Origin of the sequence: Dactylosporangium sp. CS-047395 (assembly GCF_050942185.1) — a bacterium.
Lineage (GTDB): Bacteria > Actinomycetota > Actinomycetes > Mycobacteriales > Micromonosporaceae > Dactylosporangium.
The window spans coordinates 3,785,933-3,842,324 of sequence record NZ_CP192015.1 but is presented as its reverse complement, the minus strand read 5'-3'; the positions used below and the strand labels follow the sequence as shown (position 1 = coordinate 3,842,324).

Here is a 56,392-nt window from a genome sequence, read left to right as displayed (position 1 = left end):
CCGCGTCGATGAGCGCCTCGGGGGTACCGTTCTTGAGCAGGAACCCGCTGGCCCCGGCCTCGAGCGCGGCGAACAGGTAGTCGTCGCGGTCGAACGTGGTGAGCATCAGCACGGCCGGCGCGGACCCGGCCGCCGTGATCTCGCGGGTGGCCGCCAGCCCGTCGAGGCCCGGCATCTCGACGTCCATGAGCAGCACATCGGCCGGCGTACTCCCGGCCAGCTCGACCGCCTGCCGCCCGTCGGCCGCCTCCCCGACCACGCTCAGGTCGTCCTCCGACTCGAGGATGACCCGAAACCCCGTGCGGACGAGCTGATGGTCGTCGGCGAGCAGCACCCGAATCATGCCCCGCACCCTACAGCGACCGGCAATCGGCCAAGATCACCGCCGCGGTCAGTAGGCTCCTTACCCATGGGTGCGATGGTGTTCACGGGTGGGCCGATCTGGACCGGGACGGACGCCAGTCCCGACGCGCTGGCCGTTTCCGGTGGCCGGATCGTCGCCGTCGGTGACCGATCCGAGGTGCGAACGGCTCTTTCGGGCCCGTACGAGCTCGTCGACCTGGCCGGCCGGCTGCTCGTCCCCGGCCTGCACGACGCCCACATCCACCCCGTGCAGGGCGCCCTGGAACGCCTGCGCTGTGACCTTTCGCACCTGAACGACCGCGCCGCCTACCTGAAGGCGGTGGCCACCTTCGACCCGGCCCAGCCCTGGATCACCGGCGGCGGCTGGTCGATGTCGGCGTTCCCCGGCGGCCTGCCGACCCGCGAGGACCTCGACGCGGTCGCCCCCGACCGCCCTGTCTTCCTGCCCAACCGCGACCACCATTCGGCCTGGGTCAACTCCGCCGCCCTGCGCCTGGCCGGCATCGACGCGTCCACCCCCGACCCGCGCAACGGCCGCATCGAGCGCACCCCCGACGGCCTTCCTTCCGGTGTACTCCACGAAGCCGCCATGGACCTCGTCACCCCCTTGCTCCCGGAGGACACCGAGGCCGACTACCACCGCGCGCTGCTCGAGGCCCAGCGCTACCTGTTCTCCCTGGGCATCACGAGCTGGCAGGACGCGATCGTCGGCGCGTACGCCGGTTCCCGCGACCAGTACGGCACCTACGTCCACGCCGCCGCGACGGGCGAGCTGCGCGCGAGGGTGACCGGCGCCCTGTGGTGGGAACGCGACCGCGACCTGTCCCAACTCGACGGCCTGCGGGCCCGCATGGTCCTCGACGGCCGTTTCACCGCCCGAACGGTCAAAATCATGCAGGACGGCGTGGCCGAGAACTTCACGGCCGCGATGCTCGCACCGTACGTCGGCAAGGACTTCTGCGGTACGTCCAATGTGGACCCCAACCGGCTCCGCTCGTACGTGACCGCTCTGGACGCCGCCGGTTTCGCCGTGCACTTCCACGCGATCGGCGACCGCGCGGTGCGCGAGTGCCTGGACGCCGTGGAGTCGAGCGGCAACACCCAGCGCCACCACATCGCGCACCTGCACGTGGTCAATCCGGCCGACGTCCCGCGTTTCGCGTCGCTCGGCGTGACCGCGAACATCCAATCCCTGTGGGCAACGCACCACGAGCAGAACGACACCCTGTGCGTCCCGTTCTTCGGCCCCGCCCGCGTCCCCCACCAGTACCCGTTCGGCGCCATCGCCCGCGCGGGCGGCCGCCTGGCGGCGGGCAGCGACTGGCCGGTGTCGACGCCCGACCCCTGGCAGGCGATCCACGTCGCGGTACACCGGACGGAACCTCCCGGCTCGGCCGAGTCCTCCTGGCCCGCGTCCCAGACCCCGATGCTGCCCGAACAGGCGCTGACCTTGACGCAGGCGCTGACGGCGTACACCGCGGGGTCCGCGTACGTGAGCCACCTGGACCACGAGATCGGCACCCTGACCCCGGGCAAGGCGGCGGACCTGGTCGTGCTGGACCGCGACCCGTTCGCCCCCGACACGTCCCTCCACGACACCCGCGCCGACCTCGTCTTCGTCGACGGCGACCCGGTCCACGGGCATTGAGGCCGTCGTCCCGCATTTACGTGATGTGCCCACCAACCAGCACCCTCCACAATGTCCTCCATGACATTGACGTCTGACGATCTGGACCGGATCGCGGCCGAACTGGCGGAGACGGGCGAGATCGACTCCCGCTGGGTGTACATGGCCGAGGGCGCCGAGTTCTGGGACCGGTACGTGACCTGGCAGGAGGGCGACGCCACGCCGAACCTGACGGGCACGGCGCTGGACCTGTTGCGCGCCGCGCACGACGACCTGATCGCCCCGCTCACCGGCCCGGTGCGCGTGCTCGACCTCGGCCCCGGCAACGGCATCCCGGCCCGCGGCGTGCTGGAACGACTGGCGACGGCGGGGCGACTGGAACGGTACATCGGCATCGACGCCAGCGCGGAGATGTTCGCGATCGCCGAGCGCAACCTGCGCACCTGGCTCGGACCTGACATTCCGCTGGAGTTCCACCGTCGCAACTTCACCGCCGACCCGCTCACCGACCTGCGCGGCCCGGCCACCCTGGCCCTGCTGATCGGCGGCACCCTGCTCAACTGCACCGACCCGGTCGCAGTCCTGCGCCACGCCCGCACGGCCGCCGACGTCATCGTGCACGGCGCCCGCGTCGACACGGTCACGAACCGCACGTTCTTCCGCTTCAGCCCGACCGAAACGGGCGAGGACATCCCCGACCGGCACCGCGCGCTGCTCGACCGCCTGGGCGTGCCCCGCTCGCACTACGAGCCGGAGATCGGCTACGACGACACGACCCGGCAGCGGTACCTGCGCATCCACGTGACATGTCCCGTAACTGTCGCCGACCGCCTCACGCTGCCGGCGGGCCGCCGCGTCCTGCTGTGGCGCTACCACCACCTCGCGGCGGACGAGCACATCGCGATGCTGGAAGCGGCCGGCTGGACGAAGCTGACCGCCCGCCTCACCCCCGACGGCGAGTTCCTGCTGCTGGCGGGCCGCGCCGGGTGAGCGTCGACCCGCGGCTGTTCACGCTGTACACCGAGGCCGAGGTCGCCCGCATCGCCGCGGACCTGGGCGAGCGCCGGCAGATCGAGACCCGCTTCAACTACGTCGGCGCGGGCGCCGGGCACTGGGCCGACATGGCCGCGTGGATGCTCACCGTGGACGGCGCGAACCGCAGCCTGCGCGAGACCCTGGCCCTGCTCGACGTGCTACGGCCGTGGCTGCTGGCGACCCTGGACCCACGGCGGCAAACACGAGTGGTGGACCTCGGTCCGGGCGACGGCACACCGGCCGCCGCGCTGCTGGGCATGCTCCCGGCCGGCACCGAGTACGTCGGCGTCGACATCAGCGCGCAGCTCCTGGCCGTGGCCGCGCGCAACCTCGCCGGCCGCCGGTTCGTGCCGGTCCGGCGTGACTTCGAGTCCGAGTCGCTCGACGACCTGGTCGCGCCGCCCGGGACGCAGACCGTCGTCCTGCTCACCGGCGGCACGCTGTGCAACACCGCCGACCCCGCCGGCACGTTGCGGCGTGTTGCCGGCCTCATGCGCCCCGGCGACGTCCTGCTCTGCGGCGTGCGGCTCGACCACCCGGAGAGCCGGACGTCGTTCGCGCTGGCGCCGGGCGATGACGACCTCGCGCCGCACGAGCAGGTGGTGCTCGATCTGCTCGGCATCACGCCCGGCGGCTACGTGCCGGAGCGCGGCTACGACCCGGAGCGCCGGGAGCGGTACATCCGGGTCCGCCTCACGGCGAGCGTGGAAGTCGACTTCGGCGCGGGTCGCGTGGTGCGGATCGGGCGGGGTGAGCGGGTGCGGCTCTGGCGGTACCACCATCGCAGTCACGGCGAAATGCGCGCCCTGATCGCGGCGGCCGGGCTCGCCGCGACCGCCGAGGCGAGCTCCGCCGACGGGCAGTTCCTGCTGGTCGGAGCCGTGCGCGGGTCAGGTCCAGGAGCGGGTGAGGCGGCGGACCTCGCGGTTGATGCGCGCCTCGCCGGCGAGGGCGCGCGCGGCGACGCCGGCGAGTGAGCCGAGCAACCAGATGCACGGGACGAGCACCAGCCCGGCCACGACCGACAACACCATTTCGACTCCTTGCCGCCTCGGGTACGCACCGACCATGATCGGCCGGCCGGGCGACTGTACCGGTGCGGCGGCGGTTGCTGCCAAGGTGCGGTTTACCCGTCCCTGGTACCGCGAAATCGCCCCGCCGCCGGTCAGCATGGGTGGCGACGGACGACGCCGAGCGTTGGGGAGATCGATCGCCGTGGTCAGCCTACGAGAGCTCGACGCGCAGCTGCGCCGGCCGCACGCGCAGCAGTTCCGGACCGTGGAGCAGTGGCGGGCCGCGTTTCGCGAGATGATGGCGAGCACCCTGGTCCCGGACGGCACCCGCACCACGTGGACCACGCTGGGTCCGCGGCCGGCGTTGCTCGTCGAGCCGCTGTCCAAGAGCAGAGACGCCCTCATCCTGTACTTCCACGGCGGCGCCTTCATCGCCGGTTCGCCCGAGACGGCGCTCAGCCTGACCGCCAATCTCGTGGTGCGCACCGGCATCCCGGCGCTGTCGGTGGACTATCGGCTCGCGCCGGAGCATGCGTTTCCGGCGGCGATCGAGGACGGGCTCGGGGCGTACCAAACCTTGTTGGATCGCGGCGAGAACCCGGCGTCGATCGTCATCGCCGGTGACTCGGCCGGCGGGGGGCTGGCCGTGACGACGCTGCTCGCCGCGCGGGACGCCGGGCTGCCGATGCCGGCCGCGCTCGTCGCATTCTCGCCGGCGCTGGACCAGTCGCGTACGGGCGAGAGCATGTTCACGAAGGTGGGGCTCGACCCGATTTTCCAGCCGGAGGATTTCGCGCGGTCCGGCTCGTGGTACGCGCCCGGCCAGGACCCCAACCAGCCGCTGCTCAGCCCGGCCGTGCTCGGCGACCTGCGGGGGCTGCCGCCGATGCTGCTGCAGGTGGCCACGAACGAGCTGCTTCTCGACGACGCGACGCGGCTGGCCGCCCGGGCCCGCGACGCCGGCGTGGACGTCATCCTCGACATCACGGCCGGCGCGCCGCACGTCTTCCAGTCTTACGCGGGCACCCTGGACGAGGCCGACGCCGCCCTGGCGCGCGCGGCGCTGTTCGCGGAACAGCACGTACGCGATTGACGAACGGTCGGCCAACGTCGGCCGCGCGGGCCATGTGCGCAGCTCGGGAGCGGTGTTAAAACGGGGCATGCTCCCCGGTGGCATGACGCCCGTCGCCCAGGTCGTCGCGATGATCCGCAGCTCCTCGCCCAGGTCCGCGGCCGGCCTGCTGATGGCCATGCCCGCCGAGCGGCTGCCCGTCGTCACCGCGGCCATGCGCCCCGCCGACCTGGTGCGGCTCGTGCCGGCGCTGCGGCCGGACGCGCGCCGCGGGCTGCTCCGGGCGCTGCCGGAGGCGCACCTGGCCGAGGTCATCCGGGGCGTACCGGCGAAGGAAGCCGCCGCCCTCCTGCCCATGGTGCCGACGGAGCGGCTCGTGCCCGTGGTCGCCGGGCTCTCCGACGGCGCGCTCGCCGAGCTGCTCGGCGGCCTCCCGCCGGAGCAGCGGCAACGGGTCGAGTCGGTCGCCGACCCGCGGCGCGAACAGCGGGTCCTCGGCCTCGCGTACGGTGACGCCGTCGCCGCCGCCCTCCAGCGCGGCAACGTGACGGTCCAGCGCGGCCCCGACACGCTGCTGCTGGTGACGAAGGGCCGGTGGCGGATCGCGGTCTCGGCCCGCCTCGGCGACGACGGGCGCGCGGCCGTGCAGGACGCCGAGAACCTCGCGTACCAGGCCCAGACCAACGGCGCCCTGGCCGTCACGGACGCGGCGGCGGCCGGCGACGTGGTGCGGTACACCCGCGAAACCCGCGCCGCCGGCCGGCCGCTCGAGATCGTGACCTGGGTCGATGAGCGGCACGACGGGCACCTGTTGCGTGCCCTGGTCACGTTGTTCCAGTAACGTCAGCAGCCGGCCAGGGTCGCGGCGCAGCGCTTGGCCGCGGCCGGTGCCAGGTTCGCGGCGAGGCCGGGCGAGTCGGTGCCGATGCTCGTGGTGTTCAGCCAGATCACGTAGTTCCCGCGGCGCGCGGCCACGATGTCCGCCGTGACCGAGATGCCGATGTCCGTGCTGCCCGTCATGCGCAGGCCGACCGACTCGTCGCCCAGGTTCGCCGGCGGCTCGGTCGCGGCGAGCGTGAACTTGACCGTGATTCCGGCCAGCTGCTGTTCAAAGCTTTTACAGCCTTCGACGGTACTGCGCAGTGCCCGCACCGCCTCCGCCGCCTGTCCCGCCGGGAACCGCACCACCGCGTGGGTCAGGTAGGGACCCATCGCACCCTTGGCGTAGGTGACTGCGGCCGAAACGGTCTGATCGGTGGTCATCGGCTCCAATGCCGGACAGCCGGGGAAACTCCCGCCGCCGATGCTCACCTTGCCGGTGTGGCTGCTCGCGACGGCGACCGGCGCGAAGCCGCCGCCGGGGATGTCGGAGTCGCCGAGCAGCGCCGCGCGCAGATCGTCACCCGCCGCGGAAGGTCCGGACGCGGCCGATCCGGACGGCGCGACCATCACCGGCGCGGCCGACTCGGATGCCGCGGCCAAACGGGCCAGGCCGGTCATGCGCACCGCGGTCTCGGCGTTCGCGTGCTCGGAACAGCCGGTCAGGGCCAGGGCGCCGAGCACCAGCAGGGCCGCCCCCTTCGTACGATTCACGCTCGTCTCCCTCCGGGTTCGGTGCCTTTGTCTCGACGTTACGGGAGAAATCGGGCAAACGCTCGGAAATCGGAAATCGAGGCGGTGCACGCTAGGCTGCCGACCATGAGCGTGCGGACCTTCATCGATGCGGCCGAGCGATCCATCGACGCGCTGCACAGCCTGGTGTTCCTGCGCGGCGGCGAGGTGGTGGCCCAGGGCGCGTGGCAGCCGTACGCGCTCGACCGGCCGCACCGGCTCTTCTCGCTGAGCAAGAGCTTCACCAGCACCGCCGCCGGGTTCGCGATCGCCGAGGGCCTGCTCGACCTGGACGACCCGGTGGCCAAGCACTGCGACGGCCGCGGCGACCCGCGCCTGCGCGTCCGGCATCTGCTCACGATGACGACCGGCCACGTCGAGGACCCGTCCGACGCCATGACCCGCAGCGACGACTGGCTCGACGCGTTCCTGAGCGTGCCGATCGAGCGGGAGCCGGGGACGCACTTCCTGTACAACACGGCGGGCACCTACACCGTGGGCGCGATCGTGCAGCGCCTGACCGGCGAGCGGCTGGTCGACTATCTGCGCCCGCGGCTGTTCGACCCGCTCGGGTTCGGCCCCGTCACCTGGGAACAGTGCCCGCACGGCCGGGACGTCGCCGGCTGGGGCATGTCCGCGCGGACGCCCGAGATCGCGCGTTTCGGCCAGTTGTACCTCCACGACCCCGACGGCATCCTCCCCGCCGGCTGGGCGCAGGAGGCGACCCGCAAGCACGTCGAGAACGACAACGGCGACGGCGAGCCGCTGCCGGACTGGAAGCAGGGGTACGGCTTCCAGTTCTGGCGTTGCCGGCACAACGGCTTCCGCGGCGACGGCGCGTTCGGCCAGTTCTGCGTCGTCCTGCCCGAGCAGGACGCGGTGCTGGCGCTGACCGCGGGCACCCATGACCTGCAGGCCGTGCTCAACCTGGTGTGGGAGCACCTGCTGGACGACCTGGCCCCGACACCGGATCTGGCTCTGTCGCTGCCGACCGTCCAGGGTGGACCGTCCACGGTGGAGGGTCGCTTCACGGTGGCGGAGCCGCGCCGGCTGCGGCCGAGCGACTGGCGGCCGAGCCACGAGCAGGCCCCGACGATCCGCGCGGTGACGCTCGCCCCGGGCCGGGTCGTGTTCGAGGACGCCACCGGCGTGCACGAGCACCCGTACTCCCCCGACGCCTGGATCCCCAACGGCACCACCGCGGCCACGGGCGCCTGGGACGGCGACGACTTCACGCTGCGGGTGGCCTACACCGACGGCCCGTTCGTGCGGACGTACCGCTTCCACGTGGATGGCGACGAGCTGCTCATCAACCCGAGCGACAACGTGTCCTTCGGCCCGACCGGCTACCCGCAGGTGCGCGCTCAGCGGCTGTAGCGGTGCTTGACCCCCACCGGGAACCACTCGGGGTCGCCGGGCTCGCGCAGCTCGACGACCGGCGTCTGGTACTGCGGCGGCACATAGTTCGCGAACTCGCTGTTGAGCCGCAGCAGCGCGGCCCGGATCGCCGCCGACACGAGGACCTTCTCCGGCGCGGGGCGGTCCGGTGCGCGCTCGACGACGACCGCGAACCGGCGCTCCTCGTCGGCGTCGCTGCGCACCTGCATGACGAACTTGCCCGTCACGTCGTCGGCGATGTCCGGATGCTCCAGCGCGACGGTGACGTTCTCGGGGTAGATGTTGGCGCCGAAGTACGACACCGTGAACAGCGACCGCCCGAAGACGTAGACGAACGGACGCTCGTCACCGTCACCCGGGTCGAACCCGTGCTCCTGGCAGAAGGCGAGCACGTCCGCATGGGACAGCAGGCCGCCCTCGTCCGCGATGTGGTACCGAACGAGCGGCACCCCGCCGTCGCCGGTGAACAGCAGCGTGCCGTCGTGCGTCTCGAAGTACCGGATCAGCGGGTCGTATTGGACGAGCGTCGGCAGCCGCGAATCACCGAACAGCTCACGGGCCAGCTCGGGCCGGGAGGCGAGGAACCGGCGCACGCGCACGCTCAGCGGTGTCTCGTTGCCGAGCACGCCGGCGTCCGCGGTGCCGTAGAGCGACACCGTGTCGGCGTCCGCGTCGAGCATGCCCGCGCGGCGGCCCATCAGCTCGCGCCACTCCTCGCTGAACACCTCGCCGGCCAGCAGCATGCGCACCCCGGACGCGGGCCAGTCCACGCCGCGGCGGACGCCCTCGTCGACGACGTTCTTCACGAACGGCGGATAGCCGGCCAGCACCGTCCGCTCGTACTGCGAAGAAAGCTCGGTCACCATACGCAGGATCTCGTCGACGCTGTTGCCCGGCGTCGCCACGGTGATCGGGTACCCCTTGGCCGCGAGGTGCCGGCAGGCCGCCGCGGTGTACATCCCGCCGACCCAGCTGCCGAGCGCGAAGCACACCACGACCAGCGTCGGGTGCTCGTCCGCGCCGAACCCGTTGACCAGCGCGTCCTCGAACCGGCGGGCGACCGCGAGCTCGTCGACGACCGAGCGCGGCCACACCGTCGGCCGCCCCGAGGACCCGGAGGAGACGGCGACGGTGTCGTTCCCGTCGAGCCGGCCGCCCCGGCAGCGCTCGGCGAGCGGAAACTTCCGCAGGTACGACTCCTTCGCGACCATCGGCAGCGCCGCGAAGTCCTCGGGCGTCCGCACCGCCGCGGGGTCGACGCCGTGCTCGGCCAGGAACGCCGCGTAGGCCGGCACACTGCCCGCCACCTCGTGGAACAGCTCCAGCGCCCGGGCCGCCGGGTCCCCGCCCAGCGGTGCGGCGGGCGCCGAGTAGAACTCCGCGAGCCGCTCCAACGTTCGCGCCGCGCGCTCATGCATGTCCGGACCGTACCGTGATCCTGCTACGGTGGGCCAACTATGGCGCGCATCCTGGTCACCGGTTCGACGGACGGCATCGGGCTGGAGACGGCCCGCACCCTGCAGCAACGCGGCCACGACGTGGTCTTCCACGCCCGCGGCGAGGAGCGCGCGACGGCGCTCGACGACAAGCCCGAGGTGCTCATCGGCGACCTCGCCGACCTGGAGCAGACCCGCGAGCTGGGCCGCACCGCCGGCGCGTTCGACGTGGTCATCCACAACGCGGGCATCGGCGGCCAGGACGAGCGCCGGGTGACCGGCGACGGCATCGAGCGCACCTTCCAGGTGAACGTGCTCGCGCCGTACGTGCTCACCGCGCTCATGCCCCGCCCGCAGCGGATCATCTACCTCACCTCCGGCCTCGAATCGGTGGGCGTGGCCGACCTCGACGACCTGCAGTACGAGCGCAAACCGTGGAACGGCATGCAGGCGTACAGCGACTCCAAGCTGCACGACGTCGCCCTCGCGTTCGCCGTCGCCCGGCTGTGGCCGGAGGTCCTCAGCAACGCCGTCGACCCCGGCTGGATCCGCACCAAGCTCGGCGGCCCGAACGCCACCGACGACCTGCCCGAGGGCGCCGAGACCCAGGTCTGGCTGGCCACCGAGGACGGCGACGCGCTGGTCACCGGCCGCTACTTCAAGCGCCGCGAGGACCTGCGCCCCAACCCGGCGGCGCACGACGTGCACTTCCAGGACGGCCTGCTCGCCGCGTGCGCCGCCCTGTCCGGCGTGACCCTGCGATGAGGTACGCGATCGGCCTGCCAACTGTCGGGCAGTTCGGCGATGTGCGGGCGCTGCTCGACCTGGCCGTCGCCGCCGAGCGGCACGGCTGGGACGGCGTGAATCTGTGGGACCACGTGCTGTACCACCAGGAGGGTTGGCCGGTCGCCAGCCCGACCGTCGCCGCCGCCGCGATCGCCGCCGCCACCAGCCGCGTGCGGATCCTGCTGACGGTGGCCGTCCCCCGCCGCCAGGTCCAGGAGATCGCCCAGGACACCGCGGCGATCAACGCCCTGTCCGGCGGCCGCCTGACGCTCGTGGCCACACTGGGGTCGATGGACCGCGAGTACACCGAGTTCGGCCTCGACCCCGACCTGCGCACCCGCGGCCGCGCGATGGACGAGCGCCTCGCCCGCCTGCAGGACCTCTGGCACGAGTGGAACGTCCCGCCGATCCCGATCTGGTGCGGCGCCCGCTGGCCACGCACCGCCGGCCTGCGCCGAGCCGCCCGCTTCGACGGCGCGATGCCAACCTTCGAAGACCAAAGAACTTCGCCGGTACCGCTCGACGCTCTCGCCGGCGCCGCCGCGTTCGTCCCCGGCAAGGACCTCGCCCTCGAAGGCTTCACCACCGGCCCGGCAGACGCCCCCCGCGTGACCCCCTACGCCGACGCCGGCGCCACCTGGTGGATCGAGGCCCTCGGCTGGTGGCGCGGCGACCTCGACGCCGCCAGGACCCGGGTCGAGGCCGGCCCGCCGCGTCAGTAGCAGTTGTTGTGGAACGTGACGCGGTTCGACGAGCGTGAGGTCGGGCTGGTCACGGTGAACCAGAAGTCGGTGGTCGCGGGTTTCGCACCGATGCCGACGTTGAGCCCGAAGCTGGTCGAGTAACTGCCGTTCGACGCCGTTCCCGTGTACGCGCTGCCGTTGAAGCCGTCCGTCGAGTGCATCTCGAACCGGATGGCCGGCGACGGGGTGCTCGTCTTGATCGTCACGTACACGGTGACCTGAGCCGAGCCGGGCCCGCAGTAACCCGTGTACGTGGTCGAGCTCAGCGACAGCGACGCCCCGGTCGTAGCCGGCGCGGGCGGCGGCGCCGGCTGAGCGGCGGCGGTCGTGGGCTTGGCGGCGGGCTTGGTCGTCGTCCTCGTGTCGGCCGGCCGATCGATCACGACGGCCTCGGTGGTCGGCGCAGCCGCGGCCAGCGCCTCGCTGGCGGACGCGACGACATCACTCGGCGACGGCGACGCCGCTGCGGCGCTGGACGTCACGACGGTCGGAGCCGGCGGTTCCTGCGCGGTCTTCGGCTTCTCGTGATCGGGGCGCGCGAGAATGCCCACCACGATGAGCAGCGCGAGCACCCCCGACCCGGCCAGGACGGCCGGTCTGCGTAACCACGGCGTGCGCGACGGTGCCTGGTCGAGCACCGACCCGGGATCCTGTGGAACCGTGGCCGCCGGGTCCAGCGCCGCGGTGGGTGGTTGCTGCGGGGTCAGGTCGTGCGGCGGCGTCAGGTCGTGCTGCGCCGTCGGCACGCTGTCCGGAGCCTGGTCCGGCGTCAGGTCATGGCCGGCGGTGGGCGCCTGCTCCGGAGTCCGATCATGCGCCGGCGCAGCCGGTGCGGCCGGCGCTGCCAGGTCTGCCTCCTGCGCGTCCGCGGCCTGCGCGAGCGCCGCCCGGCCCGCGCTGAACACGACCGCCTCGGCGACGGTCTTCGGGTCCGGCGCCTTCGCAACGGCCAGCAGCGACGACCGCGCCGCCTCGCCGCCCAGCCGCGCCGCCGGGTCCTTCGCCAGCAGTCCGTCGAGCGCGGCCGTCAACGCACCGGCTCGCTCCGGCCGCGGATGCTCCTCGGTGGCCGCCGCGAACAATCCCGCCAGCGCGTCGTCGGCGACCGCGAACGGGTTACGCCCCTCGACCGCGAAGTACAGGGTCGCGCCCAGGGAGAAGTAGTCCGCCTCCGGTCCGGCCTTACCCGTGCGCAGGCGTTCCGGCGCGATGTACCCGGGCGATCCGAGCAGAATGCCGGTCTTCGTCAGCGTCCCCGTCCCGAACGCGGCCGCGATCGAGAAGTCGGTCAGCAACACCTTCCCGTCCGGCTGGACGAGCACGTTCGACGGTTTCACGTCCCGGTGCACGATCCCGGCCGCGTGGGCCGCCTCCAGGGCACCGACCAGCGCGATCCCGACCCGCGCGGCGGCGGCCGGGGTGAGCGGCCCGTCGTCGCGCACGACCTGGTCGAGCGAGCGACCCTCGACCAGGCGCATGACGATCCACGGACGGCCGTCGGCGACAACCACGTCATGCACGGCCACGATGTGCGGATGGTCGAGCTTCGCCGCGCTGCGCGCCTCACGCATGGCCCGGTCGGTCAGCTCGACACGCTCGTCGTCGGACAGCGAGGCGGGAAACCGCACCTCCTTGACCGCGACCGCGCGCTCGAGCGTGAGGTCGGTCGCGCGCCACACGGTGCCCATGCCGCCGGCCCCGATCGGCGATTCCAGCCGGTACCGCTCAACCAGCGTGACGCTCAACCCTGTGCTCCCACCCGGACCGCCGATCATCCGCGGACCAGTGGACCATGCCGCACCCTTGGAACGGCTTCAGCAAAACGGCCCGAACGCACGGCCTGAACGGCGTCCCCCGGGAGAACAACCAGCCGCTAGATCCGCTTCCGCACCAGGGCGAGCAGTTGCTTGGCGCGTTCGAGTTTGTCGTCGGCCTTGATGTAGGCGACGTCGATCCACACGACGTCCTTGCCGAGCTGGACCTCGAGGTTGTGTTCGTCGTACCAGAAGGCCTTGCCGCCGAGGCCGGAGACCGGGACCTCGTCCTCGTCCTGCTGGGCCGCCCGGTTGCGGAACACGGTGACCTTGACGCTCGTGTTCAGGACGGCGACGTCCGCCAGCAGGTACCAGCATCCGCCGACGGCCACCGTCGTGGTGCGGATCGGCTCGCCGATGATGTCGGAGACCTCGTCCTTGGTGGCGTAGCGGCACTCGGCCGGGGTGGTCTGCGGGGTGGCCGGGGTCTTCTTCTCCAGGGTGACCGTCTTGAGCGGGCTCGGCACGTACGCCGGCTCGGTGCTCTTGCTCACCGACGGTATCGGCTGGGCCAGCGGTACGTCGATGCCGCCGCCGTTCCCGCCGCCGCAGCCGAGCAGGCCGGCGATCAGGCCGACCGTGATAACCCCCGCCAGGCCGTAGCGAACGAGATCCCCCGATGTCTTCACCCGGGGCATGCTACTCGATCTTGCTACCTGGCGAAGAGCCAGCCCGGATGAGCCCTGTCTCGTACGCCACGATCACCGCATGCACGCGGTCGCGCAGTGCCAGCTTGGCCAGGATGCGCTTGACGTGTGTCTTGACCGTCGACTCCTCGATGGTCAGCGTCTCGGCGATGCCCGCGTTCGACAGGCCCTGGGCGATCAGCGTGAGCACATCGCGTTCGCGCGGCGTGAGTTGCTGCAATCGGCGCAGCGCCCGTGGGTCGGGTGCGGCCGGGCCGGCCAGGTGGGCCACGACGGTCCGGGTCACCTCGGGTGCGAGCAGGCTGTCGCCGCCGGCCACGGTGTGGATGGCGGCGATGAGCTGCTCGGGCTGGATGCGCTTGAGCACGAAGCCGGCCGCGCCCGCGCGGAGCGCGCCGAGCACGTAGTCGTCGTCCTCGAACGTGGTGAGGATGAGCAGGCGCACGTCCGGCGCGGCGGCGGCGATGCGCCGGGTCGCCTCGATGCCGTCCAGGACCGGCATCCGGATGTCCATGAGTACCACGTCCGGCGTGAGCTCGACGGCCCGTTCGACCGCCTCCGCGCCGTTGGCCGCCTCGGCCACGATGTGCAGGCGGTCGTCGACGGACAGGATCGCGCACAGCCCGGCGCGCATCAGGTGGTCGTCGTCGACGACCATGACGCGGAGCTGGGCGCTCATCGGTGCGGCAGCACGGCGGTGAGGCGGAACTGGCCGTTCATGCCGTCGGCGTGCAGGGTGCCGCCGAGCAGGGTGGCGCGTTCGCGCATGCCGACGATGCCGTGGCCGTTGCGGCGGTCCCCCGCTTGGAAGGGGTTCGTCACGTCGATCTCGAGCCGGTCAGGGCCGGAGCGGACGGCGACCGCGGCGCTGCCCTCGCCGTGGCGGGCCGCGTTGGTCAGCGCCTCCTGCAGAATCCGGTACGCCGCCCACGCCACGCTGCGCGGCAGCGGCACCACCGACGCGGGCAGGTCGGCCGCGATGCGCAGCCCGGAGCCGCGGTGCCGGTCGATGAGCTCGTGCAGGGCGCCCGGGTCGGCGGGCACGTCCTGCTCGTCGCGGTTGTCGCGCAGCGCCCGGACCAGGCGGTCGATGTCGGCGATGGTCTCGCGGGCGACCGCCTCGACGGTGCCGAGCGCCGCGCGGGCCCGGTCGGGGTCGCGGTCCTGCAGCAGCCGCGCCGCGCCGGCCTGCACGAGGATGACATTGATCGCGTGGCCGGCCGAGTCGTGCAGTTCGCGGGCGATCCGGGTGCGTTCGTCGGCGGCGGCGAGGCGGCGGTCGCGCTCGGCATCGGCCAGTACACGTGCGGCGTTTTCCTCTGCTTCGGCCAGTCGGAGCGCGCGCAGCCGGGTGCGGTCGCCGGCGATCCACAGGCCGGCGAACGCGGCGGCCCAGGCGAGCAGTTCGGTGGAGATGTCCCAGACCCGCACGCCGACCGACGCGTAGGCGAGCGCGACCGCCGGGACGAAGGCGGTGACGCCGGTCAGCGCCAGGAACCGCGGGCCGGGGCGGGCGCCGCTGTACGCGACCGCGACCGCATAGGCCGCCGCCGCCGTGGCCAGCGGCGCGTCCAGCGGGTAGCCGAGCCGCAGCAGCACCACACTGGCCAGGGCGCTCACCGCGAACCCGGCCGCCGGGGCCCGCCGCCGCACGGCCAACGGCGCACTGGCCAGCACCGCGAGCCCGGCGCCGAGCAGGTCCAGGTGGCGCGAGCGCGGGTCGGGCGTGCCGAAGCCGTCGCTGCCGAGCACGGCGAGGGTCGCGGCGAGCCCGGCGATCGCGAGCGCGAGGTCGGCCGCCGTCCGCCGTGCGCCGGTGTTCGCCATGCGCTCCAGCGTAAACGGCGGCTGGGCAGGGCGGATCGTGCCGCGGAGGGAGCCCGCGTACCCCCACGGAGGTATGCCGGATGGCTACCGCGGAGGGTTTCGGCGCGAGGGACGGCGTTCGTACGGTCGGCCCATGTTCGAGCGGATCGCAGGTTGGGCGTACCGCCGGCGCTGGTTGGCGCTGGCCGCGTGGGTGCTGGTGCTGGTGGCGGTGAGCCTCGGGTCGCAGGCGGCCGGCGCGCGGTACCACAACGACTTCTCGTTGCCGGGCACGGAATCGCAGCGGGCCCTGGAGGTGCTGCGCGAGTCGGCCCCGGCCCAGGCCGGAGCGAGCGTGCAGGTGGTGCTCCAGGCCGCGAACGGGCTGGACGCGCAGCGGGGCCGGATCGACCCGATGCTGGCCCGGCTAGCCACCCTGCCGCACGTGGCCGACATGCAAAAACTTGAAACGTCCCGCGACGGTACCGTCGGCTACGCCACCCTCACGCTCGACGCCCAGTCGCAGGACGTCCCGGCGGCGGACGTGCGGCGCATCATCGACACCGCGCAGGACGCGGCCGGCGACGGGCTGCGCGTCGAGCTGGGCGGGGACGCGGTGCGCGGCGCGCAGGAATCCGAGGGCGGCGCGGCCGAGGGCGCGGGGCTGCTCGCCGCGCTCGTCATCCTGGTGCTCATGTTCGGTTCGCTGCTCGCCGCGAGCCTGCCGGTCATCATCGCGGTGTTCGCGGTGGGCAGCGCGATCGGTCTGGTCGTGCTCGCCTCGCACGTCGCGACCGTCGCCGACTTCACCACGCCGCTGCTCATCCTGGTCGGCCTGGGCGTCGGCATCGACTACGCGCTGCTCGTGTTCTCGCGCTTCCGCGGTGAACTGCTCGCCGGGCTGTCGCGCGCGGACGCGGTCGCACGCGCGCTGGACACGGCCGGCCGCACGGTGTTCTTCGCCGGCTGCACCGTGATCGTGGCGCTGCTCGGCCTGGTCGTGCTCGGCCTGGGCTCGTTGCAGGGCGTGGCGGTCGCCGTGGCCGCGACGGTGCTCGTCACGATGCTCGCCGCGCTCACCCTGCTGCCCGCGCTGCTCGCGGTGTTCGGTGCGCGCATCGAGCGGTCCGTGCAGCGGCGCGCGGCGAAACGCGCCCACCGCGAGCAGCGCGGGCAGCAGGGCGAGCGCTGGCGGCGCTGGTCCGGTGCGGTGCAGCGGCGGCCGTGGCTGGCGGCCGTGCTGCCGACCCTGGCCCTGCTCGCGCTGACCGCTCCCCTGCTCGGGCTGCGGCTGGGCTTCGCCGACTCCGGCACCGACCCGGCCGCGACCACCACGCGCAAGGCGTACGACCTGCTCAGCGCCGGCTTCGGCCCGGGCTTCAACGGCCCGCTCGTGGTGGTCGTGCGCGGCGACCAGCAGGCCGCGACGGCCGCGCGGGAGGCCCTGGCCGAGGCGGACGGGGTGGCCGAGGCGTTCCCCGGCGGCGGCGCGACCGTGATCGTCGTGCCCACCACCGGCCCGCAGGCGCCGGAGACCACCGAGCTCGTCGAGCGGCTGCGCACCGGCGTCCTGCCGCCGGTGGCCGCGAGGACCGGGGCGACGTTCCTGGTCGGTGGCAGTACCGCGGCCGTGGTCGACTTCTCCGACGCGGTCGGCGGGCGGCTCCCGGCCTTCGTCGGGGTCGTCGTCGCCGTCTCGGCCCTGCTGCTGCTCGTGGTGTTCCGCTCGGTCCTCATCCCGATCAAGGCGGCGCTGCTCAACCTGCTCAGCGTCGGCGCCGCCCTCGGCGTGGTCACCCTGGTGTTCCAGCGCGGCTGGCTGGGCGAGCAGCCCGGCCCGGTCGAGGCCTACGTCCCGGTGATGATCTTCGCGATCGTGTTCGGCCTGTCCATGGACTACGAGGTCTTCCTGCTGGCCCGCATGCACGAGGCGTGGCGCCGCCGGCCCGACCCGGCCGCCGCGGTCACCGAGGGCCTGGCCACGACCGGCCAGGTGGTCACCGCCGCCGCGGCCATCATGGTGCTCGTGTTCGGCTCGTTCCTGCTCGCCCCGGACCGGATGCTGCGCCAGTTCGGCCTCGGCCTGGCCACGGCGGTCCTGCTGGACGCGGTCGTCATCCGCTGCCTGATCGTGCCGGCGGTCATGCAGCTGCTGGGCCGGCACGCCTGGTGGCTGCCCGCCCCGCTGGCCCGCCGCCTGCCGGTGGTGGCCCTGGAACACGAGTGAGGAGCCGACCCACCCGTCCCCTCATGCATGCCCGGTCTGCAGGGGGCGGTCGTGCAGGATGCGTTGGAACAGCAGGACGTCTCGCCACGCGCCCTCGCTGTAGACGTAGTCGCGGGCGCGGCCGAGCTGTTCGAAGCCGTTCCTGAGCAGGACTCGCTGCGAGGCGACATTGTCGGCCATGGTGCCCGCCTCGATCCGGTGCAGGTCCAACTCGGCATCGGCGGCGGCGCAGATGACGGCGACCGCGGTGCTGGCCAGGCCCTTGCCGTGTTCGGCCGGGTCCAGCCAGTAGCTGATGGTGGCGTTGCGGAAGGGGCCGCGCACGATGCCGCTCAGGCCCAGCATCCCCAGGACCGCCGGGCCGCGGGCGATCACGCAGGTCAGCGACTCCTCGGCCGCGTCGCGACGCAACTCCTGCTCGACCCAGTCGCGCTGGCCTTCGACCGTCCAGAAGGACGCGGGCCGGTCGGGCACCGCCCGGAGCATCAGATGCCTGGTCCGCAGCTTCGCCTCGAGCAACGCGGGTACGTCCGCCAGCTCGAGCGGTCGCAACACGGCACCGCCCGGCAGCTCGGTGGGTCTCATCGGTAACCTCCAGGCAGCCCGAGATTGCATCGATGATGGTAATGGCAGCGGCCGGCGTTGAGCACGGCATCGCCGGCGTGCGATCACCAGTAGCGGAACGTGTCTCCCTCGCCCTGCGTCTGCAGCCCGAACGCCTTGAGGGACTTGTCTCGGTCGTTGCGCGAGACGAACAGCCTGAACTCGGTCAAGGCAGCTTCGGAAAGCTCCCGGGCCATGGCTGCGATGATCGTCGTGAGGTCGGTTCCCAGCAGATCGGCGGCATGGTTGACCGCTGCCAGCGGATACAGATACGCACGCGGATCGCTGAGTCGGCCGACGACCATGCCCAGCCCGGCCAAGCCTTGGCGGAGCGGCTCAACGGACCGGGTCCGGACCGCGACGGCGGCCAGGCGCTCCGGAAAGGTACCCAACGCACCGAGCGCGACCCCGTTCAGCTCGCCGGCCATCGCCTGCCGTTCGGACGGCGACGCCGTCCGGTACGACGCGATCACCGCGATGATCACGTCGTCGAGGGGATGCGGGATACGCCGGACACGGTGGCCGCGGAACTGCCGATCATTGAGTCGCGCGGCAACGGTCACATCGGGACTGTACGGATGCGGCGGGCGCGGTACGAGGCCGCCTTCACCTTGTTGCCGCACTCGTCCATCCCGCACCAGGTCCGGTTCCCGGCGCGCGAGCGGTCGACGAACAGCCGGGTGCACTCCTCGCCCGCGCACTCCCGGATCGGCGGGCGGCTCTCCAGCAGGGCGAGGGCCGCCCCCGCGATCGCCGCGCCCACCGCGCCCGCGTCCCCGGTCCGGCGCACCCCGCCGGCGGTCAGCGCCAGTGTCGGCCCCGGCTGCGCGGCGGCCCGGTTCACCACGCGCACGTCGGCCGGCCGGGGCGCGGCCGCGGACGGATGCAGCAGCCGGTACACCGCTTCGCGCAACGCGAGCAGCTCGCGATGCTCGTCCGTGCCGATCCGCGGCGCGCGGGTGAGCAGCCCCGCCTCCACCGCCCACCGGCCCACCTCGGCCCCGGCCGGCAGGAGTTCGTCCGGCTCGGCGCGGCGCCGCCATTTCAGGGTCGCGGCGAAGTCCAGGGCAAGGTCGCCGCTCACGAACACGAACGTCACGTCACCACCTTGACAGGTGACGGGGTCGGCGCGCAAGGTGTCCCCGTCACCGGTCAAGCCGGTGACGCGACGGAGGGGGCGCGCGGTGATCACCGTGGAGGAGTACCTGGACGCGACCGGGCGGGCGCTGTCGGGCATGGCCGGGATCGTGGGCGGGCTCGGCGACGACCTCGCCAACACCCGGCCGCCGGTGCAGGGGGCCAGCTCGCCGTACGCGCTGCTGACGCACTGTCTCGGCGTGGTCGGCTACTGGGCCGGCGGGCTCGTGGCCGGGCGAACGGTCGAGCGCGACCGCGACGCCGAGTTCACCGCGACCGGGCCGGTGGCCGGGCTCCTCGAACGGGTCGAGCTGGCCCGGGAGCAGCTGGCCGCGGACGCGCGGGCGGCGGACTGGAGCAAGCCGCTCGCCCGGGAACCCGACCCCGGCTTCCTCGGCCCGGCCGGGATCGCCACGCAAGGGGCGGCCCTGCTGCACGTGTACGAGGAACTGGCCCAGCACCACGGCCAGCTCGAGATCCTGCGGGACCTGCTCCGGCCGAAGGAGGCGGTGCGGCGCGGGACCGGGGCCAAGTGGGGCGACGTCGCCCCCGGCACCATCGGGGCCTGGGTCGCCGACATGGACCTCGGCGTGGCCCCCGCGATCCGGCACGCCCTGCTCGACGCCGTCGACCGGGAGGACTTCGGCTATCCACATTGGCCGGACGGCGACCCGGTGCCGGCCGCGTTCGAGGCGTGGATGGCCGCCCGGCACGGGTGGACGCCCAGCGGCGGGCACACCCGCGTCTTCACCGACGTGCTGCAGATCCTGCAGGTGGTCATCGAGCAGACCACCCGGCCCGGCGACGGGGTGGCGATCCACGTGCCCGCCTATCCGCCGTTCCTGGCCGCGATCGTCCGCAGTGGACGCCGGATCGTCCCGATCGGACGGTCCTCGATGGACGGTGTGCGGCTCATGGTGCTCGTCAACCCGCAGAACCCCAGCGGCCGGGTGTTCCGCCGGGACGAGCTGGAGGCGCTGCTGGACCTGGCCGAGCGGCACGACCTGCCGGTGCTGGCCGACGAGATGCACGCCGACCTGGTCTACGCGCCGCACCGGCACATCCCGTTCGCCGCGCTGTCCGAGCGGGCGGCCCGCCGGACCATCACCGCCACCTCGGCCACGAAGGCGTTCAACCTCGCCGGGCTGCGCTGCGCGGTCGCGCACGTCGGGCCGGCCGCCCTCCGCGCGCAACTGGACAATATGCCCCCAGACTTCTTCGGTACCCCGAGCACGCTCGGCCGTCTCGCCACCGTCGCCGCGTGGCGGGACGGGGCCGGCTGGCTGGAGGACCTGCGGGGCACGCTCACCGCCAACCGGGCCACGGTCGGCGCGTGGGCGGCCGGGCTCCCGCTGCGGTACCGCGAGCCGGAGGGCACCTACCTCGCCTGGCTCGGCGGCCTGCGGGCACCCGCCCCGGCGGCCCGGCTGGAACGGACCGCCCGGGTGCGGCTCAGCGAGGGTGCGGAGTTCTCGGCCGGCACCGACGTCGACACCGGCGACTGCGTCCGGCTCAACTTCGCGACCGGTCCCGCCGTGCTCGCCGACATCCTCGAGCGCCTCACCCCGCAGCTGCGGTGAAGGGGGGAGCGTCCGTGGCGGTGCCTGCCCCGGACGCTCCCGCACGTGACACTGTACGGTTACCCGCCGGTCAGTCCAGCGCCCGGCTCATCCACACCGAGTCCTGGGCCGCGAACCCGTGCCGCGCGTAGAACTGCCGGACCCGCGCGTTGGGCGCCTCGGTCTCCAGGAACATGACCGCGGCACCCGCCCCGGCCGCGGCCGCGGTGACCGCCTCCAGCAGCCGCGCGCCCAGCCCACGGCCCCGCTCGCGGACGAAGATCTCGTCGAGCAGCGCCTCCCGGCCGCCGGACTCGAGGCTCCAGCCCCACGTGACGACCGCGTACCCGGCGTCCGGACCGGCCAGCCAGACCTGCCCGTGCGTGTCGTCACGGAGCAGCGGCCCGAGCGCCCGGGTGACCCGCCGCTCGTCGAAGTCGTGCCCGTCGACCGCGCAGAACTCCGCCACGAGCGCCAGGAGCGGGCCCAGATCGGCGGGTCCGGCGCGGTACACCCGGATGTCCGTCACGATCGCGAGCCTACGCGTGGGAGACTGGGGCGTGCCCGCACCGCTGCTCGTGGCCCTGCTGATCGCCCTCGCCTACGCCGGCCTGATCGCCGCGCACGCCTGGCTGATCCGCCGCGACCGCCGCCACGGCGCCTACGAGCCGCGGGCCGCGCTCTGGCTGGCGTCCCGGTTCGGCCCGCTCCCCGAGCCCCGCGACGGCCTCGCCAAGGCCGAGGCGGAGGCGATCGAACGGCTGCTGAGCGGACGACTGGAACCGGCCGAGTACCGGGCCGCCATGGCCGACGTCGCCGCCCGGTCGTCGGCTCGCTGACGCCGGGGCTACAACCGGGCCGGATCGACGCCGAGGGCGACTGAGCGGCGGGCGATCGCGCCGGTCAGGGCGGCGCCGATGCCCGGCGGCTGGCCGAGCGAGCGCAGCCGGGCCATCTCCCGCAGCGCCGGCACCGTGGAGAACCGTTCCAGGGCGTAGATCCCGGCGTGGGCGAGCATCTGGCTGCGCGGGCCGTGCCCGGGGACCTTCTCGCCGCTGTACTGCACCAGCCGCCCCACCGCCGCCACGTCGTCCTCGCGGGACGGGGTGACGGCCAGCAGATACAGCAGGCCCCGCAGGGCTTTGGCGTTGTGCGGGTCCGGGACCTCGTTCGGGTCGAAACGGTCCCCGCCGGCCAGCGGAATGGTGCGGGGGCGCGGGACGAGGGTGAGCCAGCGGCGGATGAGGGTGCGGGTGGTGTCGCCGCCGAGGTCGGGCAGCAGGTCCTGGCTGTGCTGGGCCCAGCGGGAGGCGGGCTTGGCGCCGGAGGCGGTCAGCGCGTGGGTGATCAGCTCCGGGGCCGGGGTCTCGGCGTCGGCCGCCTCGGCCCACGGCTCGCCGACGTTGAGCCGGCCGGCGTAGCGGTCCAGCCACGGCCGCAGCGGGTCGCTCGCGCCCGTCGGCCAGCGCTTGTCGACGTCGTGGGCGGTGCGGCGGATGACGGCCAGCAGCGCCGGCGGGCACGCGCCGGTCTCCCGCTCGGCCACCTCGGCCAGCACCGCGAGGGTCTCCGGCCGCTCGGTGCTCCAGGTGGAGACGGCGTCGATGAGGTACCGCGCGGCCCCCCACGACAGCGCGCCGGCCGGTATCCCCCGCCCGATCTGCACCAGCAGCCGCCCGACCGGCACCGGGGGTGTCGCGGCCGTCGCGCGTTCGATCACGCGCAGGGTCAGCGCGCAGCGGCGGGCGTCCGGCAGCGCCAGCACCTCGTCCCTGACGGTGGCTCCGTCGTACCGCCAGACGTCGCCGTTGGCCGCCGCCAGCTCGACGAGTTCGGCGGCGAGCCCGTCGTCCTCGCCCGCCTCGATCAGGCCGTGGATGTGAGCGACGCGGTGCGGGTACTTGTCCCGCGACACGAGGGGCCTGTCGAGCATGGCGGTCAGCATAAGTCTCGTGGACGTCGATGTACTGGGCCGAACAGCGCGGTCCCGTTCGCACGGATGGATCAAAATTCGGGCCGATTCGTACACCTGATCGAAGGATTCGGGTATCGTGCGGACATGACGAGCCCGCGGCAGCAGAGCATTCTTTCGGTCATCCGCGATTCGATCGAGAAACGCGGATACCCGCCGACGGTGCGCGAGATCGGCGCGGCGATCGGCCTCGGGTCGCCGTCCTCGGTCGCCCACCATCTCAAGGCGATGGAGAAGGCCGGGCTGATCCGCCGCGACGCGCACGGGCCGCGGGCGGTGGACATCCGCAGCCCGTGGGACTGCGCGGAGCGCTCCGACCCCGGGGTGGCGGTGCCGCTGGTCGGCACGATCGCCGCCGGTGGCCCGATCCTCGCCCAAGAGGTGCCCGACGACGAGCTGACCCTGCCGACCACGCTGGTCGGGCACGGCACGCTCTTCGCCCTGCACGTCAAGGGCGACTCGATGATCGAGGCGGCGATCTGCGACGGCGACATCGTGGTGGTGCGCCAGCAGGCGGTGGCCGAGAACGGTGACATCGTCGCGGCGATGCTCGAGGGCGAGGCGACCGTGAAGGCCTACCGCACCCGCGACGGCCACGTCGAACTGGTGCCCCGCAACCCGGCGTACACCGTGATCCCGGGCGACGACGCCACCATTCTCGGCAAGGTCGTGGCGGTCCTACGCCGCGTGTGACGGGCAGGCCGCGCCGAAGTTGGGTCGATCGGACAGGGTGTACCGGCAGCCGAACCGCGGGTCGGCGACGGTTCGGCGGTCGAGGATGGCGTCACCGCCAGGCTTGTGGCCGGTGCGCACCCACCGCACCAGGTCGTCGAAGCCGGCCCGCAGCTCCGGCTGCGTGAACTCGCAGTGCCCGAGGGCCCGGATCGCCCTGGACACGAACAGGCCGGAGCGGCCGTTGGCGCGGGCGCGCTGGGCGTACACCTGCTCCATGGAGATCGGCACGAAGAGATCCCCGACCGTGTGCATCGACAACGTCGGCACCGGCGGGCGGCCGTCGACCTTCGGAATCCCGTCCAGCCCCCGGCTCGGCCCGTCGGTCCGCTCGACGCGCAGCACGTCGCGGTTGAGCCGCAGCTCGTCGCGCGACAGCCACGGGTTCGCATCCTCCTGGTACAGCGTGAACCGGTTCGACGTCACGTTGCCCTTCGCGATGCCGGCGGTGCCGCCGGTCAGCCCCGGGTACAGGCCGAACAGGAACGGCACCGTGGTCAGCGGCGGGATCGACGGCAGCGCGCTCCAGTACGCGAAGGCCTGGTCGAACCCGGGCCGGGTGCCGCCGCTGCGCTGCTCGACCACGTCCGCCCAGCGCCCGTCGAGGCGCGGCAGCTCCTGGCGGACCAGGGCCTCGTAGGCGGCGGGGTCGGCCGGGAACGGCACGGGCACGCCGGTCAGCGCGGCCGCGGTGAGGTTCGCGTCGAGGAAGTAGTCGAACAGTTCCGCGTCGCCGAGCACCCCGCACACCGGCATCGCGCCGACGAACGCGCGCGGATAGTGCTCGATCGCCACCGCGGTGATGTGCCCGCCCATCGACTCGCCGGCCATGTAGACGTCCTTCGGCCGATGAACGGTACGGATTTGATCAGGTCGATGAGGGCGTACGAGTCGCGCACGCCCTGCCCGACGACGACGTAGCCGTTGGTCTGTTGACATCCTCTCTGCCCTGAAGGACGGAGATTCCCTCCAAGCTGCGTGTGGAATACGCGGCGTGCGGGTGGGTTACCGCTTCTGTGCGCGCTGCCGGGACGAGTCCTGGTCTTCCGTGCGCTCCACGGTCGTTTGCGTTGTCCGCCTGTCCGGCGGCCAACACGTTCTTCGCGGCGTTGACGTCCCGATCGTGGTGGCTGCCGCACGGGCAGTCCCACGCTCGAACGTGCAGCGCGATCTTCTCGTTGATGCGGCCACACGCCGAGCACCTGCGAGTGGACGGGAAGAACCGGTCCACCCTGCCGAAGGTGCGCCCGTACCGGGCGGCCTTGTACTCCAGCATTGCGGTGAAGCTGGCCCAGCCGGCGTCGTGCACAGACTTCGCGAGCCGGGTCCGGCCGAGACCGACGACGCACAGGTCCTCGACGTACACCGCTTGGTTCTCGCGGATGATCGCCGTGGACAGCTTGTGCTGCCAGTCCCGCCGGGTATCGGCCACCCGGGCGTGTGCCCGAGCGACCTTCACAACGGCCTTCCTATGGTTCGCCGAACCCTTCTGCTTGCGCGAAAGGGCCCGCTGCAACCGTTTGAGTTTGCGGGCCGCCCGCCTCAGGAACTTCGGCGCGGCAACCTTCGAGCCGTCGGACATGACCGCGAAGTGCGTCAGGCCCAGGTCGATGCCGACCTCGGACTCGCCCGGCGGTGATGCCTCGCCGGTCACCTGGACGACGAATGAGGCGAAGTACCGGCCGGTGGCGTCCTTGATGACCGTGACGGACGACGGGTCGCTTGGCAGGGTCCTCGACCAGCGGACCGCCAGGTCACCAATCTTCGGCAGGCGCAGGCGGCCGTTGTCGAGGACCTTGAACCGGGAGTTCTTGGTGAACCGAATCGCCTGCCGGTTGTCCTTGCGGGACCGGAACCGGGGCGGGGCCACCTTGCGGCCCTTGCGCTTGCCGGTGATCGAGGCGAAGAAGTTGCGGTACGCGGTGTTCAGGTCCGCGACGGCCTGCTGCAACACCACGGCCGACACCTCGCCCAGCCAGGCCCGCTCGGGAGTCAGCTTCGCCTCGGTGATCAGGCGGCGGGACAGCTCGGCGTCGGAGACGTACTGCTCGCCCGCCTCCCACGCAGCCTGGCGCAGCCGGAGCCCGTCGTTGAACACCACCCGCGCGCACCCGAACGCCCTGGCCAGCTCGATCTGCTGGCCGGGCGTCGGGTAGACACGGAAGTTGTAACGGAGCTGCACGAGCAGCACTTTATCATGTTGGTCTATGGCTGAACTTGCAGGCATCCGCACTGGCAGGCACTGTGTTTTCGCGATGCACGTCCACTTGGTCTTTATGACGAAGTTCCGGCACAAGGTGTTCACCGACCGGCACCTCATCCGCATGGAGGCGATCATGCGGGATGTGTGCACCGGCTTCGAGGCCGAGCTGGTCGAGTTCAACGGCGAGGACAGCCATGTGCACCTTCTGGTCAGCTTCCCGCCCAAGGTGGCCGTTGCCCGTCTGGTTAACTCGCTCAAGGGCGTCTCATCGCGGCGGCTGCGGCAGGAGTTCCCTGATCTCGTGCGCCACTACTACCGGGCCAACAACCTCTGGTCGGCCTCGTACTTCGCCGGCTCCGCAGGCGGCGCCCCGCTGGACGTCGTGCAGCAGTACATCGAGCAGCAGAACCGTCCCGATTAAGGCACTGCTCAGGCCCAGCGGCCCTCCCAGCACGGGCCTACACCCCCGGCCTGAAGGCCGCATCCTGGGAGCCGGAGGCGGCCCAGGCGAAGCCACGCTCGAGGTAGTAGGCCCGCAGCGACGGGCTGCTGACGAAGACGGTGGTGCCGGTGCCCCGGTAGCCGTGGGCGAAGACGACGAGCTCCCCGTTCCAGCGGGCCGGCCGCTCGAGGCGGTAGGCGGCGCCGTTGAGGATGCCGGTGTCCACCGTGGAGCCCGCGACCGGCGCGAACGGCGTGCCGTCCGGATCGCAGGCGGGGTCGGCGACGAGATAGCCGGGCTGGGTGGTGCTCGCGACAGGCGGAGCGCACGCGGGCGGAGCGGCGTGCGCATTCCCCGGATACATGAGGAGGCCGAGCAGAACGGCCATGACGGCAACGCTGCGCATCCCACCATGACACGACCCCGCATCGAATGGTGTCAACGACCTGACGTAAACCGGCGGGCGTGATCCGGCGTCAACGGTGCATGATTCGATCCCTTGTCACCGCCATCGCTTGTACGGCGATGATCCTCGCGATCCCGTCCGCGGCCCGCGCCACGGACGACCTGCCCGCCCCGACGAGCACCGCACCCGTCTCCGGCGACCCGGCGGGCTGCCACGGCCCCGTCCTGACCGGCATCCGCGCCGGCCGGCACGACCAGTACGACCGCGCCGTCTTCGACTTCACCGGCGGCACACCCGGCTGGCGGGTGGAGTACGCCCCGCTGGTCAGCCAGGGCCAGGGCACCACCATCCCCCTCGCGGGCGCGGCCACGCTCCTCGTGGTCTTCAGCGACGCCTGCACCCCCGCCCTCGACCTCACCACCGTCTACAACCCGAACCTGCCGGCGCTGCGGCAGATCAAGTCCGGCGGCTACTTCGAGAGCTACGCGAGCTTCGGCCTGGGCGTCACCGCCCGGTCCGGGTTCCGCGTGCTGGTCCTGCACGGCCCGGACCGCGTCGCCATCGACGTCGCCCATTGACCTGGACCTGGCGGCGGCCCGCGCCGCGCTGGCAGACTGGCCGCATGGCCGACTGGTTCGCCCAGACCGACGTGGGCAGCGACCTCATCCGGATCACCGAACCGCACGCCAACGAATGGCTCTCGGCCAACATCTGGTGGCTGCACGGCCACGACCGCGACATCGTGATCGACGCCGGCCTGGGGGTGGTCGCCCTGCGCGACGCGATCCCGGCCCTGTTCGCCCGCGATCCGCTGGCCGTGCTCACCCACTCGCACCTGGACCACGTGGGCGGCGCCCCGGAGTTCACCGACCGCGCCGCCCACCCGGCCGAGGCCGACGTGCTGGCCGCGGGCGTCCCGGCGAGCCTGTACGGCCCGGAGCTCTTCGCGAAGCTGGGCGTCGACACCGGCGACGAGCCGGTGCCGGCGCTGATGCTGGACGCCCTGCCCGACCCGGACTACGACCCGGCGGCGTACCGCGTGGAGCCGATGACCGTGACCCGCCCGCTGGCCGACGGCGACCGCGTCGACCTGGGCGGGCGGGTCCTGACCGTGCTGCACCTGCCGGGCCACACTCCCGGCAGCATCGCCCTGCTGGAGGAGCGCACCGGGACGCTGTACAGCGGCGATGTGGTCTATGAGGGCGGGCTGGTCGACAATCTGCCGGACTCCGACGTCCCCGCGTACCGCCGCAGCCTGACCTTCCTCGCCGACCTCGACGTGTCGGTGGTGCATCCGGGGCACGGGGACAGCTTCGACCGCAAGCGCCTGCGTCAACTGGCCCGGGCCTACCTGCTCAAGACGGCGTAACACCCGCGGCCGGATCGCCGCTAGCGGCCGAGGACCGGCAGTACCACCGCGACCGGCCAGGCAACGGTCAGGGCGCCGGCCATGACGGTCCGCCACCGTGGTCGGCCCGCCGCCACGCATACCGCGAGGTACAGGGCGATCAGTACCATGATCAGCGGCGAGATGAGCGCCAGGAAGCCTGGTGCGGCCCCGATCAACGACGCCACCGGCATCGGTAGGCACAGGGCGAGCACCGCGCTGTGGCTCCACGGCGGCGGAAGCAGTGCGTGCGCCCCGGCGAGCAGGGCCGCGACGGCCGCGGCGAGCACGGCGATGACCCACCAGTCGGGCCCGTGCGGCGCGATGTCCGTCAGTCCGATGTGGACGGGAATCAGCACGGCGGCGAGGGTGCCGACCGCGAGGAGTGCGGCGCCGCCGACGGACGTCAGCGCCGGCCGGGCGGGGCGGGATGGGCGGCGGATGAGCAGCGCCGCAACGGCGAGCGCGGACCCGCTCCCGGCCAGGTAGCCGGTCAGGTAGCCGGTGACCGTGTTCGGCAACACGGAGGCCAGCGCCACCGAGACCACCCGGTCAGCGCCCATCGCCCGCTCGGAGACGCCGATCCCGGCCGGCTCGAACGCACCGTAGAGCCCGAGCAGGTGTCGCGGGCCGGGCCGGACCGCCGCCGACACGTCGTCGCCGATCGAGATCGCCACGGTGGCCGCGATCGTCTGGTCGGCGGCGCCGGCGCGCACGACGGCGGCCGCGCCCATCGAGTGCCCGACCAGCGCGACCCGGGCCGGGTCGGCGTCCGGAAGCGCGCGCACGAAGCGCACCACCGCGGCCAGTTCGCGGTCAAGGGCCTCCTCGGTGAGACGCTCCGGGTTCGCGCCGTGGCCGGCCAGGTCCGGCAGCGCAACCAGATAGTGCCGCGGCGGGACTCGTACGCGTAGCTGACGAGGTGGACGCAGCCCCTCCCGAAAGAGCAGGGCCCTTCGTGGCCGCTACGCTTCAGCACACCTGCGACTGGAGGACCACGAAATCATGAGCGAAGAGTACGTCACCCTCGACGACAAGGACCTCAACGGCGACGGCGTCGTCGACCAGGCCAAGGTGTACACGCTCGACGACGGTGCCAACGTGCTGGAGGCCGACACGGACGGCGACGGCGAGGTCGACCTCATCGCGATCGACGCCGACGGCGACGGCGTCTACGAGGAGACCGTCGACCCCGCGACCGGCGAGTCCACGGACCTCACCAACTCCTGAGCCGAGTGCCGCACGACCCCGGGTCGCCGGCCGGCAGTCACCGGCCGGCGACTCGACAAGATACGGTCATCGATCTTGATGTGAGCCCGCGGGGCGTGCCGCGGCGGCCGGACCGGCCCTGGCGGCGGTTCGTCCTGCTCCTCGCGGTGCTGCTGGGGCTGGCCGGCGGCGCGCCGGGAACGTCGCTGGACCCGGCGGTGGTGCTGCGCGGCGCCGGGCTGAGCGAGGTCGGCGGCGACGGCTCCGCGATCTCCGTGCTGTCGACGGATTCCCTGGCGTCCTACCGGATGCCCGGCGGCGCCCGGCGGTGGTCGGTGCGACTCGCGGCGGGCGCGCAACTGCTGGCCGCCGACGGGACGCGGGTGGTCCTGGGCTTCGACGACGGCACGAACCGGGCGGCGGCGGTGCTGACCGGGCTCGACGCCGCCACGGGCGCGCCGGCGTGGCGGCGGACCGGCTACGTGCCGGCGGTCTACGGCTGTGCGTGCGGGGACGGGGTCGTCGTCGCCGAGCAGTACGTGCCGGGCGGCGACCAGCCCGCGACCACCGCTCTGGCCGGCATCGACGTCCGCACCGGCGCGGTGCGCTGGTCGCTCGGCACGCCACCGGGCGGCCGGCGGGAGGTCGTGCGCGAACCCGGCGAGCCGGTCCGGATCGCGATGCTCGACGCCGGCGGCACGCTGCGGCTCTACCGCGCCGACACGGCCGCGCTCGTGTCGGCGGTCGACCTCCAGGATCCCGGACCGGTCGAGGGGCTCGCCATCTCCGCAGACCGGCTGCTGGTCTACCGCTACGGGCTGCGGAACATCGTCGCCGGCACCGTGTTCGACCTGGGCACCGGGCGGCGGCTGTGGCAACGCACGGCCGAGCCCTACGGCGAGCGCCTCTGGTGGTGCGCCCGGGCGCTCTGCGCGCGGGCGAACGAGGGGCCGATCCTGGTCCTGGACCCGGACACCGGCCGCGAGCGGTGGCGCCTGGACGGGTGGACGGACCTGAGCGCCGTCACCGAGCGGTACCTGCTGGCCACGCCGTCCCCGCCCGACGGCCGGCACCTCGTGCTCGACGCGGCCACCGGCCGGGTCGTTCGCCGTATCGACGGCTGGGAGCCCGCCGGCGACCCGGCCGGCACCCGCCTGCTGGTCGCGGGCCGCGGCGCCGCCGGCACCACGCTGGTCGCGCGCCTCGACGTGGAGAGCGGCGCGGTCACCGCACTCGGGCAGGCGGGGCGCTGGTCCGGCCCGCCGGAGTGCTTCACCACGGGGGCGCTGCTCCTGTGCCGGCTGGACCAGGGCCGGATCCCGGTCTGGCGGCTCCCTGCGGCCTGAGGGCGCGCCACTACCCCGGCGTCGGCCGCCGGGGTAGTGACCTGTTGTTCACATGGGTTCAGCGGTCGCGGGTGCGGTCGTGGCCCCGGTACGGGAACTGGTGCTGGGCCCCGGCCGCCTTGGCCTGCGCCGCGGCTGCCTTCGGCGGGAAGGCGTTCTTGGCCCGCGCGAAGTACCAGGCGGCGTGCACGAGCGTGGCCTTGAACTGCTGCAGCGAGCGCAGCGCGTTGCCGCACAGGCTGTTGGCCTGCCGCTGGGCGAGCGCCGGGTCGGTCGCGAACGTCTCCATCGTCGAGGCCGGCGGCTGGCCGGTGACCGTGGCGTACGTGTCGCAGGCCTCGTGGTAGCACGGGTCGAGCTGCTCGCCGAGCACGCCGCCGTACTTGGCGACCTGTTCGGCGGTCTTCGGCGCCTCGGCTCCGGCGAAGACGCCGCCGGCGGGGATGCCGCGGTTGACGAAGCCGACGTAGTCCGAGCGGCCGTCGAACGGGATCGGCTCGCTGACCATGCCACGCTTGGCCCAGTACTCGGTGAGGACCTTCTCGATGGTGCCGGAGCCGGCGGGGCCTGCGTTCTCGGCGCCGAAGGTCGAGCCGTCGCCGTCGTAGACGAGACGCGCGAAGTTCGGCGAGGCGATCATGTCGGTGTCGAGCATCATGTCGGTGCGGGCGACGTCGCGGTCGGACAGGTGGGCCGCGTAGTACTGCGAGCCGACCAGGCCGTCCTCCTCGCCGCCGAACCACAGGAAGCGGATCTTGTTGCGCGGCGGGGTGCCGGCCTTGGCGAGCTGCTCGGCCAGTTCGAGCTGGAAGGCCGTGCCGGAGCCGTCGTCGTTGATGCCCGGGCCCGCGGTCACGGAGTCCAGGTGGGCGCCGAGCATCACCACGTGGTTCGCGTCGCCGCGCTTGGTCTCGGCCACCACGTTCGGGTACAGCTTCTGCTCGTCGACGCCGTTGGTGGTCAGGTTGACGGTCGGGTTCTGGCCCGCCTGGTAGGCGTTGTAGAGCTCCTGGCCGACGGCGAGGCTCGACGCCACCGCCGGGATCGGGTAGTCGAACGGGGCCGCCCGGAACAGGGCGTTGTTGCGGGCCGGCGTGTCGCCCTCGTTGAACAGGATCACCCCGATGGCGCCCGCCTGCACGGCGTTCTCCAGCTTGATCGTGAACGCGCAGGTGCCGCGCTGGATCAGGGAGACGGCGCCGCTGGTGGCGGCCGGGAAGTCCGACAGTTCACAGCCGGAGGTCGTGCCGCCGGGGCTCGGGATGACGATGTCGGTGGTCGGGACGACCTTGACGTTGGTCAGTGCCTTGGTCGGCGTGTGCTCGAACGCGATGAAGTCGACCGACGGCGAGTCGTCGTCCGCGGCGCTGCCCGCGATGTAGGTCTTGCTGCCCGGCGCGGTCTGCTGCAGGAGGGGGGCCGCGGTCTCGTGCCACAGCGGCATGTTGAACATCTCGTAGCGGGCGTTGTACCCGGCCTTCTCCAGCGTCGACTTCACGTACGCGGCCGACGCGGTGTAGCCCGGCGTGCGGGTCGCGCGGGTGCCGCCGTTGCGGTCGGCGATGCGCTGCAGTGCTCGCTGATGGTCGGTGATGCCCTCCACCGTCACCATCCGATCCAGCCGTGCGGAATCAAGGTCCGGTGGTGCCGCGGCCGCCGGCGGTGCGCCGACAAGTGCCACGACGATGACGGCCGCAGCCACGATGCTGATCCGATGCATCTCGCCTCCCGACTCGTGTTCCTGGACAGACAGCAACCGTCCCATGGCTACATATCGATAACAACCCCCATCTATCCGGAGCGGCCCCCGCCCGGCAGGACGGGGGCCGCATCACACGAACCTAGTTGCCGGCCGAGTTGAAGCCGGCGACCTCCGACGCCGACAGCGCGCGGCTGTAGAGCCGGACGCTGTCGATCGCGCCGTCGAGGTAGGGGTCGGCGTACTGCGACCGGCCGAGCCAGTTCTGCGTGGTGTTGCCCAGGCTCGACGGGCTCAGGGTCATCGCCGTGTTGCGGGCGACCTCGACACCGTTGACGTACAGGATGCCGAGGTTGCCGTTGCGGGTGATGGCGACGTGGGTCCAGGCGCCGACCGGCAGGGCGGCCGGGGCGTCGATGCGCTGCTCGCCGCCGGAGCCGCCGGTGGTGATGGCGAAGCGGGCGGTGCCGGTGCTGGAGCGTGGGGTCAGGAACATGTTGACGCCGGTGCCGGTGCCGAAGTCGAAGACCCGCGTCCAGCTCGTGAGGGTGTCGATGCGCACCCACAGGGCGATGGAGAACGCGGTGGCGCCGTTGAGGATGCCGGCCGGCAGCGAGACGTATCCGTTGGTGCCGTTGAGCTTCACGGCCGAGCCGGTGCGGCCGGTGACGTAGGTCGTGTTCGACAGCGTGGCCGTCTTGCCGTTGCCGGTGGCGTCGGCGGCGCTGTTGTCGAAGGGGTAGTGGGCGACGAACGCGGGCAGGGTCTGGCCGCCGGTGACGGACCAGTACACGGAGTACCGCTGGCCATGGACCTTGTAGAACGGCTGCAGGGTGACGCCGTTGGCGGTGTATTGCAGCGGGGTGCTCGTGGCGGTGAGCGTGGCGGGGTTGAGCACCGGCAGGGCGGAGAGGTTGCTGGTGCCGAACAGCCCGCCGAGGACGATCGGGCCGACCTTGACCGCCTGGACGGTGCTGTTGTCGTTGGTGGACTCGCGGGTCAGGGCCATCGGCAGGGTCAGGGTGACGACGTCGCCGGAGGCCCAGGTGCGGCTGATGGTGGCGTAGGTGCCGGGCTGCGGGGTGGCCTGGGCGGTGCCGTTGATGCTCAGCGCGGCGCCGGTGGCCCAGGCCGGGATGCGGACCTTCACCGTGAACGTGCCGGAGCCCGTGACGGTGAGCCTGGTCGAGCCGGCCTCGGGGAACGTGGTGTCCTGGCGGATCGTGACGCCGCGCGCGGACCAGGTGAGCACCGAGGGGATGAACAGGTTGACGTAGAGGGTGCTGCCGCCGTCGTGGAAGTAGATCGAGTCGCCGTACTTGGTGTTGCTCTCCATGCCGGTGCCGTGGCAGCACACGAAGCTGTTGTAGTCGTTGCTGTAGGTCTTGATGCCGCCGGCCCGCAGCGGGATGTAGTAGCACTGGAACCCGTGGCTGGAGTTGGGGTCCTGGGAGGCGAGGGTCTGGTTGTACAGCGCCTTCTCGTAGTAGTCCATGTAGTCGGCGCGGGCCGGGTTGGTCAGGAACAGCTGCCGGGTCAGCTTGAGCATGTTGTAGACGTTGCAGCATTCGGCGGTGGAGTCCGACAGTTCGCTGGCGATGCGGTCGGGGGCCTTGAAGTACTCGCCGTTGGAGTTGCCGCCGATCGCGTACGTGTGGTGCCTGGTGACGATGTCCCAGAAGTTCACGGCGATGTCGCGGTAGCGGGTGGTGCCGGTGGCGTGGTACTCGCGGATCGCGCCGACGATCTTCGGGATCTGGGTGTTGGCGTGGTAGTTGTTCAGCGCGTCGGTGTTGTTCGCCAGCGGGTCGAAGATCTCGGCGTGGTCGAACTGCTGGGCGGCGGCGAGGTGGTTGGCGTCGCCGGTGAGCTGGTACAGGTTGGTCAGCACCTCGTTCATGCCGCCGAACTCGGTGTCGAGCATGTTCTGGCGCTGGGTCTGGGTGAGCCGGTCGTTGCGGAACTTGACCCAGGACGCCATGCCCGTCAGTACTGTGAGCGCCTGCGCGTTGCCGGCCAGCAGGTGCATGTCGAGCAGGCCGGCCATGATCTTGTGCAGGGTGTAATACGGCGCCCACACCGACTGCCGCGCCTCGACCCGGTCGATGAAGCTCTCCGGGAACGCCGACAGGTAGCCGGTGTTGTAGCCGGCGGTGCCCGCCCGGGCCTGGCACTGCGCGAGGACGGTGACGATGGCGTCGCCCTTGGTCTTGAACGCGGTGTTGCCGGAGCTGGCGTAGGCCTGGGCGAGGGCGCTGAGCAGGTGCCCGAGGGAGTGCCCGCGCAGCTCGGTGGTCGGCGACTCCCAGCCGCCGCAGGCGGTGGCGGACGAGGACAGCCCGACGTTGAGCCGGAACGTGTGCAGCATCCGGTCGTTGTCGAGGTACAGCAGGTAGGACTGGGTCCGGCCGGTGTTGGCGGTGAACGGGCTGGACAGCAGCTGGACGGCGGTCAGGGGGAAGGCGTAGGCCTGGACTCCGGTGTCCGGGCGGCTGGCCGCTGACGCAATTCCCGGGCGGACCAGAGCGGTGGCGGCCGCTGTGGCGGTGGCGGTGACGAGAATCGTGCGGCGGGTGGGCATGGCTCCTCCAACTGGGGGTCAGCCGCGCAGGGCCCCCGACATGAAGCCGCGGACGTAGCTGCGCTGCAGGATGAGGAACAGCACCAGACAAGGCACCGCCATGAACGTCACGCCGGCCTCCAGCGCGGCGTAGTCGATGGCGCCGAACGTGGCGGTGCGCATGTTCACCACGGCGAGCATCATGGTGAACTTGTCGGTCGAGTTGAGCAGGATCAGCGGCGCGAAGAACTCGCTCCACGAGGTGAGGAACGCGAACAGCCCGACGGTGATGAGTCCGGGTTTCACCGCGGGCAGCATGATCCGGGTCAGGGCGCGGAAGGTGCCGCAGCCGTCGAGCAGCGCGGCCTCCTCGAGCTCCTTGGGCACGGCCTCGAAGGAGTTGCGCATCATGAACACCGAGAACGGCAGCTGGAACATGATGAGCACCAGGCTCAGCCCGATGATGGAGTCCTGCAGGCCGATCCAGCCGAGCAGGACGTACAGCGCGATGAGGATGGTCGCGTAGGGCACCATGAGGATCGCCAGGGTCAGCAGGAACAGGGCGTTCTTGCCGGGGAAGTCGAAGCGGCCGAACGCGTAGCCGGCCAGGCCGCTGATGAGCAGCGTGCCGGCGACGGTGAGCAGGCTGAGCACGACGCTGTTGACGACGTGTTCGACGCGGATGCCGTTGTCGGAGGTGAACAGCCGCGCGTAGTTCTCCAGCCCGAACCCGGAACCGACCCGCACGGAGGCGAAGGCGCTCCAGGCGAGGGGGAACAGGAACAGGATGGCCAGGGCGGCGCCGGTGAGCCGTCGCATGTCAGCCCCTTCTGCGCAGCATGCCGAGCTGCACCACGTTGAACACGATCAGGACGACGAGCAGTGCCACCGAGATCGCCGCGGCCGAGCCGAGGTCGAGCTCGATGAACGCCTTGCGGTAGATGACCATCACCAGGGAGGTGGTGGAGTTGTCGGGGCCGCCGCGGGTGAGGATCCAGAACTGGTCGAAGGCGAGCAGCGAGCCGGTCACCATGAGGGTGAGGACGAGCGCGAGGGTGGGGCGCATGAGCGGTACCGTGATGCGCCTGAAGGTCTGCAGACGCGTGGCCCCGTCCAGCTTGGCCGCCTCGTAGACGTCGACGGGGATCGACTGCAGCCCGGTGAGCAGGATGAGCATGTTGAACCCGGCGAAGCGCCACAGCACCAGCCCGACCGCGGAGCCGAGGGCACCCTCCGGGCTGCCGCTGGTGAACGACACGTAGCCGTCGACCAGCCCGAGCCCGCGCAGGATGTCGTTGACCGGGCCGATCTCGTCGCTGAGCAGCCCCAGGAACAGCAGCGAGGCGCTGGCGAAGCCGACGGCGGCGGGGATGAAGTAGGCGGTGCGCAGCAGCCCGATGCCGCGGCCGGGGTGCTGCACGAGCAGGGCCAGGCCGAAGGACAGGGCGAAGAGCAGGACGGTGACCACGACGGTGTACTTGAGCGTGAACCAGGCCGCGATGGCCAGCAGCTCGTCGTCGGCCATGCCGGCGTAGTTCTCGGGCGCGTTGATCTCGGGTGCGCCGAGCAGCGGCCAGTGGTGCAGCGACATCCACGCCACCAGGCCGAGCGGGACGAGGAAGAACAGGCCGACCATGAAGGCGGTGGGCGCGGCGTACAGGGCGCCCACCCACTGCCGGCGCATCCGGCGGCGGGGCCGGGCGGCCGGCGGGGTGACCGCCGGCCGCTCGTCGACGAGCAGGGTCATTCCGGATCTCTATTTCTTGAGCGAGGCCGTGAGGGCGGTGGCGCCGTCGTCGAGGGACTTCTTGGCGTCGCCGTACAGGGCGCCGCGGAAGGCGGTCACCCACGGGCTCTGGGGGTCGTTGTAGGTGGCGTTGAAGTTCTTGGCGTAGGGCGTCCTGCCCTTGCCCATCAGGCTGTTGATCTTCACCACGCGGGGGTCGGCGGAGGAGTACTTGTTCTCCGCCAGGTCGGTGCGCACCGGCACGCCCTTGCCCTTGGCGATGACCTCGACCTGGGCCTCGTCGCCGAGGGTCCAGGACAGGAAGTCCCAGGCCGCGGCGGCGTTCTTGGTGGTGGCGCCGATGCCGATGGCGTCGCCGCCGACGAACGTCGACTCGCCGCCGTTGAGGCCGCTGATCGGGGCGACGCCGAGCTTGAACGTCGCCTTCTCCTCGATGAGGCCGAGCCAGGCGGCCGGGCCGGGCGCGATGCCGATCTTGCCGCTCTGCAGGGCGCCGAGCCAGGTCGGGCCGGCCTCGTCCTTGGACGCCGGGGCGGCCACGCCCTCCTCGTAGAGCTTGCGGTACAGCGCGAAGACGTCGGACATCTCCTTGCCGTTGATGCTGCTGGTGGTGCCGTCCTCGCTCATGACGTCGCCGCCCGCGGCCCACACCGACGGCCACAGGGTGAACACGTTGCAGCCGCCGCAGTTGCCGCCGAAGTACGTGCCGTTGACGTCGCCGCCGAGCTTGTCCACGGCGCGGGCGTCGGCCGCGAACTCCTGCAGGGTCGTCGGCGGCTTCTCCGGGTCGAGGCCCGCCTTGGTGAACAGGTCCTTGTTGTAGAGCATCACCGACATGTCGATGGTGTGCGGTACCGCGTAGACCTTCTTGTTCCAGGTGCCGTTGCGCACGTGGGCGGGGGCGACCTTGTCCTTGAACGGCAGCGCCCCGAACTTGTCGGTGATGTCGAGCCACAGGCCCTGAGAGGCGTACTGCGGCGCGAACACGACGTCGGAGGCGAACAGGTCGGGCAGCGCCTTGGCGCCGGCGGCGGAGGCGAGCTTGGCCGGGTACTCCTCGTTCGGGTACGCGGTGACCTGGACCTGGTTCTTGTGCGTGGCGTTGTACGCGGCCGCGTACGCCTTCGACTGGGTCTCGGTGGCGGCCCGCGTCCACAGTGTGAGCGTTGCTCCGCTGTCGGCGTTCGCGGGTGTCTCGGCCGCCGTGTCGTCCCCGCACGCGGCCGCGCCGAGCACTAACGTCGCAGCGACGATGCTGCCCATCCAGCGTTTCACGATCGTCCCTTCCCTAGGCCATTCATTGTTTGTGAGCGTTCTCAATACGCAAGGGGTGTGGCGGTGGAACTGCGCACGATCAGGCTCGGCGCCGAGCGGAACTGCTCGCCGCCGCGGGAGCCTGTCGAGATCTGGTCGACGAGCAGGGCCAGGCTGTGCCGGCCGAGCTCGGCGAAGTCCTGCCGGACGGTGGTCAGCGGGGGCAGCAGGTAAGGGGCCTCGGGCACGTCGTCGAAGCCGACGACGCTGACGTCGCGCGGCACGAGCCTTCCCGCCTCGTGCAGGGCGCGCAGGACGCCGATGGCCATCTGGTCGTTGGCGCAGAACACGGCGGTCACCTCGGGCATCCCGGCCAGGGCGAGCCCGGCCGCGTGCCCGGCGGCGGCGCTCCAGTCCCCGGCGAGCACCGCCGGGGCCGGGCGACCGGCGTCCTCCAGCGCGGCCCGCCATCCGGCCTGCCGCTCCCTGGCCTCGGGCCAGTTGGCCGGGCCGGCCACGTGGTGCACGGTCGCGTGCCCGAGCCGCAGCAGGTGCCGGGTCGCCAGCGCCGCGCCGGCCGCGTTGTCGATGGCGACCATCGGCACCCCGGCGCCGTCGCCGTCGACGCCGACGATGCCCAGCCCGACGATCGGCACGTCCAGGGGCTCCTGGCGCAGCGCCGTCCAGGCCGCGGCGACCGGGGCGAGCGTGACGATGCCCTCGACGGCCTGCTCGCGCAGGCGCCGGATGGCGTCGCGGACCTGTGGCACATCGGGCTCCCGGGCGCTGGCGATGCTGACGAAGTAACCCGCCTCCCGGGCCGCCCGTTCGATGGCGTGGACCATGAACGAGGGCCCGAAGAGGGTGGTGTCGAACGTGACGAGCCCGACCGTCTGGCTCCGGTTGGTGGCCAGGGTCCGGGCCGCGACGTTGGGCTGGTAGTCCAGCGCCCGCATCGCGGCCAGGACCCGGGCCCGGGTCTCCGACCGGACGTTGGGGTGGTCGTTGACCACCCGCGAGACGGTCTGGTGGGAGACCCCGGCGAGGTGGGCGACGTCCCGCATCGCCGGAGGTCTCCGCACGCCGTGCATGGTTAGCCGAACGCCTTGACCTCGAGCAGCCCCAGGGAGGCGGTGCCCGTCGCGGTCAGTGACACCCGCAGCCGGGTCGTGGAGACCCCGGTGAAGGTGACGGTGTTGTACGCGTTCTTCGTCAGCGTGTAGCCGCTGGCGCCGGCCACGTCGACGTAGGCGCTGCCGTTCCAGTACTGCAGCTTCCACGCCGAGGGCATGTCGATGCCGCCCTCGTCGTCGAAGAAGTACACCTGCGCCTTGTTCACCGACTGGGCGGTGGACCACTGCAGTTCCGCGGTCTGGGTGCCGGTGTTGGGCCAGGTCCCCCAGCGGGAGCCGTCGCCCGACGCGCCGATGTTGGAGCTGGCCGGCTCGTCGCCGTTGTTGATCGCGGCGCAGCTTTCCCAGCTCGAGGTGTACGAGCAGACCGGCGTCGCGCTCAGCGCCAGGTTCGTCACCGGCGGCGGCTGGGTGCCGCCCCGGTTGTACACCTTGATCTCGGTGAGGCCGGTCTTCGCCCCGGACGCGTTGGTCGCCAGCACCCGCACGCGCTGGGCGCTCACCGCCGGGAAGGTCACCAGGTTGTAGTTGCCCTTCGGGGTGCTCGGGCTCTTGGCCTGGCTGGGCACGCTGACCCAGGCACTGCCGTTGTAGTACTGGATGTCGTACGCCGACGGCGCCCGATAGGTGGCCGAGGCCGGTCGGCTGTCCTTGAAGTACAGCCGGACCTCGTTCACGGTGCGGGCGGTGCCGAAGTTGACCTCGTACCAGTCCTGGCTGTTCGGCGAGCCGCCGGCGCCCCAGTAGGGCTCGTTGGTCGGGTAGCCGTCGGTGGCGCCGCCGGTCGACGTGCCGGAGCCGGTGTAGGAGGCCGAGACGGTCGCGCCGGTGACCAGGTTGGTCGGCGGGCTGGTGGCGTTGTCGACGCCGGCCTTGGCCATGACGTCCACGACCCGGCTGTCGGTCTGCACGACCTGGGTCGGCGCCTGCAGCCCGGAGTAGGCCTGGCTGTAGGCGACGGTGCCGGAGGTGGTGACGCTACCCGTGGCGGGGTCCCAGGTGAACGGCACGAGCGAGTTGACGGTGGCCACCCGGGTGCCGTTGATGAAGATGCTGTAGCCCTGCGGCACGCCCGGGTAGCGGGTCACGCCGTCGGCCGGGTCGTCCCACACGATGGTGAGATCGGCGTTGCGGTAGCGCAGGTTGTTGACGGTGAACCGGTCCCAGCCGATGTTGATCGGGGACAGTTCGACCTTCGCGTCGTTGCGCGGGCGCAGCCCGGCGACGTCCTCGATGAGTGTCCAGTTGCTGCTGCCCAGGATGTTGTGGTGAATCCACGAGCGGTAGGTGATGGACGAGCCGTTCCAGTTGGCCCAGAACTCGTTGGCGTCGGGGTAGGCCACGTTGCCGCCGACGTACTGCGCCCAGGCGTTCCAGTACAGCAGCTTCTTGTACCAGTCGTTGGTCAGGTACGACGTCGGGTAGTTGCGCAGCGCCGAGCTGAGCAGCCGGAACTGCACCGTGGAGTTGATGGTGGAGAAGTTGTTGCTGCCGGTGCCCGAGGCCGCCTTGTCCGCCTGGTTGGCGGTGTAGAACGGGAAGATCGGGTACTGCGCCGGGTCGTCGAAGAGCCGCAGCGCCTGCTTGTACTGCGTGGTGTTGGGGATGGCACCGACCGCGAACGGGTAGTAGATGTTGATCTCTTTCCAGGGGTTGAACGCCCCGTCGGAGGCCATCCGGTTCTCGAACAGGTTGCGGCTGGGGTTCCACAGCACGTTGACGATCGCGGCCTGGATCTGGTCGGCGAGGGTGTTCATCTCGGCCGCCTTGGCGGTGTTGCCGACGGCCGCGTAGGCCTGGGCCGCCGCGCGGGCGCCGCTGTACTGGTAGGCCGCCTCGCCGCGGTCCATCTTCCCGGCCCGCCAGTGGAACGACACCGCGTCGGCGTCGTTGCCGGTCAGCGCGCCCCAGTCGTACTCGATGAGCTTGTTGTTGTTGCTGTCGTACGTCGCCAGCTGGCCCTTCACGTCGCCCTCGGCGTACTTGGCGAGGTTCTGCGCCAGGGCCGGCTGGCCGCCGTGGATCTGGTAGCTGCGCCAGGCCGCCTCGGCGATGTACTGCGTGTAGCTGTTCGACCAGTTCTCCGGGTCGCCGGGGTTGTCCATGAACCGGCCGTTCTTCGACGTCTGCCCGACGGAGAGCCAGTCGCCGTAGGCGTACAGCGGCGTCCGCAGGTACTTCAAATCGTCGATGTGCATCGGCTGGGTCAGCGCGATGGCGTTGTTGTAGCCCAGCGCGCCCTCGACGGACGTCGGGAACTGGAACGTCTGCCCCGGGATGTTCGCGTCGAGGTTGTTGAACCGCATGAGCCACCAGCGGTAGTAGTAGTTCTTCGTCAGCGCCGGCTCGGGCGAGTCGAAGTACGGGATGTTGTCAGCCCACCATTGGTTGTAGGCGCGCACGTGGGTGGCGAACGCGGTGGCGTTGGAGTAGCCGGCGTACGCCGAGTACTCGGTGGCCGACTCCGGGATCTCGGCGGCGATGAAGCCCATGACGACCTTGGCCGTGGCGGTGGCGCCGGCGCCGATGGTGATCGAGCGGTTCAGCCCGCCGGAGGAGACCGCGAAGCCGTCCCCGGACAGCCGCGTCTGCAGCGTGGTGAGGCTGTTCTTGGTGCCCGCGGTGCCGGTCAGCTCGTTGCCGCTGCCACTGGTCGCGTAGGGCGAGACGGCCCGCAGCGAGATCGTGGTCGACGTGGTGCCGTTGTTCTTGATCGACAGGTTGGTCACGGCCACGTTGTTGTTCGTGATGAACTTCTGCTGCGTGATGGACACCGAGCCGCTGTTGAACACGCTCTTGGCGTAGCTGGGCGCCTGGAAGCGCTGCGAGGTCTGCTCGGTGAACGTGCCCGGGCTCGCCGTGATGGAGTAGGCGTTGGCGTTGCTGATGCTCTCCCAGTAGGCGACCTGCCCGGCGAAGCCGAGCACGCCGGGGTTGTACGTCTTCATGAACAGCGCCCGGCCGCGGGTCATCAGCACGGCGCCGTCGGCGTCGGCCGGGTCGGAGCCGCCGGTGCGGCCGAGCATCCGGTCGATCCAGAAGTCGGTGCCGCCGCTCTCCGCGTTGTACGCGGCCTGCATCATGTTGCCGGTCGTGTAGCCGACCGGTGCGGCCGGCACGCTGGACGCGCCGGTGAAGGTGGGATAGCCGATGGTCTGGGCCGCTGCCGCCGGCGTGGCGGACGTGACGACGGCGGCGGTCGAGGCGGTCAGGACGGTCGTGAGCGCGAGTGCCAGCCTGGACTTCCAGCGGGGGTGTGGCATCGCGTCACCTCCATTCAGGACGGTGTGGTGGGAAGCCAGACGCGCATCGTGGACGGGCCACGACGAGCCCAGCGGTGGTACGGCACGAGCGGCACGACGATCGGCTCGGGCCGCTCGGTCGCCGTGGTGCGGTCGCGGTACGGCCAGGTGTGCTCGACCGGCCGGACGGCGCGTCCCTTCACCGCGCCGGACTCGGGGGCGACCGACGTGTCGACCTGCAGTTCATCGAGGTTGACCCCGTCCTCCTGGTCGATGGACTCGGCGCACATGACGACCGGGCCGACCTCGACGGCGGCGCAGCCGCGCACGGCGTCGACGCGCGGGTCGGGGAACGTCCAGCGGGGCCGCACCGGCAGGTCGAGGCGCAGCTGCTCGCCGGCGGCGAAGACCCGCCGCTCGACGTGCTGCCCGCCGCCGGCCCACTGCGGGATGCGCAGCGCCACGGTGCGTTCGGTGTCCGGCGCGGCGAGCACGGTGACGGTGACGGCACCGTCCTCCGGATACGCGGTGTCCACCTCGAGACGGAGACCGGCGGCGTCGACGGTCATCGGGGCGTACTGGTGGATCTGCACTGCCTCGGCGGTCTCGGTGACGAAATAGGTGCCGAGGGAGGCGGTCAGGCGGGCGACGTTGGTCAGGCAGCACGAGACCTCGAACCAGGGTGCGCGCTGCCCGCCGCCGAAGCGCAGCTGCTCGTGCTCGGCCGACGGGACCTCGGCCCGGGTGCGCTGGTGCAGGGTGTGCGCGTAGAAGAAGGACCGGCCGTCGTCGGCGACCGCGGCCGCGATCACGTTGTGCAGCACCCGGTCCACGACGTCGCCGTAGCCGCTGTCGCCGGTCGCCAGCAGGAGCCGGTGGGCGAGCATGACGGTGGCGACGCCGGCGCAGGTCTCGGAGTAGGCCCGGTCGGGCGGCAGCGCGAAGTCGTCGCCGAAGGACTCGTCGAGGTGGCGCGAGCCCATCCCGCCGGTGAGGTAGGTGCGCCGGGCCAGGGTCCGCGCGAACTGCCGGGCGACGGCCTGCAGCAGCTCGTCGTCGCCGGTCTCGACCGCCACGTCGACCGCACCGCAGGCCAGGTACAGCGCCCGCACGGCGTGCCCGCCGAACACCTCGGCCTCGCGCAGGGGGGTGTCGTCCTGGAAGTACCGCCACCCGAACTCGTGCTCCGGCAGGCTGCGCCGGCCGCGGCGGTCGATGAAGCGGGCCGCCTGGTCCAGGTAGCGCCGCTCGCCGGTGACCCGGTACAGCTCGACCAGGGCCGGCTCGATCTCGGGGTGGCCGTCGAAGCCCTCGGTGGCGAAGCGCTCGCAGACGTGGTCGGCGACCCGGCGGGCCACGTCGAGCAGCTGCGGTGCGGCGCCGGTGCGGTGCGCGGCCACGGCGGCCTGCAGGAAGTGCCCGGCGCAGTACAGGTCGTGGCCGAAGTTGCGGTCGCTGTAGCGGCCGGGCTGCCCGGGGCGGCCGTAGGCGGTGTGCAGGTAGCCGTCGGCGTCCTGGGCCCCGGCGATGAGCGCGGCGAGCTCGGTGAGCAGCGCGGTGTGGTCGGTGCCGCCGGGCCGGCCGGTCTCCCAGCTGGCCGCCTCGGTGAGCTTGTACACCTCGGAGTCGGAGAACTCCCGCCCGCGCCGGCGCAGCGAGGTCTCGGGGTCGCGGAAGTTGCCGGTCCAGCCGAGCCGGTCGAGCCAGAACGTGCAGTGCTCGATGGTGGCGGTGCCGTTGACCGCCTGGCGCTGTCCCCAGAACCCGCCGGTGAAGCGCACCTGGTGCGTTCCGACGGGCCGCAGCGCCCCGCGCGCGGGCGCGACAGGTCCCGGATGGGCTGTCACGGCCACCACCTTTCCCGAATGTCTCGAAAACCTTTTCGGGAATGGTGGCAGTAGGCCGGGGTCGTGTCAACGGTCTATTTTCGCTCATACAGTCGGTGTGACAGTTGTGACGGCGTCGTACCGTTCGCTATGCTGCCCGAAAAGTTTTCGAAAGGACGTTGCTTCGTGGGTAGGAAGCGGGCGCAGGTCACCCTGACTGACGTGGCCAAACGCGCCGGGGTCTCGATCGCGACGGCGTCGAAGGCGCTCAACGCGCGCGGCGAGGTGGCCCCGGCGACGAGGCGGCGGGTCCAGCAGGCCGCCGAGGAGCTGGCGTTCCAGCCCAACGTGCTGGCCCGCGGCCTCATCTCGGGCAACACCCGCACCATCGGGCTGCTCACCGACGAGCTGTCGGCCGCCCGCTTCGCCATCCCGGTCCTGCTCGGCGCCGAGAACGCGCTGGGCAACGAGCAGATGAGCGTCCTGCTGTGCGACGCCCGCGGCGACGCGATCCGCCGCCGGCACTACATCCGCACCCTGCTGGCCCGCCAGGTCGACGGCTTCATCATCCTCGGCGACGCCAACGACCTGCGCCCGTCGCTGACCCGCGACATCCCGGTCCCGGTCGTCTACGCGTACTGCGAGTCCGACGACCCCGCCGACCTGTCCGTCATCGCCGACGACGCCGGCGGCGCCCGCCTCGCCGCCGAGCACCTGGTCTCGCTGGGCCGCAAACGGATCGCGCACATCACGGGCGACCCCGGCTACCGCGCCGCCCGCGACCGCGCCGCCGCCTTCGCCGAGGTCCTCGACACCGCCGGGCTGGCCCCGGCCGGCGAGCCGCTGTTCGGCCAGTGGTCGCAGCGCTGGGGCCGGCACGCCACCGCCCGCCTGCTCGCCGCCAACCCGGACGTCGACGCGATCTTCTGCGGCAACGACCAGATCGCCTCCGGCGCCGCCGAGGCCCTGCGCGAACTGGGCCGCTCGGTCCCCGACGACGTGGCCCTGGTCGGCTACGACAACTGGGAGGTCTTCGCCACCGAGTGCCGCCCGCCGCTGACCACGGTCGACCTGAACCTGGAACAACTCGGCGCGACGGCGGTCCAGCATCTGTTCGCGGTGCTGGACGGCGAGCAGCATTCCGGTGTCGTACGCCAGCCGGGCCGCCTCGTCGTGCGCGAGTCCACCGGCGTCGCCCCGGCCCGCTGAGAACCCGCTTGCCGGGCGCGCTTGCCGGGCGCGCTTGCCGGGCGCGCTTGCCGGGCGCGGTCGCCGGACGCGGTCGCCGGACGCGGTCGCCGGACGCGGTCGCCGGACGCGGTCGCCGGACGCGGTCGCCGGACGCGGTCGCCGAGCGCGGTCGCCGAGCGCGGTTGCCGAAAACTTTTCGGGACCCGGATGTGGGATCATGGGCCGTGCTCGTGGTCGACTTCGGCACCACCTCGACGGCCGCCGCGCTCGTGACCGGCGACCGCGTCCAGCTGATCAAGGAGCCGTCCAGCGGCCTGTACGCGTGGCCGTCCGCGGTCTGCGCCGACGGCGACGAGCTGCTGGTGGGCACCGCGGCCGAGCGGCGCAAACGGGCCGACCCGGCCGGCTACCGGGCCGGGTTCAAGCGCGACCTCGGCGAGACGGCCCCGATCCCGCTCGGCGAGCGCTCCTACCCGCCGCACGCCCTCGTCGCCCACCTGCTCGCCGTCGTGCGCGGGCAGGCCGCCGAGCTCACCACCGAACCGCTGGACCGGCTGCTGCTGACCGTGCCGGCCTCGGTCACCGCGGCCGACCCGCGCCGCGCCCTCATGCTGGCCGCCGGCGAGCAGGCCGGCTTCGCCGAGGTCGAGCTGCTGGCCGAACCGGTCGCGGCCGCCCTCGCCCCGGTCGCCGGCCCCGCCTACACCGCCGGCGACCTGGTCCTCGTCTACGACTTCGGCGGCGGCACGTTCGACGCCGCCCTGGTCCGGGGCCGGCACGAGGTGCTGGGCCACACCAGCCTCGCCGACGCCGGCGGCCGCGACATCGACGCGCTCGTCGCGGCCCGCGTCCCCGGCCCAGCGCCGCTGCCGGGACCGGCCGGGCTGCGGCTGCGCCTGCAGCTGGCCGACTTCGTCCGCGGCCTCAAGCACCAGCTCACCGACCGGCCCGACGTCGAGGACTACTTCTCCGCCGACGCCGAACCGGTCCGGCTGCGCCGCGACGAGCTCACCGCGGCCGTGACACCGCTGATCGGCCGGACCGTCGAGGCCTGCCGGGCGCTGCTGCACACCGCGGGCGTCGCGCCGTCGGACCTGGCTGGGGTGCTGCTGGTCGGCGGCTCGTCGCGGGTCCCGGCGGTCGCTGACGCGGTGGCCGCGGCGCTGGGCCGGCCGGTGCACCGGGCCGAGGACCCCGAACTCGCGGTCGTACTCGGCGCCGCCGAATGGGCCCGCCACGCCGGCGAGCGCCGGGTGACACCGGTGCCGCCCGGCCCGGACGAGACCCCGCTGCGCTGGACCCTGCCCGGCTCGCCCGGCCCGGCCACCCTGGTCCGGCGGCTGGCCGAGCCGGGCGCGCCGATCGCGGCCGGCGCCGACCTGGCCGTGGTCCGCCACGCCGACGGCAGCCTGTGGCGGCTCAACGCGGGCGAGACCAGCGGTGTCCTGCGTCACTGGCAGGCGCTGCCCGGCGCGACGGTCGCCCCGGGCGACTGGCTGGCCACCACCGGCCCAGCCGGGACCGCCGTGCCCGTCGAGCACCCGGCCGCCCGCCGGCTGCGGCCCGCGCCGCCGGTCCACTCCGACGGGGTGACCGCAGTGGCGTTCAACGCCGACGGCTCCCGCATCGCGATCGCCCGCGACACCGTCGTCACCGTGCGCGAAACGGCGACCGGCCGGCAGATCGGGCAGGCCGGGTTTCGCACCTTCATCAGTCAGGTCGTCTTCGCCGGCGGCGGCGCCGCTCTCGTCGTGCGAACCCAGACGGGCGGCACCGGGTTCTGGGATCTGCAGGAGGGCCGCAGCGCGCACGGCGCCTTCGCCGCGCCCGTGAACCGGCTGGCGGTCAGCGGTGACCGGTCGCGGGTCGCGGCCCTCACCGACGGCCGCACCGTCTTCGTCGGCGCCATGGCCTCGGCCGACACCGCACAGTGGCGGCCGCTGCGGGAGCTGACCGGCCTGCAACCCTCCAACGACGTGGCCCTCGACGCCACCGGGACGATGCTGTACGGGCCGGGCCGCGACGAGCAGTGGGGCTGTTGGGACGTCGAGTCCGGGCGGCTGGTCCGGGAATACCCGACCGAAGGCGTGTTCGGCCAGATGTGTGCGCTGAGCCCCGAGGGCGACCGGCTGGCCATCGAGGCGACGAGCAGCTCCGTGCTGATCGTCGACCCGCGCACCGGCGCGCCGATCGCCACGCTGGCTTCCCACGCCTTCCGCGGTGCGTTCGCCCCCGGTGGGCGCTGGTTCGCCGGGGCCGAGATGAGCGGGGTGCACCTCTGGGACGTGACCACGGGCCGGACGGTCGGCGAGCCGTTGCCGCGCAGTCCGGTGGTCGCGTTCAGCCCCGACGGGACGCTGCTGGCCACCGCCGACGGCGACACGGCCGTCCTGTGGGACGTCGCGGCCCTCGTCGAGGGCTGACCGCGGCTCAGGCCGGCTCGGCGATCCAGACGGTGCGGGCGGCCCGGATGGTGAGATCGGTGCGGTGGGTCAGGGCGTCGGGGCCGTCGCCGAGCAGGGCGTCGAGGGCGGCGAGGTCGGCCGGGCCGAGGTCCTCGGCGAGGCCCTCCCGGGTGCGGGCCAGCGACGCCCGGGCGTAGCGGACCGCCGCCTCCGGCAGCGGGGCGGCCAGCGTCGTCTCGAAGCGGCGCTCGGCCGTGACCTTCAGCCCGGCGGCGGCGATCAGCGCGGCCCAGTCCGACTGCATGTGCGGCATGTCCTGCTCGCGGCGGCGGGCCATGGCGGCGTGGGTGCGGTCCTCGAGGCCGCCGGCGGCGCCGTCGGGCAGGAAGCGCGGGAACGAGTCCAGCTCCGACAGGGCGAGCCGGCCGCCGGGGGCCAGGGCGGCCCGGATGTCGCGCAGCACCCGCGGCGGGTCGGCCATGTGGTGCATGGAGTTCGCGGCCCAGATCAGGTCGAGGCCGGCCAGGTCGGCGGGCCAGCCGCTGTCCAGGTCGGCGCGGCGGGTGCGCACGCGGTCGCCGAGGCCGTGCTCGGCGGCCTTGCCGGCCAGGCGGTGCAGCATGTCCTCGTCGCTGTCGACGGCTGTGACGGTGGCGTCCGGGAACTGGCGCAGCAGGCCGAACGTGCCGGCCCCCGTTCCGGCGCCGAGGTCGGCGATCGTGGCGACGGGGCCCTGCCCGGCGACCCACGCGACGATCCCGGCGTGGTAGTCGCGCAGCACCGCGGCGTCGAGGTCGAGCAGGTCGGCGAGCCCGCCGTGGTGATGACCGTGACCGTGACCGTGGTCGTGACCGTGATTGTGCATGCTTGAACGGTAGCCGGTCGTTGCGCCTGTCGCATACTATCTTGCGTATGAAGCAAGACGACGACGACCTCGACGCGCTCGTGCGGACCCGCATCCGGGGGTTGCGGTCCGCGCTCGGCATGTCCCTCGACGATCTGGCCGCGGCCTGCTTCATGAGCCCGTCGACGCTGAGCCGGATCGAGACCGGGCACCGCCGGATCAGCCTCGACCAGCTCACCGCGATCGCGCGGGCGCTCGGGACGAGTCTCGACGCGCTCGTCGAGTCCGCCGACGCCGATGTGGTGATCCGGCCGCGGCACGAGCCGGAGCGGGGGGTGACGACGTGGACGTTGCGGCACGAGGCCGGACCGGGCGGCACCACCGTGGCGAAGATGCGCATCGACCGGCCGGTGCCCGGAGCGGATCAGCTGCGGGCCCACCCCGGGTTCGAGTGGTTCACGGTGCTGTCCGGCACCATCGCGCTGCGCCTGGCCGAGCGGCTCGTCACGGTCGAGACCGGGGAGGCGGCCGAGTTCTCCACGATGGTCCCGCACGCGTTCGGGGCGCACGGCGGCCCGGCCGAGATCCTGGGCATCTTCGACCACGACGGCCGCCGCACCCACCTGCGCAAGCTGCCCTAGAGCGCATCCCAGGGGACGCTCGCCTCGGCGTCGGCGACGAGCCGCATCAGCTCCGCGTCGACGCCGAAGGTCACGTCGTCGATGCCGGCGACCGGGGCCACACCGATCGAGTTGGCCACGAAGACGCTCCGGAACCCGCCGACGTCGGCGAGGGCGACGCGGGCCGTGCGCGACGGCAGCCGGGGCGCCAGCAGCTGCATGGCGATCCCCGGAAGGTGCGGCGAGGACGGCCACGTCACGTCGGTACCGTCGAAAAACCCGACATTCGCGATCGCCGCCTCGCACACCGCCCCGCCCGCGTCGGTCAGCAGCGCATCGTCGAAGCCCTCGGCCTCCGCGCGCCGGCCGAAGTACGCCTGCCCGAACCCACCGACGTGCTTCAGGTGCGCCGCCGGCCGCACATAGGGCACCGAGCGCAGCCGCAACGGCGCCGCGGGCGGCTCGGCCGGCGGGCGCACGAACACCATCACCCGCGACGGCCCGTACACGTTGACCCGCACCGACGCGTCCGGCACTCCGCGCACAGCGTGGGCCAGGAACCCGTGCACCCGGCCGGTGTCCAGGTCCTCGCCGAACAGCTCTCGGGTCGCCCCGGCCAGCCGCTCCAGATGCAGGCTAAGCCCCCGGACCCGCCCACCGCGAACCTGCATCGCCGTGAAGTGACCGAAGTTGGTCAGCAGCGGCCCGTACAGCTCCTCGATGACCGGCTCGCGCCCGTCAACCTCCACCCGGATCGGTTCCACGCTCGCCAACCATAGTGCGGGCGAACGCGACGAGATCCAGCCGGGCGAGCATCCGGGTGCCGATCTTCACCAGCGGGCTGCCGGCGAGGGCCAGCGGCACCGCCGCGTCCGGCGGCACCCGCTCCTCCCACGTCGACTCCTCGATCGCCCGCAGCGCCGGCACCAGGAACCCGACCCCGCCGACCAGCAGCACCCGCGCCATCGCCGGGTCGATCTCGGCCGGCTCCCCCAGCAGCACCGGCAGGTCGACCAGCGGCACCGACCGGCGGTGATGGGTGAACACCCCGCGCATCGCCCCGCCGCCGACGAACGGGATCACGTCGGCGGGATGCGGCACGATCTCCGCGATCTGGGTCAGCGGCGTGGCCACCTCCGGCCCGGCCAGGTACGTCAGATACTTGCGGACCCGCTGCTCGATGACCCGCCCGGCACCCTCCGGCGGCTCCTCCTCGCGCGTGTCCCGCCGCGCCGGCGTCCCCGCCCCCGGCACCGGCGTCCCCAGCGCGGCCAGCGTCCCCAGGTCGGCGTCGGCGCGCAGCCGGGACCCGTCGACCACCAGGTACGACCCGCCCGCCTGCCCGGGCAGGACGCCGACCGCGAAGTCCGACGCCGGCAGCCCGATCCCCGGCAGCGCCAGCACGTCGTCGTCGCCGACCGGCACGATCGACTCCACCTCGGTCACCGCGAACGTCAGCAGCCCCCGCTCGTACGCCATCGCCACGCCGCGCTTCACGTCGATCGGCGCCAGCGCCCCCAGCCCCAGCACCGCCAGCGCGTCGACCGTCGGCACGTAGTGCTCGCCGAGCTCGATGACGCCGTGGATGATCCCGCCGTCGATCGGCGAGGACTTCAGCACCAGCTCCGGCACCACCGAGTGCACGTGCGCCACGTCCACGCACAGCCCGATGTCGCCGGCCCGCAGCAGCATCATCATGTTCCGGCCCGCGGTACCCCCGTCGCGTCCCTCGTCCTTCGCCTGCGCCAGCGCGCCGCTGGGCCCGCCCGTGTCCGTCGCGAAGACCATCCCCGGCAGCCGCTTGATCGCCGCGCAGTCGAGCACGCACACCACCGCGCCGTCCTCGGCCCGCTCGAACGTGCTCGCGAACACCTGCGGCAGCGCCACGTTCACCGAGATCCCCAGCTGCTCGTGCTCCTCGACCTCGACGACCCCGCGCACCCCGCAGGCCAGCAGCCCGAACACCGAACCCTCGTACGACGCGACGACCACGATCTCCGGCTCGGCGGGCGCGTCGACGCCGACCATCCGGCGCAGGTCCAGCACCGGGATCACCTGATGGCGCAGCATCACCGCGCCGACCAGGCCGGGCGCCGAGGCCATCAGCGGGCTGAACGACGCCGGGCACGGAATGACCTCCCGCAGCTCCGACAGCGGCAGTGCGACGTGCACGTCGGCGACGGTGAACACACCGTACAAGATGCCGCTCATCGCACTTCGCTCACTGGTCCAGACCCACCTCGGCGGACGGTGCCGCCCCGACGAGGTCCCCGATCAGCGCGTTGACCGTCCGCGACGCGTCCTGCTGGGTCTTGGTCTGCGTGACGATGTGGTGGATCGACTCGGCGGTCTTGCCGACGCTGCGCAGGATCTCCTCGAACGCGTCCTGGGCCCGCTGCGCCACCTGCGAGCCCTGGTTGATCCGGGTCGCCGACTCCTGGATCAGCCGGCTGATCTCCCGCGCCGAGTCCGAGGACCGCTCCGCGAGCTTGCGCACCTCGCCGGCCACCACCGAGAACCCGACGCCGTGCTCACCGGCCCGGGCCGCCTCGATCGAGGCGTTGAACGCCAGCAGGTTCGTCTGCGACGCGATCTCCCCGATCACCTGCACGATCCCGGCGATCTGATCCGACGAGCGCTCCATCAGGTCGATCGCCTCGATCGACTTGCGCAGCTCCTCGAAGCCCCGCTGCGCGTTGGTCTGCGTCTCCCCGGCCAGCTCGCTCGCCTGCCCCGCGTTGCCCACGATCGTCGCGATCGACGTCGACAGCTCGTCGATCGCCTTGCTCATCTCGCACGTCTTCACGCTGAGCCGCTGCTCCAGCTCCACCTGCTGGGTCACGTCGGTGGCGAACTTGATCACCTTCACCGGATCGCCCTTGAGATCGAAGATCGGGTTGTACGTCGCCTGCAGATACACGTCCCGCCCGTACTTGCCGATCCGGTGGAACCGGCCCGACAGGATCTCACCCCGGCTCAGCCGCAGCCAGAAGTCCCGGTACTCCTGCGACGTGATGTACTCCTGCGTGCAGAACATGCTGTGGTGCTGGGCCAGGATCTCCCGCATCGAATAGCCCATGGTGCGCAGGAAGTTGTCGTTGGCGTGCAACACGTTGCCGTCCAGGTCGAACTCGATCACCGCCTGGGCCCGGTTGATCGCCGCGACCTTCCCCTCGAACTCCGCCGTGCGCAGCTTCGCCTGGGTCACGTCCGCCGCGAACTTCACGATCTTGTAAGGCTTGCCGTCCAGATCCAGGATCGGGTTGTACGTCGCCTGAATCCACACCTCGCGCCCGTCCTTGCCGACCCGCTTGTACTCCCCCGAGTCGAACTCGCCCCGCCGCAGCCGCTCCCAGAAGTCCTCGTACTGCTCCGAGCCGGCCTCCTGCGCGTCCACGAACATCTTGTGGTGGCGGCCCCGGATCTCCTCCAGGCCGTAGCCGAGCAGCTCCAGGAAGTTGCGGTTGGCGTCCAGCACCACCCCGTGCGGATCGAACTCGACCACCGCCTGCGCCCGGTTGATCGCCGCGACCTTGCCCTCGAACTCCGCGTTGCGCTTCTTCGCCTCGGTGATGTCCAGCGCGTACTTCACCACCTTGTACGGCCGGCCCTCCAAGTCGAAGATCGGGTTGTAGGTCGCCTGCAGCCACACCTCCCGGCCGCCCTTGCCGAACCGCTTGTACTCCCCCGACTCGAACTCGCCCCGCCCCAGCCGCGCCCAGAACTGCCGGTAATCCTCCGACGCCGCGGTCAGCGGATCGACGAACACCCTGTGGTGCTTGCCCTTGAGCTCGTCCGCGCTGCCGTAGTTCATCGTCTCCAGGAAATTGCGGTTCGCGGTCAGGATCATCCCGTCCAGGTCGAACTCGACCACCGCCTGGGCCCGGTCGATCGCCGCGACCTTCCCCTCGAACTCCGCGTTGCGGTTCTTCGTGTCGGTGATGTCGGTCGCGTACTTCACCACCTTGTACGGCCGCCCGTCCAGGTCGAAGATCGGGTTGTAGCTGGCCTGCAGCCACACCTCCCGCCCGCTCTTGCCGAACCGCTTGAACTCCCCCGACTCGAACTGCCCCTTGGCCAGCCGCTGCCAGAACCCCCGATAGGCGTTCGAGCGGCCCTCGTCCTCGCTCACCAGCATCTTGTGCGGCTGCCCGACCAGCTCGTCGGGCTCGTACCCGGTCACGTTGCAGAAGTTGCGGTTCACCGCCCGGATCGTGCCGTCCAGGTCGAACTCGATCACCGCCTGCGCCCGGTCCACGGCCGCGACCTTGCCCACGAACTCCGCATTGGCGAACTTCGACTCGGTCACGTCCAGCGCGTACTTCACGATCTTGTACGGCCGGCCCTCCAGATCGAAGATCGGGTTGTACGTCGCGCGCAGCCACACCTCGCGCCCACCCCGACCGATCCGCTTGTACTCCCCGCTCTCCACCTCGCCCCGCGCCAGCCCGGCCCAGAACTCGGCGTACTCGGCACTGTTGGCCGTCGCCTCCTCCACGAACATCCGGTGCGGCTGCCCCACGACGTCGCCCAGCGCATACCCGGTCAGCTGCAGGAAGTTGTCGTTCGCGGTCAGCACCTCGCCGCTGAGGTCGAACTCGATCACCGCCTGCGCCCGGTCCACCGCCGCGTACTTCCCGCGCAGCTCGGCCACCAGCCGCCGGTCGTTGGTGATGTCGTAGGCGGTGATCAGGATGCCCTCGGCCTCCCGCCCCGGCCCGCCGATCGGCCCGCAGTTGAACCGCAGCCACCGCTGCCGGCCGCCGCTGTCGACGATCGGGCTGACCTGCTCCACGAACTTGCGCGCCCGGGCCGCGTCGAGCAGCTGGTCGACCGTCTGCGACTGCAGCTTCCACAGGTCCTCGAGCCGCCGCCCGACGATGTCGCCGATCGGCACGTCGGTCGTCTCCAGCACCCGGTCGTTGACCGACACGACCGAACCGTTCTTGGCGTTGAGGACGATGACCAGGCGCTCCTGGAGCAGCAGCGCCAGCGACGCCTCGGCCAGCGCTGGCGTCGGGTTGTCGTTGACGAGGCCGGTGGATTCGGGCACGGGTTGCTCCTCGGGTGCCGCCGCGTTGCTGTTCCCCGGCCTGTTCGGCGATTACCGGCCGCCCTTGAGACAAACCGTTCGCTTCCCGTCACATGGCGTCAGTCGTCCTAGGACACTAGGTCATAACGCCTCGACGACGGTGGCCCGTGCGTGCTGGTAGATGACTGAGCTGCGGAAGCTGACGATCTCGCGGCGCTTGCTGAACTTGTCCATCAGGAACGCGTGCAGCGCCTCGACGCTCGGCACCGCCACGTGCACCAGGAAGTCGTCGCCGCCGGTCACCACGAAGAACTACAAAACCTCCGGCAGCGTTTCGAGGTGGGCCTTGAACGCCTCGATCACCGGCCGGCTGAGCGGCCGGATCTGCACGTGGAGCAGCGCCTGCACGTGCCGGTTCAGCGCCGGCAGGCTGATCTCCGCGTGGAACCCGGTGATCACTCCCCGCTCGCGCAGCGCCCGCACCCGTTCGAGGCACGTCGAGGGCGCGATCCCCACGGCGGCGGCGAGGTCCCGGTTGGTCTGCCGCGCGTCGCGTTGGAGCTGGTCCACGATCGCCGCATCAAGTTCGTCCACGGCCGCCATTTTAGGCTTCGTACCGAACGATGTTCGGTTCGCCGCCGAACGGCCCGGCGTTGTGCCTAGCGTTCCGGCATGGAATGCGAACGGATCGTCATCCGGCGCGGGCCCCGCAGCGGCCTGCCCATCATCGTCGCCATCCACTCGACCGCCCTCGGACCGGCGCTCGGCGGGTGCCGGATCAAGGAGTACCAGCGCTGGGAGGACGGGCTCGCCGACGCCCAGCGGCTCGCGGCCGCGATGACCGCCAAGTGCGCGGTGGCCGGCCTCGACCATGGCGGCGGCAAGACCGTCGTCGTCGCCGGACCCGGCCCCGCACCCGGACCCCGGCCCGACCGGACCGCGGCCCTGCACGACGTCGGCGACCTCGTCGAGGAGTTCGGCGGCGCGTACTCGACCGGCCCCGACGTCGGCACCGGCCCCGCCGACATGGACGTCATCGCCGAGCGCACCCGGCACGTGTTCCGCGGCGACTCCTCCCCCGCCACCGCCACCGGCGTCATGGCCGCGCTGCGGGTGCTCGGCGGCGACAGCTATGCGGTGATCGGCCTCGGCCACGTCGGCGCCGACGTCGCCGGCCGCCTGCTCGCAGCCGGCCACCGCGTCCTCGTCACCGACGTCGACGAGCGCAAGCGCGAGCTGTTCCCGGCGGCGGCGTGGGTCTCCCCGGACGCGATCCTCGACGCCGAGGTCGACGTGCTCGTCCCGGCGGCGCTGGGCGGCCTGCTCACCCCGGCGACCGTGCGGCGGCTGCGCTGCCGGGCCATCGCCGGGCCGGCCAACAACCAGCTCGACGACCCGGCGACGGCGGACCTGCTGCACGAGCGCGGCATCGTCTGGGCGCCCGACCACGTGGTCAGCGCCGGCGGCGTGCTCTACGCGACCGAGACCGACCTGCACGGCGCGAGTCCCACGGCCGCCACCGCGCGGGTGGAGAAGATCGGCGAGACGCTCCAGGCGATCCTCGACCGCGCGGCCGGCGAGGGCACGACGCCGTTGCGGGCCGCCGAAGCCCTCGCCGCCGCCCGGTTCACGCGCCCACGGTGAGGTTCTGGAACGTGGCGGTGCCGTTGAAGGTGTTCACGCCCAGGGAGCCCGACATGGTCGTGCTGTCCGAGGCGTCGATCACCTTCGTGCCGTTGAGGTACACGGCGATGCTCGGGCCGCGGGCCACCACGCGGAGGTGGTAGGTGCGGCCCTCCAGGATCTGGGTCGGGTACACGGCGATGTCCCGGCCCGGGCGCCACAGCTTCACCATGCCGGTCGTGTCCACGTTGGCGGAGTACTGGTCGCGGAAGGTCAGGGCGGCCGCGGTGCCGCTCACCACCCGCACGTCACCGTCATACGTGAAATCGGCCGCAATCGTGCTGCTCAGGTAGAACGCGTCGCCGGCCGCGTTGCCCTTCAAACCAGCGCCGGGGACGGTCCACGTGCCGGCGGTCGGGTGCCACGGGCCGGCCAGGTTGGTGCGCAGGCCCACGCCGTTGAGCGTCGGGTTCGCCAGCACCGCGGTGCCGTGGAAGACGTTCAAACCCAAGCGCCCCGAGGTGTACTGCGTGTCGGTCGCATCGATCACCGGAGTCGCACCGTGGTCGAGGTAGACCCGGAAGCGCGAGCCCGCCGCCACCACCTTGAGATGGTAGAAGCGGCCGGTGGCGATCGGGGTCG

General features: G+C 72.1%; 52 protein-coding genes (2 of these 52 cut by a window edge). 21 read left to right on the top strand and 31 right to left on the bottom strand.

Annotated features, from left to right (window positions below; all coding sequences use genetic code 11):
• Nucleotides 1-343: the 5' portion of a response regulator gene (locus tag ACQP00_RS18065; RefSeq protein WP_433220495.1), read on the bottom strand. It extends 338 nt beyond the left edge of the window; only the first 343 of its 681 coding nucleotides appear in the window; the start codon lies at nt 341-343; the stop codon falls past the left edge of the window.
• A 66-nt stretch (nt 344-409) separates the two neighbouring features.
• Here ACQP00_RS18065 and ACQP00_RS18060 point away from each other — a divergent pair, with 66 nt between their 5' ends.
• The 5 genes from ACQP00_RS18060 to ACQP00_RS18040 all read left to right on the top strand — a co-directional run bounded on the left by ACQP00_RS18060 (nt 410) and on the right by ACQP00_RS18040 (nt 5,951).
• Entirely contained in the window at nt 410-2,011 is a 1,602-nt protein-coding gene (locus ACQP00_RS18060) for an amidohydrolase (RefSeq protein WP_433220493.1), read from the top strand.
• Nucleotides 2,012-2,071: 60 nt separating this feature from the next.
• Nucleotides 2,072-2,980 carry an L-histidine N(alpha)-methyltransferase gene (locus ACQP00_RS18055; RefSeq protein WP_433220490.1) on the top strand — a complete coding sequence of 303 codons (909 nt, stop codon included), beginning with the start codon at nt 2,072-2,074 and terminating at the stop codon, nt 2,978-2,980.
• Nucleotides 2,977-4,002, top strand: a complete 1,026-nt coding sequence (locus tag ACQP00_RS18050) for an L-histidine N(alpha)-methyltransferase (RefSeq protein WP_433220487.1) — start codon at nt 2,977-2,979, stop codon at nt 4,000-4,002. Before ACQP00_RS18055 ends, ACQP00_RS18050 begins: the two co-directional genes overlap by 4 nt.
• Before the next feature lie 238 nt (nt 4,003-4,240).
• On the top strand, nt 4,241-5,131 hold the full coding sequence (locus ACQP00_RS18045; RefSeq protein ID WP_433220485.1) for an alpha/beta hydrolase: 891 nt from the start codon (nt 4,241-4,243) through the stop codon (nt 5,129-5,131).
• 82 nt (nt 5,132-5,213) lie between these two features.
• A complete protein-coding gene (locus tag ACQP00_RS18040) occupies nt 5,214-5,951 on the top strand; it encodes a magnesium transporter MgtE N-terminal domain-containing protein (protein ID WP_433220482.1) in 738 nt (245 codons plus the stop codon).
• Nucleotides 5,952-5,953: 2 nt separating this feature from the next.
• Here the strand turns inward: ACQP00_RS18040 and ACQP00_RS18035 are convergent, their stop codons facing one another.
• Nucleotides 5,954-6,703, bottom strand: coding sequence for a hypothetical protein (locus ACQP00_RS18035; protein ID WP_433220479.1), 750 nt, complete (start codon nt 6,701-6,703; stop codon nt 5,954-5,956).
• A gap of 105 nt (nt 6,704-6,808) precedes the next feature.
• Here ACQP00_RS18035 and ACQP00_RS18030 point away from each other — a divergent pair, with 105 nt between their 5' ends.
• Nucleotides 6,809-8,098: a serine hydrolase domain-containing protein gene (locus ACQP00_RS18030; protein ID WP_433220477.1), complete on the top strand. Its 1,290-nt coding sequence runs from the start codon at nt 6,809-6,811 to the stop codon at nt 8,096-8,098.
• Here ACQP00_RS18030 and ACQP00_RS18025 read toward each other — a convergent pair.
• Nucleotides 8,086-9,537 (bottom strand): phenylacetate--CoA ligase family protein, encoded by a 1,452-nt coding sequence (locus tag ACQP00_RS18025; RefSeq protein ID WP_433220474.1) that lies wholly within the window; start codon nt 9,535-9,537, stop codon nt 8,086-8,088. The genes ACQP00_RS18030 and ACQP00_RS18025 overlap by 13 nt on opposite strands.
• A gap of 39 nt (nt 9,538-9,576) precedes the next feature.
• Here ACQP00_RS18025 and ACQP00_RS18020 point away from each other — a divergent pair, with 39 nt between their 5' ends.
• Together ACQP00_RS18020 and ACQP00_RS18015 are read left to right on the top strand one after the other, a co-directional pair.
• Nucleotides 9,577-10,320, top strand: coding sequence for an SDR family NAD(P)-dependent oxidoreductase (locus ACQP00_RS18020; protein ID WP_433220471.1), 744 nt, complete (start codon nt 9,577-9,579; stop codon nt 10,318-10,320).
• A complete protein-coding gene (locus ACQP00_RS18015) occupies nt 10,317-11,063 on the top strand; it encodes an LLM class flavin-dependent oxidoreductase (RefSeq protein WP_433220469.1) in 747 nt (248 codons plus the stop codon). Before ACQP00_RS18020 ends, ACQP00_RS18015 begins: the two co-directional genes overlap by 4 nt.
• On the opposite strand, the gene ACQP00_RS18010 is transcribed toward ACQP00_RS18015, so the two are convergent.
• The 4 genes from ACQP00_RS18010 to ACQP00_RS17995 form a co-directional block, all read right to left on the bottom strand.
• On the bottom strand, nt 11,057-12,829 hold the full coding sequence (locus ACQP00_RS18010) for a serine/threonine-protein kinase (protein ID WP_433220466.1): 1,773 nt from the start codon (nt 12,827-12,829) through the stop codon (nt 11,057-11,059). The genes ACQP00_RS18015 and ACQP00_RS18010 overlap by 7 nt on opposite strands.
• Before the next feature lie 128 nt (nt 12,830-12,957).
• Nucleotides 12,958-13,527 carry a hypothetical protein gene (locus ACQP00_RS18005; RefSeq protein WP_433220463.1) on the bottom strand — a complete coding sequence of 190 codons (570 nt, stop codon included), beginning with the start codon at nt 13,525-13,527 and terminating at the stop codon, nt 12,958-12,960.
• Between the two features lie 10 nt (nt 13,528-13,537).
• Nucleotides 13,538-14,224, bottom strand: a complete 687-nt coding sequence (locus tag ACQP00_RS18000) for a response regulator (protein WP_433220461.1) — start codon at nt 14,222-14,224, stop codon at nt 13,538-13,540.
• Nucleotides 14,221-15,372 carry a sensor histidine kinase gene (locus ACQP00_RS17995; protein WP_433220458.1) on the bottom strand — a complete coding sequence of 384 codons (1,152 nt, stop codon included), beginning with the start codon at nt 15,370-15,372 and terminating at the stop codon, nt 14,221-14,223. The genes ACQP00_RS18000 and ACQP00_RS17995 overlap by 4 nt, the downstream gene beginning before the upstream one ends.
• A gap of 133 nt (nt 15,373-15,505) precedes the next feature.
• Here ACQP00_RS17995 and ACQP00_RS17990 point away from each other — a divergent pair, with 133 nt between their 5' ends.
• A complete protein-coding gene (locus tag ACQP00_RS17990; RefSeq protein ID WP_433220456.1) occupies nt 15,506-17,578 on the top strand; it encodes an MMPL family transporter in 2,073 nt (690 codons plus the stop codon).
• 21 nt (nt 17,579-17,599) lie between these two features.
• Here ACQP00_RS17990 and ACQP00_RS17985 read toward each other — a convergent pair whose 3' ends face one another.
• From ACQP00_RS17985 to ACQP00_RS17975, 3 genes are all read right to left on the bottom strand, one after another.
• Nucleotides 17,600-18,163, bottom strand: coding sequence for a GNAT family N-acetyltransferase (locus ACQP00_RS17985; protein ID WP_433220453.1), 564 nt, complete (start codon nt 18,161-18,163; stop codon nt 17,600-17,602).
• Between the two features lie 83 nt (nt 18,164-18,246).
• Nucleotides 18,247-18,744, bottom strand: a complete 498-nt coding sequence (locus ACQP00_RS17980) for a hypothetical protein (RefSeq protein ID WP_433220450.1) — start codon at nt 18,742-18,744, stop codon at nt 18,247-18,249.
• Complete coding sequence (locus ACQP00_RS17975; RefSeq protein WP_433220448.1) at nt 18,741-19,280, bottom strand: CGNR zinc finger domain-containing protein; 540 nt, start codon at nt 19,278-19,280, stop codon at nt 18,741-18,743. The genes ACQP00_RS17980 and ACQP00_RS17975 overlap by 4 nt, the downstream gene beginning before the upstream one ends.
• Before the next feature lie 85 nt (nt 19,281-19,365).
• On the opposite strand from ACQP00_RS17975, the gene ACQP00_RS17970 reads away from it, so the two are divergent.
• Complete coding sequence (locus ACQP00_RS17970) at nt 19,366-20,898, top strand: aminotransferase class I/II-fold pyridoxal phosphate-dependent enzyme (protein WP_433220446.1); 1,533 nt, start codon at nt 19,366-19,368, stop codon at nt 20,896-20,898.
• A 70-nt stretch (nt 20,899-20,968) separates the two neighbouring features.
• Here ACQP00_RS17970 and ACQP00_RS17965 read toward each other — a convergent pair whose 3' ends face one another.
• Nucleotides 20,969-21,406, bottom strand: coding sequence for a GNAT family N-acetyltransferase (locus tag ACQP00_RS17965; RefSeq protein ID WP_433220443.1), 438 nt, complete (start codon nt 21,404-21,406; stop codon nt 20,969-20,971).
• 16 nt (nt 21,407-21,422) lie between these two features.
• Here ACQP00_RS17965 and ACQP00_RS17960 point away from each other — a divergent pair, with 16 nt between their 5' ends.
• A complete protein-coding gene (locus ACQP00_RS17960) occupies nt 21,423-21,716 on the top strand; it encodes a hypothetical protein (protein ID WP_433220441.1) in 294 nt (97 codons plus the stop codon).
• An 8-nt stretch (nt 21,717-21,724) separates the two neighbouring features.
• On the opposite strand, the gene ACQP00_RS17955 is transcribed toward ACQP00_RS17960, so the two are convergent.
• Nucleotides 21,725-22,810: a hypothetical protein gene (locus ACQP00_RS17955; protein ID WP_433220438.1), complete on the bottom strand. Its 1,086-nt coding sequence runs from the start codon at nt 22,808-22,810 to the stop codon at nt 21,725-21,727.
• 126 nt (nt 22,811-22,936) lie between these two features.
• On the opposite strand from ACQP00_RS17955, the gene lexA reads away from it, so the two are divergent.
• Nucleotides 22,937-23,542 (top strand): transcriptional repressor LexA, encoded by a 606-nt coding sequence (gene lexA, locus ACQP00_RS17950; protein WP_433220436.1) that lies wholly within the window; start codon nt 22,937-22,939, stop codon nt 23,540-23,542.
• Here lexA and ACQP00_RS17945 read toward each other — a convergent pair.
• Together ACQP00_RS17945 and ACQP00_RS17940 are read right to left on the bottom strand one after the other, a co-directional pair.
• The gene (locus ACQP00_RS17945) at nt 23,528-24,412 is read right to left on the bottom strand and encodes a hypothetical protein (protein WP_433220433.1); all 885 of its coding nucleotides are present in this window, start codon (nt 24,410-24,412) and stop codon (nt 23,528-23,530) included. The two genes, lexA and ACQP00_RS17945, sit on opposite strands and share 15 nt — an antisense overlap.
• Before the next feature lie 37 nt (nt 24,413-24,449).
• Nucleotides 24,450-25,772 carry an RNA-guided endonuclease InsQ/TnpB family protein gene (locus tag ACQP00_RS17940; RefSeq protein WP_433220430.1) on the bottom strand — a complete coding sequence of 441 codons (1,323 nt, stop codon included), beginning with the start codon at nt 25,770-25,772 and terminating at the stop codon, nt 24,450-24,452.
• Between the two features lie 16 nt (nt 25,773-25,788).
• Here ACQP00_RS17940 and tnpA point away from each other — a divergent pair, with 16 nt between their 5' ends.
• The gene (tnpA, locus tag ACQP00_RS17935) at nt 25,789-26,205 is read left to right on the top strand and encodes an IS200/IS605 family transposase (RefSeq protein WP_433220428.1); all 417 of its coding nucleotides are present in this window, start codon (nt 25,789-25,791) and stop codon (nt 26,203-26,205) included.
• Nucleotides 26,206-26,242: 37 nt separating this feature from the next.
• Here tnpA and ACQP00_RS17930 read toward each other — a convergent pair whose 3' ends face one another.
• Nucleotides 26,243-26,614, bottom strand: coding sequence for a hypothetical protein (locus ACQP00_RS17930; RefSeq protein ID WP_433220426.1), 372 nt, complete (start codon nt 26,612-26,614; stop codon nt 26,243-26,245).
• A gap of 98 nt (nt 26,615-26,712) precedes the next feature.
• On the opposite strand from ACQP00_RS17930, the gene ACQP00_RS17925 reads away from it, so the two are divergent.
• Together ACQP00_RS17925 and ACQP00_RS17920 are read left to right on the top strand one after the other, a co-directional pair.
• A complete protein-coding gene (locus tag ACQP00_RS17925) occupies nt 26,713-27,210 on the top strand; it encodes an AMIN-like domain-containing (lipo)protein (RefSeq protein ID WP_433220424.1) in 498 nt (165 codons plus the stop codon).
• A gap of 44 nt (nt 27,211-27,254) precedes the next feature.
• A complete protein-coding gene (locus ACQP00_RS17920) occupies nt 27,255-28,001 on the top strand; it encodes an MBL fold metallo-hydrolase (RefSeq protein WP_433220422.1) in 747 nt (248 codons plus the stop codon).
• 20 nt (nt 28,002-28,021) lie between these two features.
• Here the strand turns inward: ACQP00_RS17920 and ACQP00_RS17915 are convergent, their stop codons facing one another.
• Entirely contained in the window at nt 28,022-28,807 is a 786-nt protein-coding gene (locus ACQP00_RS17915; protein WP_433220420.1) for a hypothetical protein, read from the bottom strand.
• 217 nt (nt 28,808-29,024) lie between these two features.
• Between ACQP00_RS17915 and ACQP00_RS17910 the strand changes: the two genes are divergently transcribed.
• Both ACQP00_RS17910 and ACQP00_RS17905 read left to right on the top strand, forming a co-directional pair.
• Nucleotides 29,025-29,249 (top strand): hypothetical protein, encoded by a 225-nt coding sequence (locus ACQP00_RS17910; protein WP_433220418.1) that lies wholly within the window; start codon nt 29,025-29,027, stop codon nt 29,247-29,249.
• Nucleotides 29,250-29,329: 80 nt separating this feature from the next.
• Entirely contained in the window at nt 29,330-30,574 is a 1,245-nt protein-coding gene (locus tag ACQP00_RS17905) for a PQQ-binding-like beta-propeller repeat protein (protein WP_433220416.1), read from the top strand.
• A 58-nt stretch (nt 30,575-30,632) separates the two neighbouring features.
• Here ACQP00_RS17905 and ACQP00_RS17900 read toward each other — a convergent pair whose 3' ends face one another.
• The 8 genes from ACQP00_RS17900 to ACQP00_RS17865 all read right to left on the bottom strand — a co-directional run bounded on the left by ACQP00_RS17900 (nt 30,633) and on the right by ACQP00_RS17865 (nt 44,056).
• Entirely contained in the window at nt 30,633-32,294 is a 1,662-nt protein-coding gene (locus ACQP00_RS17900) for a M28 family peptidase (protein WP_433220413.1), read from the bottom strand.
• A 121-nt stretch (nt 32,295-32,415) separates the two neighbouring features.
• On the bottom strand, nt 32,416-34,854 hold the full coding sequence (locus tag ACQP00_RS17895) for a beta-L-arabinofuranosidase domain-containing protein (RefSeq protein ID WP_433220410.1): 2,439 nt from the start codon (nt 34,852-34,854) through the stop codon (nt 32,416-32,418).
• Between the two features lie 18 nt (nt 34,855-34,872).
• Nucleotides 34,873-35,652, bottom strand: a complete 780-nt coding sequence (locus ACQP00_RS17890; RefSeq protein WP_433220408.1) for a carbohydrate ABC transporter permease — start codon at nt 35,650-35,652, stop codon at nt 34,873-34,875.
• Between the two features lies 1 nt (nt 35,653).
• Nucleotides 35,654-36,580 (bottom strand): carbohydrate ABC transporter permease, encoded by a 927-nt coding sequence (locus tag ACQP00_RS17885; protein WP_433220406.1) that lies wholly within the window; start codon nt 36,578-36,580, stop codon nt 35,654-35,656.
• A gap of 9 nt (nt 36,581-36,589) precedes the next feature.
• Nucleotides 36,590-37,855, bottom strand: coding sequence for an ABC transporter substrate-binding protein (locus ACQP00_RS17880; protein ID WP_433220404.1), 1,266 nt, complete (start codon nt 37,853-37,855; stop codon nt 36,590-36,592).
• Nucleotides 37,856-37,896: 41 nt separating this feature from the next.
• Nucleotides 37,897-38,925 carry a LacI family DNA-binding transcriptional regulator gene (locus ACQP00_RS17875; protein WP_433220402.1) on the bottom strand — a complete coding sequence of 343 codons (1,029 nt, stop codon included), beginning with the start codon at nt 38,923-38,925 and terminating at the stop codon, nt 37,897-37,899.
• Nucleotides 38,926-38,927: 2 nt separating this feature from the next.
• The gene (locus ACQP00_RS17870) at nt 38,928-42,230 is read right to left on the bottom strand and encodes a galactose-binding domain-containing protein (RefSeq protein ID WP_433220400.1); all 3,303 of its coding nucleotides are present in this window, start codon (nt 42,228-42,230) and stop codon (nt 38,928-38,930) included.
• Nucleotides 42,231-42,244: 14 nt separating this feature from the next.
• Nucleotides 42,245-44,056, bottom strand: a complete 1,812-nt coding sequence (locus tag ACQP00_RS17865) for a glycoside hydrolase family 127 protein (RefSeq protein ID WP_433220398.1) — start codon at nt 44,054-44,056, stop codon at nt 42,245-42,247.
• A 165-nt stretch (nt 44,057-44,221) separates the two neighbouring features.
• Between ACQP00_RS17865 and ACQP00_RS17860 the strand changes: the two genes are divergently transcribed.
• The gene (locus ACQP00_RS17860) at nt 44,222-45,244 is read left to right on the top strand and encodes a LacI family DNA-binding transcriptional regulator (protein WP_433220396.1); all 1,023 of its coding nucleotides are present in this window, start codon (nt 44,222-44,224) and stop codon (nt 45,242-45,244) included.
• 191 nt (nt 45,245-45,435) lie between these two features.
• Nucleotides 45,436-47,649: an Hsp70 family protein gene (locus tag ACQP00_RS17855; protein WP_433220394.1), complete on the top strand. Its 2,214-nt coding sequence runs from the start codon at nt 45,436-45,438 to the stop codon at nt 47,647-47,649.
• Nucleotides 47,650-47,656: 7 nt separating this feature from the next.
• On the opposite strand, the gene ACQP00_RS17850 is transcribed toward ACQP00_RS17855, so the two are convergent.
• The gene (locus ACQP00_RS17850) at nt 47,657-48,496 is read right to left on the bottom strand and encodes a class I SAM-dependent methyltransferase (protein ID WP_433220392.1); all 840 of its coding nucleotides are present in this window, start codon (nt 48,494-48,496) and stop codon (nt 47,657-47,659) included.
• 47 nt (nt 48,497-48,543) lie between these two features.
• Here ACQP00_RS17850 and ACQP00_RS17845 point away from each other — a divergent pair, with 47 nt between their 5' ends.
• Nucleotides 48,544-49,116, top strand: a complete 573-nt coding sequence (locus ACQP00_RS17845; RefSeq protein WP_433220390.1) for a helix-turn-helix domain-containing protein — start codon at nt 48,544-48,546, stop codon at nt 49,114-49,116.
• On the opposite strand, the gene ACQP00_RS17840 is transcribed toward ACQP00_RS17845, so the two are convergent.
• The 5 genes from ACQP00_RS17840 to ACQP00_RS17820 form a co-directional block, all read right to left on the bottom strand.
• Nucleotides 49,113-49,859, bottom strand: coding sequence for an aminotransferase class IV (locus tag ACQP00_RS17840; RefSeq protein WP_433220388.1), 747 nt, complete (start codon nt 49,857-49,859; stop codon nt 49,113-49,115). The genes ACQP00_RS17845 and ACQP00_RS17840 overlap by 4 nt on opposite strands.
• Nucleotides 49,834-51,306, bottom strand: a complete 1,473-nt coding sequence (locus ACQP00_RS17835; protein ID WP_433220386.1) for a chemotaxis protein CheW — start codon at nt 51,304-51,306, stop codon at nt 49,834-49,836. The genes ACQP00_RS17840 and ACQP00_RS17835 overlap by 26 nt, the downstream gene beginning before the upstream one ends.
• A gap of 10 nt (nt 51,307-51,316) precedes the next feature.
• Nucleotides 51,317-54,148 carry a PAS domain S-box protein gene (locus ACQP00_RS17830; protein ID WP_433220384.1) on the bottom strand — a complete coding sequence of 944 codons (2,832 nt, stop codon included), beginning with the start codon at nt 54,146-54,148 and terminating at the stop codon, nt 51,317-51,319.
• A gap of 120 nt (nt 54,149-54,268) precedes the next feature.
• On the bottom strand, nt 54,269-54,430 hold the full coding sequence (locus ACQP00_RS17825) for an Lrp/AsnC ligand binding domain-containing protein (protein WP_433220382.1): 162 nt from the start codon (nt 54,428-54,430) through the stop codon (nt 54,269-54,271).
• 9 nt (nt 54,431-54,439) lie between these two features.
• On the bottom strand, nt 54,440-54,721 hold the full coding sequence (locus ACQP00_RS17820) for an Lrp/AsnC family transcriptional regulator (RefSeq protein WP_433220380.1): 282 nt from the start codon (nt 54,719-54,721) through the stop codon (nt 54,440-54,442).
• 78 nt (nt 54,722-54,799) lie between these two features.
• Between ACQP00_RS17820 and ACQP00_RS17815 the strand changes: the two genes are divergently transcribed.
• Nucleotides 54,800-55,771, top strand: a complete 972-nt coding sequence (locus ACQP00_RS17815) for a Glu/Leu/Phe/Val dehydrogenase dimerization domain-containing protein (RefSeq protein WP_433220378.1) — start codon at nt 54,800-54,802, stop codon at nt 55,769-55,771.
• On the opposite strand, the gene ACQP00_RS17810 is transcribed toward ACQP00_RS17815, so the two are convergent.
• On the bottom strand, nt 55,755-56,392 hold the end of the coding sequence (locus tag ACQP00_RS17810; RefSeq protein ID WP_433220376.1) for a GH32 C-terminal domain-containing protein. The gene runs 1,723 nt beyond the window's last position; 638 of the gene's 2,361 nt are visible here — the last part of the coding sequence; its start codon lies off the right edge, out of view; its stop codon occupies nt 55,755-55,757. The genes ACQP00_RS17815 and ACQP00_RS17810 overlap by 17 nt on opposite strands.

What these genes read in the sequence shown, in the direction of transcription:
- ACQP00_RS17815 (WP_433220378.1), top strand. Translation starts at nt 54,800, where the DNA reads ATGGAATGCGAACGGATCGTCATCCGGCGCGGGCCCCGCAGCGGCCTG.
- ACQP00_RS18030 (WP_433220477.1), top strand. Translation starts at nt 6,809, where the DNA reads ATGAGCGTGCGGACCTTCATCGATGCGGCCGAGCGATCCATCGACGCG.
- lexA (WP_433220436.1), top strand. Translation starts at nt 22,937, where the DNA reads ATGACGAGCCCGCGGCAGCAGAGCATTCTTTCGGTCATCCGCGATTCG.
- ACQP00_RS17885 (WP_433220406.1), bottom strand. Translation starts at nt 36,580, where the DNA reads ATGACCCTGCTCGTCGACGAGCGGCCGGCGGTCACCCCGCCGGCCGCC.
- ACQP00_RS17845 (WP_433220390.1), top strand. Translation starts at nt 48,544, where the DNA reads ATGAAGCAAGACGACGACGACCTCGACGCGCTCGTGCGGACCCGCATC.
- ACQP00_RS18040 (WP_433220482.1), top strand. Translation starts at nt 5,214, where the DNA reads ATGACGCCCGTCGCCCAGGTCGTCGCGATGATCCGCAGCTCCTCGCCC.
- ACQP00_RS17985 (WP_433220453.1), bottom strand. Translation starts at nt 18,163, where the DNA reads ATGAGACCCACCGAGCTGCCGGGCGGTGCCGTGTTGCGACCGCTCGAG.
- ACQP00_RS17995 (WP_433220458.1), bottom strand. Translation starts at nt 15,372, where the DNA reads ATGGCGAACACCGGCGCACGGCGGACGGCGGCCGACCTCGCGCTCGCG.
- ACQP00_RS17925 (WP_433220424.1), top strand. Translation starts at nt 26,713, where the DNA reads ATGATTCGATCCCTTGTCACCGCCATCGCTTGTACGGCGATGATCCTC.
- ACQP00_RS17955 (WP_433220438.1), bottom strand. Translation starts at nt 22,810, where the DNA reads ATGCTCGACAGGCCCCTCGTGTCGCGGGACAAGTACCCGCACCGCGTC.
- ACQP00_RS17900 (WP_433220413.1), bottom strand. Translation starts at nt 32,294, where the DNA reads ATGCATCGGATCAGCATCGTGGCTGCGGCCGTCATCGTCGTGGCACTT.
- ACQP00_RS18015 (WP_433220469.1), top strand. Translation starts at nt 10,317, where the DNA reads ATGAGGTACGCGATCGGCCTGCCAACTGTCGGGCAGTTCGGCGATGTG.
- ACQP00_RS17895 (WP_433220410.1), bottom strand. Translation starts at nt 34,854, where the DNA reads ATGCCCACCCGCCGCACGATTCTCGTCACCGCCACCGCCACAGCGGCC.
- ACQP00_RS17890 (WP_433220408.1), bottom strand. Translation starts at nt 35,652, where the DNA reads ATGCGACGGCTCACCGGCGCCGCCCTGGCCATCCTGTTCCTGTTCCCC.
- ACQP00_RS17875 (WP_433220402.1), bottom strand. Translation starts at nt 38,925, where the DNA reads ATGCACGGCGTGCGGAGACCTCCGGCGATGCGGGACGTCGCCCACCTC.
- ACQP00_RS18060 (WP_433220493.1), top strand. Translation starts at nt 410, where the DNA reads ATGGGTGCGATGGTGTTCACGGGTGGGCCGATCTGGACCGGGACGGAC.
- ACQP00_RS17920 (WP_433220422.1), top strand. Translation starts at nt 27,255, where the DNA reads ATGGCCGACTGGTTCGCCCAGACCGACGTGGGCAGCGACCTCATCCGG.
- ACQP00_RS17990 (WP_433220456.1), top strand. Translation starts at nt 15,506, where the DNA reads ATGTTCGAGCGGATCGCAGGTTGGGCGTACCGCCGGCGCTGGTTGGCG.
- ACQP00_RS18020 (WP_433220471.1), top strand. Translation starts at nt 9,577, where the DNA reads ATGGCGCGCATCCTGGTCACCGGTTCGACGGACGGCATCGGGCTGGAG.
- ACQP00_RS17850 (WP_433220392.1), bottom strand. Translation starts at nt 48,496, where the DNA reads ATGCACAATCACGGTCACGACCACGGTCACGGTCACGGTCATCACCAC.
- tnpA (WP_433220428.1), top strand. Translation starts at nt 25,789, where the DNA reads ATGGCTGAACTTGCAGGCATCCGCACTGGCAGGCACTGTGTTTTCGCG.
- ACQP00_RS17910 (WP_433220418.1), top strand. Translation starts at nt 29,025, where the DNA reads ATGAGCGAAGAGTACGTCACCCTCGACGACAAGGACCTCAACGGCGAC.
- ACQP00_RS17835 (WP_433220386.1), bottom strand. Translation starts at nt 51,306, where the DNA reads ATGAGCGGCATCTTGTACGGTGTGTTCACCGTCGCCGACGTGCACGTC.
- ACQP00_RS18055 (WP_433220490.1), top strand. Translation starts at nt 2,072, where the DNA reads ATGACATTGACGTCTGACGATCTGGACCGGATCGCGGCCGAACTGGCG.
- ACQP00_RS17945 (WP_433220433.1), bottom strand. Translation starts at nt 24,412, where the DNA reads ATGGCCGGCGAGTCGATGGGCGGGCACATCACCGCGGTGGCGATCGAG.
- ACQP00_RS17870 (WP_433220400.1), bottom strand. Translation starts at nt 42,230, where the DNA reads ATGCCACACCCCCGCTGGAAGTCCAGGCTGGCACTCGCGCTCACGACC.
- ACQP00_RS18000 (WP_433220461.1), bottom strand. Translation starts at nt 14,224, where the DNA reads ATGAGCGCCCAGCTCCGCGTCATGGTCGTCGACGACGACCACCTGATG.
- ACQP00_RS18025 (WP_433220474.1), bottom strand. Translation starts at nt 9,537, where the DNA reads ATGCATGAGCGCGCGGCGCGAACGTTGGAGCGGCTCGCGGAGTTCTAC.
- ACQP00_RS17930 (WP_433220426.1), bottom strand. Translation starts at nt 26,614, where the DNA reads ATGGCCGTTCTGCTCGGCCTCCTCATGTATCCGGGGAATGCGCACGCC.